This window comes from Amycolatopsis sp. NPDC005232, from assembly GCF_040607795.1.
Taxonomy (GTDB): domain Bacteria; phylum Actinomycetota; class Actinomycetes; order Mycobacteriales; family Pseudonocardiaceae; genus Amycolatopsis.
Genome location: NZ_JBEXHL010000006.1, coordinates 1 through 56762 on the forward strand (window position 1 = coordinate 1; position 56762 = coordinate 56762).

Genomic DNA, 56762 nt, shown 5'->3' on the forward strand with positions numbered 1-56762 from the left:
AACTGCGTGTAGGAGTTGGCGATGGCGACGATCGGCTTGCCGAAGTCGCTGTCGGTCATCCCGGTCGCGCGCCAGAGCGCACGCGCGCCCGCCGCGTTGCGGCCGTGGGTGGTGGTCCGGGAACGAAGAGTCGCCATCGCCGTCCTTCTCGAGTGCTTCAGGTGACTCGACTCTGACCGGTGACATCCAGGCATGCAACGCACTGGTTCGAGGGAATTCTTGCGACGTTGGCAACAGTGGCCGCACAAGACTCAACAGATGAAGGCGCCGGATGAATTGATGGCCGGCGTCACCTCGCCTTAGCGTCACGGCGACCCCCAGGGCGCGAGGAAAGGAAACACCGTGGCAGCACGTGGTCTCACTTGGAGCCAGCTCTACGTCGGCCAAGAGTTCGAATCGGCGACCCGCAGCATCACCGAGGGCGACGTCGTCACCTTCGCCGGCACAACCGGCGACTACTCCGAAGTCCACGTCAGCCAGGCGTATGCAGAGAAGACCGAGTTCGGCGAACGGATCGCCCACGGTTTGCTGGGCCTGTCCATGGCGCACGGGCTGATGCTGGGCGGTGGCCTGCTGTTCGGGACCGCGATCGCGTTCCTGGGGCTCTCGGAGTGGTCGTTCAAGGCCCCGATCCGGTTCGGGGACACCATCCACGTTCGCTTCGTGGTGGACGAGCTGCGCCGCCGGACCAAGCGCCCCGACCAGGGTGTGGTCACCTTCGCGGTGGAGCTGGTCAACCAGCACGGGCAGATCGTCCAAAGTGGGCGCAAGGCGATCCTCCTGCACGCCGAACCGGAGGACGCGCCGCGTCCGGCGGAGCACGAGGCCGTGGAACCCGCGCGATGAGCGGCGGCGGGGGACTGGGTGAGGTCTACGAGGGCGTGCGCGTCCTCGATTTCACCCAGCTCGAGCAGGGGCCGTCGGGAACCCAGGTGCTCGCGGACTTCGGGGCCGAGGTCATCAAGATCGAGCGCCACGACATCGGCGAGATCGGCCGCGACCACAGCCCGCGGGTCAACGGCATGAGCCCGCACTGGGCCGCCAACAACCGCAACAAGCTCAGTCTCAGCCTCGACCTCAAGGCCCCGGGAGCGCGCGACGTCCTCGAACGCCTGGTCAAGACGGCGGACGTGGTCGCCAGCAACTTCCGGCCCGGGGTCATGGAGCGGCTCGGTCTCGGGTACGAGGACCTCCGCGCGATCAACCCGCGGATCATCTGCGCGTACGCCTCGGGCTACGGGCGCTCCGGCCCCTACGCCGAGCGTCGCGGGCAGGACCTGGCCGCGCAGGCCATGGGCGGTGTCCTGGCCTTGACCGGATCCGCCGACTCGCCCACCGCGGCCGGCACGTACGCCATCGACTATGTCGCCGCGATGCACTTCGCCCAGGGCATCATGCTCGCGCTGGCCGCGCGGGAGCGCACGGACCAGGGGCAGGTCGTGGACTCGTGCCTGCTCAACTCCGCGGTGGCGCTGCACCTGCAGGAGGCGACGACCTACCTGAACACCGGGCGCGAGTACCCACGCCCGCCGCAGGGCGTCGCGCACAGCCATTCGACAGCGTTGTACGCGCGATACCGCACCGCCGACGATCGGTGGCTCGTGCTCGTGGGCGAGTATTTCGTGGACCGGCCGTGGCAACGGGTCTGCGACGCGCTGGGACTCGCCGAACACCGCGACGACCTCCGCTTCGCCACGACGCGCGGACTGGCCGAGCACGTCGAGGAAACCCACGCGCTGCTCCAGCGCGCCTTCGACCACCTGTCCCTCGACCAGGCCCTGAAAGCGCTGGAGGAGCAGGACATCCTCGCCGCGCCGGTGAACGACTACCCACACCTGTTCGAAGACCCGCAAGTTCTGCACAACGAGCTGGTCGTCACGGCCGAGCACCCGCACGCCGGCACGGTGAAGCTGGTCGGCCCGCCCGTGAAGCTCAGCGCCACTCCCGCACGAGTGCGAAACGCTCCGCCGACCGTCGGACAGGACAACGAGCACGTCCTGGCCGGCCTCGGCTTCACGTCCGCCGAGATCGCCCGGCTCCAGGAAACCGGAGTCGTCGGGATCGAGAACCGGCGGCACCGCGAAACCGGTGTCGCGCACTGGGGGCCGGTCGAATGAACGGGACTTCTTTTGCCGACCGACGAGTGCTCGTCACGGGCGCCGGCCGCGGCATCGGACTCGCCACCGCCCGTCGCTTCGCGAGCTTCGGGGCCGACGTGCTCATCGCCGACATCAACGCGGACCTGGCCTCGGCCGCGGCGCAGGGCATCCGCGCCGACGGCGGCCGAGCGGAGGCGTTCCCCCTGGACGTGACGTCCGCCGCGGCAATGGCCACCGCGGGTGACCGCGCGGGACACCTCGACGTCGTGGTCGCCAACGCCGGCATCCAGCTGTTCGGCCCGGCTTCGCAGCTGGACCCGCAGGACTGGGACCGCGTCCTGGAGGTCAACGGGCGCGGGACGCTGCTGACTCTCCAGCTCGCCGTACGGTGCCTGGACGACGGCGGCGCCATCGTCGCCCTGGCGTCGATCCAAGGATTTCTGCCCAACGCACTGTCGGCGCACTACGCGGCGTCCAAGGCCGCCGTCGCCAGCTTGACCAAGTCGTTCGCCGCCGAGCTCGCACCGAGGGGCATCCGCGTCAACGCCGTCGCCCCCGGACGCATCGCCACCGGCATGTCGGACCACGCCGACGCCGAGATCGGCCGGCTGACCGGGCAGGACGCCGGTACCGCGCTCGAACGTCGGATCAGCGACAACCCCCTGGGGCGTCTCGGTCGCCCCGAGGAAGTCGCGGCCGCGATCACCTTCCTGGCTTCGCCGGACGCCTCCTACATCACCGGCGAGTGCCTGAAGGTGTGCGGCGGTGACCTGATGACCTGACCCGGTCCGCCGCCCGCACGCCCACCCGCACCGCAACCGAAGGGGAACCGTGACAGACGCCTTCGAGGGAATCCGGATCCTCGACTTCACCCAGCTCGAACAGGGCCCCTCGGCCACCCAGGTCCTCGCGGACTTCGGGGCCGAGGTCATCAAGATCGAGCGCATCGACGTGGGCGAGATCGGCCGCAACCAGCAACCGCTGCTGGCTGCCGGGTTCAGTCCGCACTGGTCCGCCACCAACCGCAACAAGAAAAGCATCACCGTCGACGTGAAGAGCGACGCCGGCCGCGAGCTGATCCTCGACCTCGCGCGGAACGCCGACATCGTGGCCAGCAACTTCCGCCCGGGCGTCATGGACCGCCTGGGTCTGGGCTGGGATCAGCTGTCCGCCGTCAACCCCCGGATCATCGTCGCCTACGCGACGGGCTACGGCCTGTTGGGGCCCTACGCGCACCGCCGCGGCCAGGACCTGGCCGCGCAGGCGGTGAGCGGGTTGATGGCGCTCACCGGCACCCAGGAGAGCGGCCCGGTGCCGACCGGCACGTTCATGATCGACTACCTCGCGTCCATGCAGTTCGCGCAGGGGATGATGATCGCCCTCGCCGCGCGGGAACGCACCGGCCGCGGCCAGGTCGTCGACTCCAACCTGCTCAACGCCGCGATCACCAGCCACCTGCAGGAAGCCGCGACCTACCTGAACACCGGACGGCGCTTCCCCCGGCCCACCACCGGTGTGGCGCACCCGGGCAACACCGCGCTCTACGGTTACTACGAGGCCGCGGACGGGCTGTGGTTCACCTTGATCGGCGAGTACTTCGTCGATCACCCTTGGCAGCGCGCCGCTCGCGCGTGTGGACTGTCCGAAAAGGACGTCAACGAACCGCGTTTCCAGACCATCGAGGGGCTTCTCGAGCACACACGTGAGACCTGGCAGCTGCTCGCCGAAGCCGTCGCCAAGTTCCCGCGCGAGGAGATCATGGCGCGCTTCGAGGCCGAGGACGTCCTCGTCGCCCCGGTGAACGACTACGACGACCTTTTCACCGACCCCCAGGTCGTGCACAACGAGCTCGTGATCGAGGGTGATGTCGACGGGGTGGGCCGGGTCAAGTGGATCGGCATGCCGATCGCGCTCTCCGATACGCCGGCCCGGTTGCGTGCGGTCCCGCCGAAGATCGGCGAGCACAACGAAGAAGTCTTCATTGCGGCCGGTCTGGCCGAGGAGCGCATCGCGGCGCTGAAGAACGCGGGGGTGATCGGATCCGAATCGGATCGAGAGCGCGGGGGAAACGGGCCCCAGTGGTCCTGAGTTGTCCTTGGCCATCACCGTCGAAACAGAGAAAGTAGGAAGATGAGCGTTCACAGTCCTGCAGCGTCGCAGGGAGACGCGAGAAGCATCCGGAAAATCGTGCTGGCGGGCAGCCTCGGCACGTTGATCGAGTACTACGACTGGGCTCTCTACGGGTACGTCGCCGCCATCATCGCGCCGCTGTTCTTCCCCGGCGGCGACCCGACTGCCGCTCTGCTGTCCACATTGGCCGTGTTCGCGCTGTCCTACGTCATCCGCCCGATCGGCGGGATCTTCTTCGGTGCCTTCGGCGACAAGTTCGGGCGGCGACCGGCGCTGCTGGTCACGGTGGTCGGCATCGGCCTGGCGAACACGGCCATCGGATTTCTCCCGACCTACGCCAGCGTCGGTGTGCTGGCGCCGATCCTCCTGCTGATCGTCCGGGTCGCCCAGGGCTTCTTCGCCGGCGGTGAGGTCGGCGGCGCGGCCACCGTCATCACCGAAGCGGCACCGCCGGGCAAGAAGGGTTGGTACGCGTCGTTCGTGCCCGTCGGCACCAACGGCGGGTTCGCCATCGCCTCCGCCGCCGTGGGTCTGGTGTCGGGGCTGGTGACGACTAGCCAGATGAACGAGTGGGCCTGGCGCATCCCGTTCTGGTTCGGGCTTCCCCTGACGATCGTCTGCTTCCTCTCCCGGCGTTTCCTGCCGCGCATCGACAACGACGACAGCCCCCGCCACGGGTTCCCCCTGATCTCCGCCTTCCGCTCCTACCCCGGCCCGCTCATCAAGGGCATCCTGCTGGGCATCGGCGTCCAGGGCACCGCCTACGTCGGCGCTACCTTCCTGTCGATCTACCTCATCACCAGCCTGCACTACGCGAAAACCCCGGTTTACTGGATCACCGCGGGCGGGACCCTCTTCGGTGTGCTGATGACACCACTGGCGGGTCGGCTGGTCGACCGGATCGGCTCGGTGAACGTGACGATCATCGGTTTGGCCACCTACGCGATCGTGACCTACCCCGCGCTGGTGATCATGGACTTCAACAACATCTTCCTCGCCGGCGTGGGCTACTTCGTCGTCGCGGTCAACATGGCGACGGCGCAGGCGGGCAACTACACCCTTACGCCTCAGCTGTTCGGACCCGAGGTCCGCTACACCGGCACCGCTCTCGTGACCAACGTGTCGGTGGTCATCGCAGGTGGAACGGCTCCCTACATCTGCACCTGGCTGGTCAGCTCCACGGGCAACCTGCGGTCCCCCTACTTCTTCGTGCTCGGGGTCAGTCTGATCGGTATCGCCACGCTGCTGACGATGCGCCGGCTGGACGTCGCGCAAGGATCACGGCTCGGTGGCGAGCACGCTGATCCCGGTGGGCAGGCTCATTCTTCGCAGTTCCTGGGCAGCGACCTTCCGGAAGCGGCGGGCGGTCGGTGACAGCTCGGTGTAAGGCCGTGAGATAACGGCCAGTACACGACGTGGGCCCGGCCCGACGATCGGCACGCGCGCCAGATCGTCGAGCCGGTAACCCATGAACTCCAGCGCCGGCAGGGCGGACACGCCGAACCCGGCGCGGACCAGTCCGCCGAGCGTGGCGATGTTGGCGACCTCGAACCGAAGGCGGACTTCCGCTGCCGCGTCGGCGAGCGCCTGATCGGTGATGGCCCGGATGCTGGTTCCCGGGCGCGCGGCCACGTACCGTTCGGCGTCGAAATCGCTCCAGGTGACTTCGTCCCGGTCGGCCCACGGGTGGTCGTCCGGGGCGACGCCGTAGAACTTCTCCTCCAGCACCGGCGTGACCCAGAGCCCTTGCGGCACCTCGACGTCCGCGGTGATCGCGACCTCGACCGTGCCTTGTTGCAGGTGGCGCAGCACGTCGTCGTTACCGCCGTCGACGAGGTGGAAGTCGAGCGCCTCGTTGCCGGTGAAGAACGCGCTCAGCAGCCTTGGCAGGACCGCCGCCGCGAAGGACGCGAGGGTGGCGAGCGCCAGCGTGCCCAGCTGCGCTTTGGCGTAGCGGTCGAAGCGCTCGAGCCCCACCGACAGCGTGTCGATGAGCTGGTCGGCGACCTTGAGGAACTCTTCCCCCTCTGCGGTGACGACGACGTTGCGCGTGTCCCGCTGCAGCAGCGTCACCCCCAGCGTGCGCTCGAGCTGAGACACCGAACGGCTCAGCGTCGACTGCGACAGGTTCATGTGACGGGCGGCGCTGGTGTAGCTGCGGGTCCTGGCCACCTCGCGAAACACCCGAATCTGGTGCAGGGTGACGTCGTCGACGGCCATGTTCTCGTACTCCGCTCGCAGGTCGCCCCGGGTGTCCGGCACCGGGAACCGAGCCGAGGGCCTGCCCGGTTTCGGGCCTGCCCCCGGTCAGCATGTCATCGTCGCCGCGCCGCGCAACAGCGCGACCGGACATGGGCAAGGCCGGCCGGACGGGGTTTCCCGTCCGGCCGGCCTGGTGCGCGGCTCGCCCGCGGGGTCAGACCACCGACTGGGCGCCGTCCACCGTCAGCACGTGGCCGCTGACGAAGGACGCGCTGTCGGACAGCAGGTAACACACGGCTTCGGCCACGTCGTCGGGCCGGCCGAACCGGCCCAGCGGGATCTTGCCGAGCCGTTCCGCGCGGGACACCGGCTCCTCCAGCGTCGGGGCCGTCAACCGCGTCGAGATCACGCCCGGGGCCACGGCGTTGACCCTGATCCCGTGCTCGGCCAGCTCAAGCGCCAGCGCGTACGTGAGACCGACGATCGCCGCCTTGGCCGAGGAGTAGTGGGCGAGGTTGACCCGCGGCTGCCACGCCGCGATGGAAGCGAAGTTCACGACAGCGCCACCACCGTCGGCGGCCATCGTCCGCGCCACGGCTTGCGTGACCACGAAGGTGCTCCGCGCGTTGACGGCCAGGACCCGGTCCCAGTCGTCGGCGGACAACTCCAGTGCGGCTTCGCGGTTGTGGGCCCCGGCGACATTGACCAGCCCGGTGATGGGCTTGCCGTCCGCCAGGGTCTCGATCGTTGCCAGGGTCGCCGTGGTGTCCAGCAGGTTCGTGGCAGCGCCGGCCGCGCCGAGCTCGGCGGACAGCCCGGACAGCGCCGGGGAGTCGAGATCCATCAGCAGCACTTCGGCCCCGCGGGCCGCGGCTGTGCGCGCGACGACAGACCCGATGTCCCCGGCGGCGCCGGTGACCAGGATCCGGTGGCCTTCGAGCTGGTCGGTGAGCTTAGGGGTGCCGCGCCGGGGCCCGGTGGAGGTACTCACGGGTTACTCCTCGTCTTTCGTCGCCGACCACAGGGCGCGTTTGGCGGCGATGCGGCCGGAGATGAACGCCCACCCGACGTGGTTGCCGTGACCTTCCAACAGGAGGCCGCCCTGTCCGTTGGACCCGGCCGCGAACAACCCCGGGACCGGGTCGTCCTGCTGGTCGAGGACGCGCATGTCCGTGTCGATCGCCAGCCCGCCCTCGGTCAGCACGATCCAGCTCTTGAGCGGGCCGAGCGCGACGAAGTTCTGTTCGCCGCCGGCGGACTGCCCGAGCGAGAGGGCCAGCTTGCGCGGATCGGCGCCGATCTTGGCCGCCAGGTCCGCCACGGTGCGCGCGTTGTGGAAGATGTCGCGCCGGTTGCGGCGGTAGTCGTCGATGTAGGCGTAGGCGACACCGGGCGCGGTCGAGATGAAGTTGGGCCACTTCTTGAACTGGGTGGCCGTGGCCTCGTCCATCACCAGGTAGCCCTCGCCGCCCGGCTGGTCGGGCAGCTCCAGTTCCGGGCTCGCGCTTTCGTCGGTGAACCGCTCGCCCTCGGCGTTGACCAGGATCGCGCCCTGCTTGAAGACGTTCGGCGACGGCGCGAGGTAGGAGGTCGCGAAGGACATGATGAACGGCCGCTGGATCGCGTCCGGCAGCCACCGCAACGCCAGCAGCATGACCGTGGTCAGAATCCGCCACGGTGGCAGCTTCTGCAGCAGCAGCTTGCGCGCCGGAGTCACGAACCGCATCTCGGGGCCGACCGCGAGGTCACCGTTGAGGATGCGGCCGCCGACCTCCATCCCGAGCCGCAGACCGTCACCGGTGCTGGTCGGGTTGATGCCCTCGACCTGCGCCGCCCGGGCCGAAGCGAACTGACTGGTCTTGATCTCCACGCTGGAGCTGAAGTCGCCCGCGGCCAGCACGACTCCGCGGCGGGCCCGGATGACGCGCCGCGCACCGCTCGTGGTCTCGGTGTCGACCCCGACGACCCGGCCCTCCTCCACGACGAGGTGGCGCGCCGTCGTGTTCGTGAGGATGCGCACGCCCGCTTTGCGGGCCGCCCGTTCGAACCAGTAGATGTAGGCCGAGGAGTTCGGCAGGACGTTGTGCATGCGCGGGCTGCGGTGCGGGGGTTCGGGCATGGGGCCGAACAGCGCGACTCCGTGGTCCTGAACCCAGTGCAGCGTGTCCGCGGAGTTGTCGACGTACACCCGCCGCAACGCGAGGTTGTCGCGTTCCACGAGCGGACCGGCGAACTTGGCCATGTCCTCGAAGTGCTCACTCGGCGCGTCGGCCACGCCGGCTTTGCGCTGCAACCGGGTGCCGTTGGCGGAGAAGGAGCCGATCGACCGGCTCGTGGTCCCGCCGAGCTCGGGGTTCTTCTCCAGGAGCGCGACGCTCGCGCCCATTTCGGCCGCCTGGGTGGCGGCGGCCAGGCCCGCGCCGCCGCCGCCCACGACGACGAGGTCGTATGTGATCGCTGATTCTGTGGACAAAGTCGCTCCTTCGCGGCTATCCGGTTCGGGCTCGCAATTGATGGCGGTGCGCCGTGTTCAGCGCGCCGCGTCCCACCCGGCGACGGTCAGCACCGCTCGCATGCGCTCGGCGGCCAGCGCCGGATCCGGCAGCAGGCCGAGGGCGTCGGCTTGCCGGAAGACGTCGGTGATGTGGTTCACCGACCGCATGCCTTCGCGGCCGGTGACCATCCGGAAGCGGTCCTGGTGGCCGGAGAGGTAGGCCAGGAACACGACCCCGGTCTTGTACTCCCCGGCCGGGTGTTCGAACAGCCGGCGCGCGAGGGCGAGCGTGGACTCCATGTCGGCGGTGAAGCCGTCGGGATCTCCCGCGTCCAGCTTCTGGAAGGCGACGGACGCGATCGGCGCCAACGGGTCGAGGACCCCGAGCAGACCGTGGCTGTGGTGCTCACCGTCGCCGCGGATCAGCTTCGGGTAGTCGTGGTCGTCGCCGGTGAAGACCACGACACCGTCGGGCAGCTCGCGGCGCAGATGTTCCTCGCGTTCCACGTCCAGCAACGAGAACTTGAACCCGCGCAGGCGCTCCGCATGGCGCTCGGCCAGTGTGACGACCGCCTTGAGCGCCTCGTCGACGTCGGTGTGGCCCCAGTAGCCCCGCAGGGCCGGGTCGAACACTTCGCCGATCCAGTGGATCAGCGCCGGGGTTTCGACGCGTTCCAACACTCGGTCGTAGACGTAGGCGTAGTCCTGGGGGCCCGTCGCGACCCGGGCGAGCACGTGGCTCGCCCGCAGGACGGCGCCGCGGCCGAGGCTCTGGATGAAGTCGAGCTGTTCGAGGTAGGCGTCGGCGATGTCGTCCAGCGTCGGCGAGGTGACGTCGAGCTGGTCGGTGCCCGCGCCGCAGACGATCTCGCCGCCGACCTCGGTGGCGGCCTCGCTGGAGCGGCGGATCAGATCCTTGGTCTGCGCCCAGGTCAAGCCCCCCGGGCCGCGTTCGGAGGTGTCCATCGCCTCGGCCACGCCGATGCCGTAGCGCCAGAGGTGGCGGCGGAACGCGATCGTGGCCTCCCAGTCGACGGGGGGTTCAACTCCCGGCGTGTACTCGCCGAGCGGGGCGGCGACGACGTGCGGCGCGGCGTAGACGTCACGCTGGGCGAACGGGGCGGCGGGCGCGGGGAACTCGCGGGCGGGGCCCATCGTGTGCTGCTCCGCCGTGCCGTCCGGACGCGGAAGCTTGAGGGTGATCGAGTCGGCCATGCGAATTGCCTTCCGGGGGAGATGGTTGATGAGGGATGCGCGGTGGTCGTGGCCGGAGCCGCGGGTCAACGTGGGGTCGTGAGCAGGCGCGACGTGCGCTCCCGCAGGTCCAGGGCGTAGTCGAGATCGGAGCCCTGCCGGGGTTCGTCGCTGAGGACCTCGACCTGCCAGCGGCCGGTGTAGCCGACGCTGTCGACCAGCCGGACGAAGCCCGGCAGGTCGATCACCCCGTCACCGGGGCAGCCCCGGCCGCGCAGGAGGTTCGTCGTCGGGACCAGCCAGTCCGACAGGTCGACCGCCATGAGGTGGGAAGCCGCTGCGCGAACGGACTCGGTCAGATCCGGGTCCCACCACACGTGGTAGACGTCGAGGGTGATGCCCAGCCATTCGGAGGCGAACTCCTCCGCCAGCGCCGTCGCTTGGGCGAGCCGGGAGACGGACGACCGCTCCGCGACCATCATCGGGTGGAACGGCTCGATCGCCAGCCGCACCCCGCGGGCCTGGGCCTCCGGCAGGATCCGCGCGAGCCCCGCCCGGATCCGGCTGTCCGCCTCGGCGAAGGTGGTCGTCACGCCGCCGACCACCACCACGACCGCCTCGACGCCCAGCCGTGCCGCCGTGTCGAGCACCGCCAGGTTCGACCGCCACCGCGCGTCGTCGTGATCGTCCTCGGTGAAGTAGCCCAGCCGGCAGAGGCTGAAGACCTCGACCCCGAGGTCTTCGGCTGCCTTGGCGACCACGTCGACGCCGTCGCGGTGGACCGGAATGTCCCACACGCTCGCGGCCATGCCGGAGTCCGCGCAGACCTTCAGGAATTCGGGGGTGTAAAGGTCCAAAAAGGACCCCTGGCTGAGCACCAGTGAATCGTGGGACATCAGGCCGCTCCTCGCTGCTCGCCGGCGGTGTGGCGCGGGAATGCGGTGCGTGGGGTGTTCGTCAACTTTCCGTCAGCTCCGTTCTTCGGTGGGCGGGGGTGTGCGGTCAGAGCATGTAGTCGCCGCCGGAGACGTGGACGCACTCGCCGGTGAGGTAACCGGCGTCGTCGGAGGCGAGGAACGACACGACCGAGGCGATGTCGGCGGGGCTGCCCGGCCGGCCGGCCGGGATCTGCCGGGTCCTCGCGGCCCTCGCGGTTCCCGCCGCACTACCGTCCAATTCGGACTCGAAGGCATCGGCCCGCGCCCACAGCTGCGTGTCGATCATCCCCGGGGCGATCGCGTTGACCCGCACGTTCGGCGCGAACTCGAGCGCACAGGACTTCATGATGTTCAGCGCGGCCGCCTTCGACGCGGCGTAGTGCGGCGAATGCGGGGTGCCGAGCCGCGCCGAGCGCGACGCGATGACCACGATGCTGCCGCCCCGGCCCGCCGCTCGCAGGTGCCGTCCGGCTTCGCGGGCCGTGAGGAACGCACCCCAGGCGTTGACGTCGAACACCGCGTCCCACTCCTGCTTGGTGACGTCGAGCAATTCGTTGAATGTCTGCCGCCCGGCGTTGACCACCGCGATGTCCACCGGTCGCGCGAGCAGGTCCTCGGCTCGGGGGAGAAGGGCGCGCACCTGAGTCTCGTCGGTCACGTCGACCTGCAACGCTTCCGCGGTACCGCCTTGCTCGCGAAGTGTCTTGGCGGCCTGCTGCGCCGCGTCGCCGTTCACGTCGGTGAGCAGAACCGCGGCGCCGTCGGCGATCAGCCGCGTCGCGATCGCGAGCCCGATACCCTGCGCCGCCCCCGTCACGACCGCGGCTCGTCCGGCCAGCCTCACGACAGGCTCCCGTCGAGCTCGTTTTCCCGGCGCGCCACCGGGGCCTGGGTGATGATCGATCGTCACTGATCCTCCTGGGTGTCCTTCGCCGGCGGCGCTCGCGAACCGCCGGAATCCACGGCTCTGGGCACGACGGAACCTCGCGGGTATCCGAGACACCCGCGTTCCACGATCCGCAGAGCACACTCGCCACCGGCTGGGGTCCGCCGGGGCCGGCGATCAGTCAGCCGGACTCGCCGGCGGGTTCGACCGCCGGCCGTGCGGCGCCGAGAGAGGCCGCCGAGTCGCTGAAAGTCCGCACGCATCGACACTGGCGCCCGGGATTGAAATACGCAACGCACTGATCCGGGAAATCTGTTGCGTTCTGCGCATCATTCTGTGCACGCGCTTCAAGAGACGCGGTCGAGGGAGCCGAGGTCGGGGCGGGCACGGTGTTCTTGTCGGCATCAGGACGAGATCGACCGTGCCACCGCCTGGGTGCAGGCCGTTCTCGTCGCTGGTGGCGCCTCGTGCGCCCGACGGTTTCCCGGGTGGGGGGAGAATTGAAATCCCCTGGCGGCAAGGGTTTCTCAGAGCTGAGCGCGTCGGTGCGGGCTCGAGGTGCTCAGCCGAACACGCGCCGCTGGATCTCCTTGCGGTAGTCCTCGAGGGTGTTGTCCAGGTGGACCGCGGCGGCCTGCGCCGCGGCCTCCGAGTCGCCGTCGCGGATCGCCTGGTAGATCGCGGCGTGTTCGTCGATCGCCTCGGCGGCGTGCCCGCCGACCGTGCCGCGCAGGCCGATCGTGCTGGACTGGTGCTGCAGCCGCCGGACTTCGCGCACGGCGGCCAGGAGGAACTGGTTGTGGGACGCGGCCGCGATGCCGAGGTGGAACTCGTCGTCCCCGCGATCGAACAGCGCCGCCTCTCCGGTCAGGTGCCCTTCGCGGCAGGTTTCCGCGGCCGCTTCGATCGACCGGAGCTCCCCGGGGGTGGCCCGGGTCGCCGCCAGCCGGCTCGCGGTCATCTCCTGCACGCGGCGGAACTCGAAGAGCATGTAGACGTGATCGAGGTCGGTCGGCAGGAAAAAGCTGCCCCAGCGCGCCGAACCCAGCATGCCCTCGTCGTCGGCGACGTAGAGCCCGCGGCCTTTCTGCGCGCGCACGCGACCGATCGCGGAGAGGATCTTGACCGCTTCGCGAACGACCGTGCGGGACGTCCCCAGTCGTGTGGCCAGCTCGTTCTCGGTGGGCATGCGATCACCGGCCTGGAGTCGGAGCTCCGCGATGAGCTGGAGAATCTGCTCGGCGACGACCTCGTACCCGGGCCGGTACGCGGCCTGCGGCGGGGTCGCCACCTGGTCGCCACCACTCGGATCGGGTTCGACCGGTGCGGGCACGCCGTCCACCCACTCGCCTCCTTCGTTTTCGGTCACCGCGAGGGTACGACTTGATCCTCGCCGCCTCAAGGATCCTACACGTCGGCAGCGGATTGAGAAATAAGTACTACTCATTTTGGTGGCTCAGGCTCGAGGTCTCCTTGAGGGAAACTGGCCCGCACCTCTTGACGGAAGGCTTGGTACGGGCTCTTATATAGCTCCGAAGCGACCGCCCGCACCGCGTGGTCTCGCTCACGGGTCACAAGACTTGGGTGCGTAGATCGTGCCAAATGTGTCGGACATATATCCGCCACATGGTTCGGGTAAACCTGCGGTCCCCACGATGGAGTGGAGTAGCCATGACAGCCAAAGCCGATGCCGCCGGCGCCAGGAGAGCAACCCACCGCCGCGCCCGGTTCGCGGGTCTCGCGCTGGGCGTCGCCGCCGTGCTGGCCGCGGTCGCCGCGTGCGGCAACGCCGGGACCGGATCCGGTGCGCAGAACGGGTTCCAGCCGGTGCAGCAGACGGGCGGGAAGCTCACGGTCTGGGTCGACTCGACGCGGCTGCCGGCCGCGCAGCTGTACCAGAAGGCGCACCCGGCGGTGAAGATGGACATCGTCACCTACGACGGCGACGCCAACGGTTCGAACTACCTGCAGACCAAGGTGAGCTTGTTCAACCGCACCCGCAGCGGCTGGCCGGACGTGGTCTTCAGCTCCCAGAACAACGAGGCCTCCTGGGCGGTGCAGGCGGGGTTCACCGCGCCGCTGAACAAGGGCCTGGTCCCCGACGCCACCCTGCGCGGGTGGACTCCGGGCGCCAACGACCCGTGCACGGTCGACGGCACGCTTTACTGCGTGCGCAACGATCTCGCGCAGACCGTGCTCTGGTACAACGCACCGCTGATGCGGCAGTGGGGCTATCAGGTGCCGAAGACCTGGGAGGAGTACCAGGCTCTGGGCAAACGCCTGGCCACCGAGCACCCGGGCTACCTCGTGGGGACGGCAGGGGACAACTTCACCCCGGAGATCTACCTGTGGGCGAGCAAGTGCGGCGCCAACCGGATCACGGGCCCCAAAGCGGTCAAGGTGGACACGACGAGCGCCGAGTGCACCCGGATGGCCGCGCTCCTCGACAGCCTCGTCCAGAACCACACCATGGCGACCAGCAGCGTCTTCAGCTCGGACTTCGACAAGAACTCCGCGGACAAGGTCCTCATGATGCCGGGACCCTCGTGGTTCGGCAGCTCGATCTTCAACGAGGCGTTCAAGACGCCCGCGGGCCAGATCGCGGCCGCTCCGCTGCCGCAGTGGGCCGGGGACAACGCGCCTTCGGTCGGCAACGTCGGCGGTGGCACCTGGCTGCTGTCGGCCCACAGCGCCAACCTCAAGGACGCCGCCGATTTCCTGACGTGGGCGGCCACCTCCGACGAGTACCAGGGCAAGGTCTCGCCTGGCTACCCGGCGTACGCGCCGGCAGCGAAGACCTGGCTCGCGAAGCAGGCGTCCAGTGGCTACTACTCGGGTGACATCACCGGGCCCTTGCAGAGCGCGGCCGCGCAGGTGTGGCCGGGCTGGGGCTACGGCCAGTTCAGCCAGGAGGCGATCTGGGCCGCGACGGTCACCCCCGGGCTGACCGCGGGCAAGACGATCGTCTCGATGCTGCCGGACTGGCAGAAGGCCGTCACCGACTATGCGCGGTCCAACGGCTACGAGGTCAGTCAGTGAGCACTGCGTCCACCACCGCCCGCCCGGTCAGGAGCCCGTCGCGACGACGGCGGGGGACCTGGCCGGGCCGGGGCGGGCACCTGTTCGTCGCCGCGTATGTGGTGCTGCTGATCGCGTTCGGGGTCGTGCCGACGGTGTACGCGGTGTACTTCGCGTTCACCGACGCCGGCGACAACTTCGCGGGTTTCGCGAATTTCGTCGCGGCCGCCGGCGACTTCCGGTACCTGTCGGCGATCGGCCACGTGGCGCTGTACCTGGTGTGCTGGCTGGTGTCGCTGGTGGTGCTGGTGGTCGGGCTTTCCTTGGTCCTGCACCGGGTGCGCTCGGCCGGGGTGAGCCGCGTCCTGCGGTTCCTGTACTACATTCCGGGAGCGCTCGCCGGTGCGGCGAGCGTGATGGTCTGGTTGTTCGTGCTGGACCCGACGGTGAGCCCGGTGAGCTTCCTGATGCGTGCCTTGGGTTTCAGCACCTTCGGTCAGGTCGTGGCGCCGGGCCACCTGCCGGTGCTGTTCACCTTGATCGCGTTCTGGACCGGCGCGGGCGGCTGGATCGTGGTGATGTACGGAGCGTTGAACAACATCTCTCCCGATCTGCTGGAAGCCGCCCGGATCGACGGTGCGGGGGCGTGGCGCACGGCGTGGCACATCCAGATCCCGTTGCTGCGCAAGTGGATCGTCTACATGGCGATCCTGGCGTTCGCCGGCGGGACGCAGCTGTTCGTGGAACCGCAGCTGCTTTCGCAAGCCAGTGTCGGCGTCGCCGGCCGGGACTACTCGCTCAACCAGCTGTCCTACGACTTCGCCTTCCAGAACAACAACGTGAACACGGCCGCGGCCATCTCGGTCGAGCTGCTGCTGATCGGCCTCGTGGTCGCCGGTGTGTTCGTGGCCCGATCGGGGTTCTTCGATGCCGACTGACACCCGTATCCCGGCTGTGGCCACGACTTCGGTGGGAAGCGCCCGCTCGTCCTCCGGGCGGCCGCGGCGCGGCCGTGGTGGCCGGCGGTGGCCGAACCCGCTGTCGGCTCTGGTGCTCGTGCTGTTTCTGGTGTTCTTCGTGCTCCCGGTCGTGTGGCTGTTGCTGGCGGCTACGAAGACCGACGACCAGCTCGTGCACGGTAACCCGTTGTCGTTCGGTTCGTGGCACGCGCTCGCCGAGAACTGGACCGCGCTGACTTCCTTCCAGGACAACGCGATCTTCCTGTGGCTGCGCAATTCCGCGGTGTACTCGTTCATCGCGCTGGCCATCACGTTGTGCGTTGCGATCCCGGCCGGGTACGCCCTCGCGATGAACCACTTCCGCGGCCGCCGCACCTTGCTGGTCGCGACCCTGGTGGTCATGCTGATGCCGAACGCGACCCTGGTGGTGCCGCTGTTCCTAGAGGTGAACGCCGTCCACCTCATCGGGTCGATGTGGTCGATCATCCTGCCGTACTCGTTCTACCCGTTCGGGGTGTACCTGACCTACATCTACTTCAGCACCTCGCTGCCGCGTGATCTGGTCGCGGCGGCGGAGCTCGACGGCTGTTCGCAGTTCGGCGTGTTCCGGCACATCGCGCTGCCACTGGCGATGCCGGTGGTGGCGCTCGTCGGCTTCTTCAGTTTCGTCGCCAACTGGACCAACTACTTCCTGCCCTACGTCCTGCTGCCGGAGAGCGGCCAGTTCCCCGTCCAGGTGGGCCTGGGCACCCTGCTCAACGCGGTCCCGCAGTTCAACCCCACCGTCGGCAGCGCCGCGGTGCAGCGCCCGGAGCTGGCGCTGGCGACGTTGCTGGCGATCACGCCGGTCCTGCTCGTCTTCCTGTTCTCGCAACGCTTCCTGGTCGCGGGAATGCTCGCCGGCGCGACGAAGGAATAACCCACCCGGCTCGACGCGGAACCACCGTCCACGCGCGCGGCGGCACTTCGGGTGCCGTCCGCGGGTGGCGGCCGCCCCCGAATGGAGATCTTCGATGTTTCCCGTCATCACGGCCTCGGTACCGCTGCTCGAACCCCCGGGCTGGGCGATCGCGCAGCGCGAGCTGTTCGACCTGCTCGACACGGCTTGGCGCCAGTTCGCGCGTGACTACACCGGCCCGGACGGGCGGCTCGTCTACCGGGGCGGTCTCACCACGCGCGACGGGGTGGACGACTTCTACGAAACCTTCTTCAACTGGCCCCAGCTCTACCTGCTCGGCGGGGCCGACGACCTGCTCGGCGAGGCGGAGCGGCACTGGGCGGGTGTCACCCGCCAGCTGACCGAGCTGGGCATGCTGAGCGAGGAGTACGAACGCGGCTACGACTGGTTCCACCAAGGCGAAAGCCTACTGCTGCTGTACTTCCTGTGCATGGCTGCGCCCGAGCGGTGGCGCGAGCGTGCGGTGCGGTTCGCCGAGCTGTACGTCGATCCGGCCCACGGCAACTACGACCCCGAGCACCGCATCATCCGGCGTCCCCACAACGGCAGCGATCCGGGGCGCGAAGGGCTCTTCGACGGCGACTCGTACCCCTGGCTGCCCCAGGAAGCGCGGATGTACGGCTTCCCCCTGGAATGGCTCGTGCCAACGGGTGCCGAGCAGCCGACGACGGATCCCGATCCCCGGCTCGGCGAGCAGATGCGCCGGCGGATGGGGGTGGGGGACACCGCGGTCAACCTCGCCGTGTCCGGGCTGGTCTTCAACGCCCTGCTGCTGTCCGGCGACCGCCGCTACCGCGACTGGCTCGCCGACTACGTGGGTGCCTGGCGCGAACGGGCGGCCGCCAACGGCGGTGTCCTGCCCGACAACGTCGCTCCCGACGGCACAGTCGGCGGCCTGCTGGAGGGTCGCTGGTACGGCGGGCACTACGGCTGGTCGTGGCCGCACGGGTGGTACAGCGTGGGGCACGCCGCGATCGTCGCCGCGCTGTCCGCGGCGACGGCTACCGGCGATGACGGCTACACCGACCTCGTGCGGCCCGCCTTGGACACGATCATCGGCCAGGGCAAGGTCATGGCCTTCACCGACGCCGACTCCAGCCTGGAGTCGAAGTGGACGGTGCAGCTGGGCCCGGACGTCGACACGCCCACGCTGCACGTGCCCTACCGCTACGGTGACCACGGGTGGTTCGACCACAACCCGATGCTGATGGGCGTGCCGGCCGCGCTGTGGCACCACTCCGGGTCCCGGGACGACCGCGAGCGCCTCGAACGGCTGCGCGCCGCCGCCGGCCACGACTGGCGAACGGTGCGCTCCTTCCGCAGCAAGGAAGAGGCCGGGCACGAGGAGCCGTGGTTCGCGTACCTGTCCGGCGACAATCCCGACTACCCCGAGCGGATCCTCGCGGCGGCCCAGGCCCAGGTGCGGCACCGGCTGGCGCGGATGGAGCACTACCGAGGCCTCGACGTCCCCGAGGCCGACATCCACCTCTGGCAGCAATCGAACCCGGTCGTCACCGAAGCGCTGGTCCAGCTCACCTGGGGAGGTCCGCAGGTCGTCTACAACGGCGGACTGCAGCAGGCCCGCGTGCGCTACTACGACGCGAACGCCCGCCGCCCGGGTCTGCCCCCGTCGGTCGCGGCGCTCGTCTCGCGCATCGAGCCGGAGGAAACGGTGGTCGAGCTCGTCAACCTCGACCCGCTGGCGACCCGGTCGGTGATCGTGCAGGCCGGCGCGTTCGCCGAGCACCACATCCGGACGGCGCGCCACAACGTCTGCGACGACCCGTCGTGGATCGGCGACCTGTACGACTACGGCCACCGCGAACCGGTCGTGACGTCCTCGTCGATCGCTCCTGACGGTCCCTGGTTGCAAGTCGAGCTGCCCCCGTCCACTCGCATCAGCCTGACGTTGGAGCTGGAGTTGCGGGCCTGCACCCCGTCTTACGTTTCGCCCTTCGAGGCCGGGCCGGCGAGCGGGTCCGCATGAACCGCACCACCCTCGGCCACACCGGGCTCACGGTCTCCCGGCTGGGTTTCGGCGCCGCGCCGCTGGGCCGGCTGGCCGCCCCGGCTCGCCAACGCGGCATCGACGCCGTGCACACGGCGCTCGAGCTGGGCATCACCTTCTTCGACGTGTCGCCCTTCTACGGGGAGACAGTCGCGGAAACCGTTCTGGGACAAGCGTTGCGCGGCGTCGAGCGGTCCGCCTACGTCCTGGCCACCAAGGTCGGCCGCTACGGACAGGCCGACTTCGACTTCAGCGGTGATCGGGTCACGCGCAGCGTGCACGAAAGCCTGGCGCGCCTCGGTGCCGGCCACCTCGATCTCGTGCAGTGCCACGACATCGAGTTCGGCGACCTCGACCAGGTGATCGGCGAAACGCTGCCCGCCCTGCGGGCCTTGCAGGAGACGGGGCTGGTGCGCGCGGTCGGGATCACCGGCTTTCCCTTGCCGGCACTCGCGTACGTCGCCGAACGAGCCCAGGTCGACACGATCATCTCCTACTGCCAGTACACGCTGCAGAACCGGCGGCTCGCCGCGTGGCGCGAGCGCTTCGAACGCCTCGGCACCGCCGTGCTCAATGCGGCTCCGCTGACGATGGGCGCACTGACGCAACAGGGCGCACCGCCTTGGCACCCCGCACCGAAGGAGGTGCTGCAGCGGTGCGCCGAAGCCGCGGCGGTGTGCCGGGAGCGTGGGGCGGATCTGGCGCGCGTGGCTCTGCAGTTCGCGGTGAGCACCGGGGACTTCCCGGTCACGATCGTCGGCGCCGCGGACCCGGACGAGGTGCGGCGGGACGTCCGCTGGCTGACCGAGCCCCTCGACGAGAGCCTGGTGCGTGAAATCGAAGCGTGCCTCGAACCCGTCCGCGACCGCGGGTGGGTCAACGGGCGCCCGGAGAACCAGCATCCGGGGGAGCGGTCGTGACGGCAGCTCTCTCGATCCTCGACTCCCACGTGCACTTCTGGGATCCGCGCCGGATGCGTTACCCGTGGCTCGACGACGTCGCCGAGCTCGACCGTGCCCGTACCCCCGAGCACTTCCCGGGCCGGGCGGAAGTCATCGTCGTCGAGGCCGGCCGGGTGCCTGCCGATGCCGCCGCCGAGATCGCGTGGATCCGGCAGGAGTCGCGCCGGCACCCGTGGATCCGCGGAATCGTCGCCCACGTCGAAATCGGGGATCCCGCGCGGGCGCGCGAGTTCGTCGAAGAGCACGATCCGTTTGTCGTCGGGGTGCGGCGCAACGCGCAGGACGAACCGCCCGGCTTCCTCGACGACGGCGACTTCCGCGCGGGAGTCCGCCTGCTGGGTGAGGCCGGCCTGCCGTTCGACGCCTGCGTCCGCGCGCACCAGCTGCCGGAACTGACCGAACTCGCCACCGCCTGCCCGCGGACCACGATCGTCCTGGACCACCTCGGGAAACCCGCACCGGGAGGACCCGCCTACGACCGGTGGCGCCGGGACCTGAGGCGGCTGGCCCGGCGCGACAACGTGCTCTGCAAGCTGTCCGGCCTGGCCACCGAAACCACGCCGGGTACCGACCGCGGCGCCGTGGTCGACGCGCTGCGCGAAGCGCTCGACGTGTTCGGCCCCGGCCGCTGCCTCTACGGCAGCGACTGGCCGGTGCTGACGCTGGCCACCGAGTACGCCGAATGGCTCGACCTCGTCCACACGGCACTCGCCGCTCATCCGGCCGCCGCGGCCGAAGCCGTCTTCCACGACAACGCCGCCCGGACCTACCGGGTGCGCAGCGCCGCGCAGGGACCACGAAAGGACCCCGAATGACCTCCCCGACACGCGCTACGGCCGCACGCCGGGTCGCCTACGGCGGCGCCCGCGCCCTGGTCGTCGAGCGGACCGAAACCGAGCCACCCGCGCCCGGCCACGTCCGAGTCGACGTGGCCTACACCGGGATCTGCGGAACCGACCTGCACATCTTCCACGGCGACATGGACGGCCGGGTCCCGCCGGGCGCCGTGATCGGGCACGAGATGTCCGGCCGGGTCGCCGAGGTCGGCGCCGGTGTGGCGGGCTGGCGGCCCGGCGACCCCGTCACGGTGCTGCCGCTGCGGTGGTGCGGTGACTGCCCCGCCTGCCGGGCGGGCCACACCCACGTGTGCCACCGCCTGGTCTTCCTCGGCATCGACGCGTCCGGTGCCCTGCAGAACAGCTGGACGGTGCCCGCGGACACACTCGTGCCACTGCCACGCGACCTGCGGCTCGACCACGCCGCGCTCGTCGAGCCGACCGCGGTCGCCGTGCACGACGTGCGGCGCGCCCAGCTGCGCCAGGGCGAGCACGCGCTCGTCGTCGGCGGGGGACCGATCGGTGTGCTCATCGCGCTCGTCGCGCGCCGGGCGGGTGCGTCGGTCGTGCTGGCCGAGCCCGCCGCGTACCGGCGGTCCGTCGCCGAGGACCTGGGGTTCACCGCGCTCGACCCCGTGGCCGACGACTTCGCGGGCACCCTCGGGCAGTGGACGGGCGGCGCCGGCGCCGCGGTGGCGTTCGAGGTGTCCGGCGCGGCGGCGGGCGTGGCCACGGCGGTCGACGCGCTGGCCACGAGGGGCCGGCTCGTCCAGGTGGCGATCCATCCGGTGGCCCGTGAGGTGGACCTGCACCGGTTCTTCTGGCGGGAGCTCACCTTGCTCGGCGCGCGGCTGTACGAACGCGAGGACTTCACCGCCGCGGTCGACCTGCTCACCGAAGGAGTGATCCCGGCCGAGAGGTTGATCTCTCGGATCGAACCGCTCGAGCGCGTCACAGAGGCCTTCACCGCACTGGAAAGCGGTGCCGGCGTGATGAAGGTGCTCGTCGACTGCCGGACCGGCGAGGGGCAGGAGGCACGGTGACCGGCTTGTCCGCCTTCGACCTCACCGGCAAGCTCGCGGTGGTCACCGGGGCCCGCCGCGGGATCGGCCTCGGCATGGCCGAGGCGCTGGCCGCTGCCGGTGCGGACATCGTGGCCGTCAGCGCGCACCAGGAGCCGTCCGGCAGCGAGGTCGAGGCACGCGTGACCGCGCTCGGCCGCCGCTGCACCGCGCTGAGCGCCGACTTCTCCGACCGGGCGGCCGTCGCGGATCTGGCGGCAGCGCTCGCCGGTCTCGACCGGCCCGTGGACATCCTGGTCAACAACGCCGGCACCATCGCGCGCGCCCCGGCGGCCGAACACTCCGACGCCGACTGGGACCGGGTGCTCACCGTCGATCTCACGAGCCAGTTCGCGCTCACCCGTGCGGTGGGCGCCGGCATGATCGAGCGCGGCCGGGGCAAGATCGTGTTCACCGCCTCGCTGCTGAGTTTCCAAGGCGGCATCAACGTGCCCGGCTACGCCGCGGCCAAGTCGGGCATCGCGGGGCTCACCCGTGCGCTGGCCAACGAGTGGGCGGGCCGGGGTGTGAACGTCAACGCCATCGTCCCCGGCTACGTCGAGACCGACAACACCCAGGCGCTGCGCGCCGATCCCGAACGCTTCGCCGCCATCCTCGACCGCATTCCCGCCGGCCGGTGGGCACGGCCCGACGATTTCGCCGGTGTGGCCGTCTTTCTCGCCTCCTCGGCGTCGGACTATGTGCACGGCGCCCTCATCCCGGTCGACGGCGGATGGCTGGGCCGATGAACCCCGCCCGCGCGGCGGCGCGGGCCTGATCCTCCCGCGAGCCACCGCGACGAAAGGCCGACGATGCCGTCCGGCTTCTTCGAACACCGCGTTCCGCGTCTTCGAGGACCACCGATTCGCGCCGGCCGAGCGCTACTCCGGTTCGCTCGCCGGCCGTCCTCGCGAACTTCTCCGTTCCCCTCCACAAAGGATGGTGCACATGCGTCACACCGCAAGAGCAGTGCTGACGGCGCTCGCCGTCTCGGCCGCGGCCGTCGCGGTCGCGCCCGGCGCGCAGGCGGCCGGACCACCCGGTTTCACGATCGTCGTCGCGCCGAACGGCAACGACCACAACCCGGGCAGCGCCGGCCGCCCCCTCGCCTCGTTGCAGAAGGCCCAGAAACTGGCCCGGGACCTCGTCGGCCGGGCGAACGTGACCGTCGAGCTCGCCGGCGGCACGTACCGGCTGACGGCCCCCCTCACGTTCACCGCCGCGGACTCCGGCCGAAACGGCCACACCATCACGTGGCAGGCCCGCCCCGGCCAGGCCCCGGTGCTGTCCGGCGGACAGGCCGTGACCGGCTGGAAGCTGCACGACCCGGCGGCGAACATCTACGTCGCCGACACCCCGAAGGGCGTGGACACGCGCCAGCTCGCCGTCGACGGTGAGCTGGCGCCGCGGGCCGCGATCACCATCGCCCGCAGCGACGTCGCGGTCACCACGACCGGGCTTTCCATCGTGAACCCGGCGCTCGACTACCTGGCCACCTTGCCCGACCAGAACCGGATCGAGGTGGAGAGCCAGAACTCCTTCACCGACCGGTACGCGCCGGTGCAGCACATCAGCGGCACCACGATCACCATGCAGCAACCCGCTTGGAGCAACAACAACTGGGGTTACGACACGCTCGCGCACCCCTTCGCGGGAGGCACGCTGCAGCTGGAGAACTCGTACTCGTTCCTGAAGACCGCCGGGCAGTGGTACCTCGATCCCCAGGCCGGGAAGCTCTACTACAAGGCCGCCCCCGGCCAGACCCCGGCGCACAGCGACGTGGAACTGCCGCGCCTCAGCTCGTTGGTCCGGCTGAGCGGAACGCAGGCCCAGCCCATCCACGACCTCACCTTCCGCGGCCTGAGCTTCGAGCACACCACTTGGCTGCAGCCCGGCACCGCGGTGGGTTACGCCGACCAGCAGAGCGGCACGTTCATCACCGGCACCTACCCGCAGCCGGCGGACGTCCTCACGTCCTGTCAGCTCGGGTGTCCCCAGTTCGAAGCCACGCGCAACGGCTGGAACCAGGTTCCCGCCGCCGTCCAGGTCTCGGCCGCTCGCAACATCTCCTTCGTGGGCAACACGTTCGCCCACCTCGGCCAGGTGGCGCTCGGCATCGGCAACGACGCGAACGCCCACGCCTCCGGCATCGGCCTCGGCGCGTCGGGGATCACCGTGCAGCACAACACCTTCACCGACGACTCCGGCTCCGGCATCGTCGTCGGCGGGGTGCAACCCGACGCGCACCATCCGCGTAACCCGGCGATGACGAACAAGGACATCACCATCACCGACAACCTCGTGACCGACGTCGCGCGGGACTATAAGGACATGGCCGGCATCCTGAGCACCTACGTCACCCACGCCGTGATCGAGCACAACGAGGTGTCCGACCTCGCCTACGACGGCATCGACGTCGGCTGGGGCTGGGGTGCCAACGATCCCGGTGGCAGCCAGGACTACCGCAACCGCGGTCTGTACGACTACCAGCCGGTGTACACCACACCCACCACGCTGAAGGACACCGTGGTGCGCGGCAACCTCGTCCACGGCACCAAGAAGGTCTTCCACGACGGCGGGAGCATCTACAACCTCTCCGCCGACCCGGGCGCCATGATCGACGACAACTACATCTACGACAACCACAGCACGGTCGGGCTGTACCTCGACGAAGGCTCGCGTTACGTGAGCCTGTCGCACAACGTGATCCAGGACGCCGGCGTCTGGGCGTTCACCAACGCGAGCTCCACCAACAACACCAACGACAACACCTTCACCGGCAACTGGTACAACACCGGCGCCACCCAGGTCGCGACCGGCTCCCCGCACAACAACGTGCTGGACGGCAACGTCCACCTCACCGACGGGACCTGGCCCCCGGCGGCGCAAGCGGTGATGGAAAACGCCGGCATCCGCCCGAACCCCGGCGCCTCGTCCTGACACCGAACGGCATTTCCCTCGCACGCCGACCCTAACCGGCACACCGCGACGCCCGGGAGAGACTGCGCTCAGGGGATCTCTCCCGGGCGTTACGGCGTTCCCCGCCGTGCCGGACAGTTCGGTGGCATCAAGCACCTGCTGATCGACCGCGACGTTGCCGGCGCAAGGGATGGTCCCGCCGTTCACGAGCGGCGGGACCATCTCCGCGGTTGTGGCGATCAGCGCGGTGGGAAGATCACTGCCCGGCCTGGCGGGGGTGACCCGGGTGTTCGACGACTGCGATGGTGAAGGTCTCCAGTGAGACGTTGCCTTGCAGGCCGTACGACGCCACAGCACCGGCAACGGTGCTGGCAGCGGGCAGATCGGGGTAGCCCAGGGCCCTCATCTGGTTGCGCAGCGAACTCGACACCTCGATCCGGACCGTGTTGGTGCCGGCTTTCAAGGCGGAGCTGACGTCGAGGCGTCCGGCGACGAAGTCATAGCCGGTGATCTTCTGCCCGTTGACCCAGACTTGGGCCAGGGCGCCACCCGTGGAGCCGATGTTCAGGTAGGCACCGTTCGAGGCATTCCACGAATTGGGCAGGCGGAAGGTGGTGCTGTAGGTGCCGACACCGGATACCGACGCCGGATTCTGCGCGGTGAACGTCATGTCCTTCCAGGGGATGAGCTGGGTCGTGCCTACGTTGATGTCGGACTTCTTCGTGGTGAAGTACACCTCTTTGGTGGTGTAGCCCTGGCGTGCCTCGGTCAAGGTCTTCTTCTCGCCCGGTGTCCAGCTGTTGAGGACCAGGTTCCACTGCGCGTTGGTCAGGTTGATGTTGGCCGGTACGGAGATCTTCTTGGTCACGGTGGAGCCGTCGGCCAGCTTGGCGGTGTAGGTGCCCGAGTCGGTGGCGAGGATGGCCGTGCCGTCGGCGGTCACCAGGCCCTGTGGGGCGTTGGTGCTGCGCAGGGGTGCGGCGGTCTTGGTTTTCAGGTCGATGGCGATCACCGTGGTCTGTCCGGGCGCGAGAGTCACGTCGAACGAGGTGCGTCCGCCGGAGGTTTTGTACAGGGCGAGTGCCTCGATGCGGCTCGACCAGGTGTTGATGCGGTAGGGCTTGCCGATCGCGTCGACACTGATGGTCGTCGTCACGGTCTCGGCGTCGATCGGATTGTTGAAGTAGTCGCCGCGCTTCTCCATGAAGTTGTACGCCCACAGATACACCGTGTCCTTGGTCCTGCGCATGGCCGTCAGGACGGTCTGGTTCGGCTGTTCATATTCAACCCGGGGCCGCACGCCGAGTCGCCGCAGAGCGTCGTACACCCTGGTTTTGCCGTAGTAGTACGTCTTCTCGTAGTCCGCGGCTCCAGGGTCGGGGACGGTGGCACTCTGCGGAACGTTCGCGTCGACCACTTTGACGTTCGGAAGCTTTCCCAGGCGCGCCATCACCTTCGCCAAGTCGGCGTCGGTACCCTCGTTGCCGAGCGTGTGGACCGCAGCCTTGGCATTCAGGTAGGTCCTCGTCGAGCTCAACGTCTCGGTCAGACCGTTGACGACAACAATGGGAAGGCCCTGTTGAGCGAGCTTGTAGATCGCTCCTGCACTCTTCAACCGCAGGGAATCCTGGTAGATGACGACCGCCTGGTATCCCACGTTTTCGGGAATCAGACCGTCTGTCTTGCTGTACTGGACGTTCCGGCCCTCAAGGATTTCAGGCGCGAAGTAGTCGTAGGTGTACCCGTTGTCCTGGAGTTCCAGATCCTTGAAGTACGCAGCTTTGCCGTGCCGCATGTTATCGATGGCGGGCGCACCGTTGTTGTAGGAGTAGTCGGTGCGCAGCACGGCCAGGTCCATTTGCGGCTTGCCCTGCTGCAGCACGGCTTGGGTGCGGGCGATCATCGGCATGTAGTCGCCGTACTGCGTGAACTCCGGCTGACGCGGACCCCACCGCTCCGAGAACCGGGAGTACATGCCTTCGTGGCCCGGCCAGTACGTACCGTTCCAGGGGTTCGACGGGTCGCTGGAGTCGGCACCGGAAATACTCGCGTAGCCATGGAACACCGTGTGGCTGATGCCAGAGGCGAACTGGGTGTTCATGATCTGCATGAACCGATCCTGCGGCCAGGTGTAGTTGTTCCCGCTGATCGCCCCGGTCTCGCTGGAGTACCGTAAGCCGTTGGTGTGAGCTGCGCCCGCCAGCGACCGGTGCGCATCCAGTTGGTTCCCGTACTCGAGCGATTCGGTTTCCACGTAGTCCACAGCTTGGGCCGGCGTGGTGATCTCGTAGTTCACGCCGTAGGAGATCTCGGCCCGCAGCTTCATGTTCATCTCGTCGTGCAGGTAGGTCCGCAGCGGCTTGAGAACGTTGTCGGTGTACATGTCGGTGATCGTCTCGAAGAAGTCGTTGCGGACCTTGTTCACCGTCACCTGGTCGGAACCCTTGATCGGGAATGAAGTGTCCCGTGCCCGCGAGCCGAGCTTGATGACGTACGGCAGGTATGGTTCGAGGCTGTAGCCGCGGCGCTTCTGGAATTCGCTCATGAGGGTGGAGCCCCAGAATTCGCCGCCGTTGGAGTTGCTGGTCGAGATTTCCAGCGAGTCCATGTACATTTCGCCGCGGCCGTTGTCGATGATGGCGGTTTTCAGCTCGTGGTCGTTGAAGACGTGGTTGCGGTAGTAGTTGATGAAGTCCTGCATGCCGGCGGGGTCGATGTAGTTGATGGTGACGTTCGTCGTGGACGAAGGTGTCGGCGCCTGGCCGGTCGCTTGCATCCAGAACGCGTAGATGTCCCAGGTTCCCGTGCCCGCCGCCGGCGTCCAGGTCAGGGAGTAGGTCGCTTTGCCGGTGGGGTCTTTCATCGTGCTCGACGTCACCGGGGCGCCGTTGAGGGTGACCTTGCCGGTGAGCACGACCGACGTGTCGGTGTAGCTCATGGTGCCGGAGATGCTGCCGTCGGCGGTGATCGAACCGGTGTTGCCGGCTGCCCGCTGGATCGCGACTACGGAGATCAGGTCCTGCCGCACGGTTCCGGCCACGGTCATCACCGAGCGTTTCAGCGTGCCGGCGAATGCGTTGCCGGCGGTGGTGGTCTGGATGGCGTAGCCCAGCGCTTTGCCGGCGCCGTCGTCGTCGAACTTCAGGTTTTCGATCGGCAGGTTCGCGTTGGCCCAGTGGGTGCCGCTGGTCATGGAGAAGCCCATGCCGTACTTGTTGGCCTCTTGGATGATGAGCTTCGTGTCGTTCTTCCACTCATCGGATCCCCAGCTGTAGATCTGCTGCGGGGTCTTTCCCGTGGTGTTGCTGACGAAGACCGTGTCGCTCAGGTCGCTGTCCACATTGGGCTCGGGCATGCAGACGATCTCGACCGAGCCGATGCCCATGTCGTGGAGGGTCTTCATGTCGGCCTTGATGGTCGCGTCGGTGTGCAGCCCTTCGGCCAGCCACCACCGTGTGCCCGGCCGGTACTTGCCCTCCGGGTCGTCCAGGAGTGCGTGCTGGGCCTTGATGAACTTGTCGGTGACACTCGTCGAGGAAGCCGCGGCGGAGCCGGCACCGACCACACCGGAGAGCGCCAGCGCCATGCCGACACCACCGCTGATCTTGAGGAAATCTCTCCGGTCGAAGCCGGGCTTGCTGTCTTCCATCGGTCCTCCTGGGACGGGCGGGGAACGGATCTTGCTTCAGTGAATGGATCTCCGAGCGTTGCGATGCGGTACGGCTGCAACCAGTTGCCGGCTGCGCCGCGCAGCGCCCGCGCACCGGGTTGCGGAGATTGATCGTCCGTTGAGGACACATGAGTGGGGAGGGAAGGCCTGGTTCAGCGGACTTGATGCCATCACCCGGCGGCGCCCGCGACCAGGTGACCGCGACAGCAAGTCGGCGTGCCTTCGGCAAGTGCAGTGCACCACCCGCGATGCTGCCGTACGCGGTCACTGGCCTCTCCGTTGAGGTCTCGATGAATTTAAACGTTTCAAATCAAGTGGCTCTAGTTTCGAACTTCCTCGCGACTGTTGTCAAGCGCCAAACATCGCCTTCATGTGGCGGAATCGGTTCAGGATGCGGAGGGAAGCGGCGGGATTCTTCGCCGCGAGACCGCCTCGCTGAGAGGGATTCCGGGAAGTGGCACTCGCGGCCCTGCCAGGAGCCTCGAGGGCGCTGCAAAGATGGGTTAATTGTCCGATTTATTCTGTTACCCGACCGCGAGACCCGTAGCTACGCTGGGCTAAGTCGCCGAAGCCGGCCGCTTCGATCGAGTGCATTGATGACCCGGAACGCAGCGAATCTGCCTCCGGAATCCGACTCCGATTCGCGTTTTCCGGCTGCCCCGGACTGAGTGCCCGTCGCTTCCGATGGCGCGCTCGTCGCGTCACGGCCAACGGATTCACAGGCCACCGTGAACGTCCCCGCGCCCTCGGAATTGCCCGGCGTTGACATTCCCAGGCGACCCTGGTTAGGTCCCGCTTGAAAGGTTTCATGCGAGTGAGCGACGTAGCGGAAACACCGTCGGGGGTGCGCCTGTCGATCGGAAGCGGCACTTACACGTTCACGGCGGCGGCGGCGGCGCGAACGTGAGCACGATCGATGAAGTCAAGGAACTGTTGTGCGGTCAGCGGATCGAGACGCCGTCGTGGGCCTACGGCACCTCGGGCATGCGATGCCGACTCTCCGGCCGTGCGGCGGTCCCGGAGACCTGCACCTCGATCGTCCGGTCTTGCTTCGCCGGCCCTGGTTAGGATCTGGGGGTGCTGGATACGGGGGATGATCCGTTCGGATGGGCCGATGACCCCGCCGTGGTGATGGTTTGCTTGACGTTCGTCGAGGGTCTGACGTCGGCAGAGATCTTTGGCATCTTCTCCGCTGAAGAGCTTGATGTGCCGATGAAGCCTGGGCCGCTGAGCGTGCTTGCTGGTGGTGACCGAAGCGGCATTCGTATCGGGCAGGCCGGCGGCTGGGCTGTGGTTGTGGAGTTGGATTCGCTGGTTGCGACGAAGCCGGCTGTGCTGAACCGATTGTCCGCGAGCGGAAGGCGCGTCGTCCAGGTCTCTCGGACGGGTTCTGGGTTGGAGGGCTTCGTCTACTGGCGCGACGGAGAGCTACAGTGCCACTTCGATCCGATCAATCCCGTGACGAGGACAGGAAGCAATCCTGGCGCGCTGGTGACGGAGATGCGTGCCTCGGGCATTGATCCTTCACGTGCCGAGGCGTTGCAGGGCAACGAGATGTACCGGTTAGCGGCCGAGGTTTCGGGTGTGGTTGCCGATTCAAATCTGGTACTCGGGGCCGAGCTTGCGGCGGGCCTGGTGGCTCGCCGGCGTCGACGATTCTCGTGAATTTGGCGTGTTCGGCGCGGCGACGTGCTTTGCCGGACTACGGGGTGTCGCGACGTACGTATCCGCGTGCCGGTCGAGACTCGAGCGTCGCGTTTGGTTGAGATCTCGGAGGGATCAGTCCGGATCTGGCGCGGCGGCGAGGTAGTCGACGCCGAGGACGCGGCTTAGGGAGCGGCGGAGTGCGCGGAGTGCGTCGTCGGCGTTCATCCGGTTGGCTCTGACTTCGTCGCCTGCAGCGTGGGCGAGGGCGAGGAAGGTCGCTACCAGCCAGGTGGCTGGTAGCCGGGGGTCGAACGCGCCCTCGTCTTGGCCCCGGGTGATCAACTGCTGCAGGCGGTCGAGGATTGGTTGGTGCTGCTCGCGGGTAGCCTCGCCGGTGGCTTGCGTGGACGGGATCTCGGGCAGGTGATGGCGATTCCCGGTCTGCCACGCGACGGTGAGCAGGCGGTCGAGCGCCGCCGCGGGGGAACCTTGGTCGATGTCGGCGGCGTCGATGGCTGCGACGACATCGGTCAGGGCGCGCTGCTCGACAGCGTGGATGAGGGCCGCTCGGGACGGGTAGTGCGTGTAGACGGTCTGGCGGGTGACGCCGGCGGCGGTCGCGATCTCGGTCATGCTGGCGCGGGGGCGGTCGCGCAGGATGATCACCGCCGCGTCGAGGATCGTCGCGATGCTGCGCTCGGCGTCTGCCCGGCGATGCTGCCGCGGTGAATGATGAACTGAGTTTGTGGACATCACTGTCAATGTTAGCAGCACGCCGCGTGTTTCTGAGGGGTCGGCGGCGCACGACAGAATCAGGCAGAAGATTTAACATGCCACGTAATCATCCGGACTGGAACGCGTCGAAGAGCAAGGATGGAGAATTCGAGGGTGGCAGTAACTTTGACAGCTCTGTAACATGTCGAGATGAAGCCCGACAGCATGGGGTTCGCCGACTGGGTGCGTTCGCACGCCCTGTCACTGGACACCCTCGATCCCCACGCCGGCCTGGACGACCTCGAACCTGTGCGCGAGTTCATCGGCGACGCCCGCGTCGTCGCCATCGGTGAGGCCGCGCACCATGTCCGGGAGTTCTCCCTGGTGCGGCACCGGTTGCTGCGCTTTCTGGCGGAACGCTGTGGTTTCACCGTGCTCGCGGTCGAGGCCCCCACCGTCGGGGCAGACGCAATCGACGCATGGCTGCACGGCGGAGCCGGAACCGTGGCCGAGATCGCCTCCCGCGCCGGCATGGTGGGTCTGCTGGAGTCCCGCGAGGTGCACGACCTGCTGGCCTGGATCCGCGCACACAACCGCACCGCGTCCCGTCCACTGCGGTGGATCGGTACCGTGCCTGGCGGAGGATCACCGCTGCCCGAGCTCGAGGCGGCCGCGGTTCATCTGCGGTCAGCCGACCCCGATGCGTTGCCGCTACTGGAGCAGGCAGCCGAGCGCGCGCGAAAGTATCACGACAGCGAGATCTTCACGACGCTGAGCCGCTACGCGGCCCTGGAACCGGCCGACCAGGACGCCCTGACCGCCACGCTGAGCCGCCTGCGGTTCCGGCTTGAGACGATGGCCGCCGGCCAGCGCGGCACGCATCGCGAGCAGGAGCACGCCGCGGCGCTGCGGCATCTCGGCTTCGCGTGGCGTCTGGACCACTTCCACCGCGACGTCGCTGGACGTGGCCTCCCCGTGGGCTCGGCCGCCCTCGACGAATGCATGGCCGAGGAAGTTCTGCAGCTCCTCGAGGACGAGCCGGAGACCCGAGTCGTGCTTGCCCTGCACAACGTGCACATCCGCAAGGTGCCTCAGACAGGTCTCGCCGGGCTGTTCCCCGCCGGCTACCACCTCGCCCAAGCTCTCGGCGACGACTACCGGGCGATCGCCGTCACCGGCGGTCACGGCCGAACCGCCCGCGTCCGCCCCGCCCCCGAACGCTTCCCCGGGTTCGAGGTCTCCGATGTCCCGCTGCCGTCGCTCACCGAGCGCGCCATCGAGAACGCGTTCGAGAGCCAAACCGCGCTCACCATCGCCATCCTCAGCGCCGCCCGCCGCGACATCAACGACGCTGAATCCTTCCAACAGACACGAATGGAGGACGACTTCATGGACGTCCCCGTCTTCGACGCCTTCGACGCGATCGCCCACACCCCCCTCATCAGTTGCACCGACTACGTCGCCACCCACTCATCACGCCGGGCCGGCGCCGAGGCACCACCCCAGAATCAGCCCACCCTCGAGGAGTTCCGATGAGCACTGCGTTTACCCACCCGACGTCCGCGTCGTCGCGGCTGAAGGATGTGTTCTACAAAGCAGCGACGAAGATGCATGCGGCCGTGTTCATGAGGTCCAGAGGACGGGTGTTCGGCCACGCCATGGGCATGCCGGTGGTCGGATTGGTGACGATCGGCAGGAAGTCAGGGCAGCGGCGGATCACGACACTCGCTTCACCGATCGTCGACGACGACCGCGTCGTCCTGGTGGCCTCATTCGGCGGCGACGACCGGCACCCGGCCTGGTACCACAACCTACGCGCCAACCCCGGCGTCCAGGTCACACTGCGCGGCACGACGCGGCCGATGGTCGCGCGCACCGCCGCGGGAGACGAGAGGACGACGCTCTGGGAGAGGATCGTCTCGGTGTACCCCGGGTACGAACGGTACCAACAGCGCACCGATCGCCGGATCCCCGTCGTCATCCTGGAACCAGCGGACGCGTCGGGCCGGCCCAGCGCCGGATCGCGGTGACGTCCCGCTCAGCCTCGTCGAACACCTCCACTCCAACGGATCGATCAGCGATGGAGTGAGGACTACCGGCTACTCGCGACCGCGGGGTGGCGGGCAGGGGCAGAGTTGTGGTCGCGGTTGAGGCCGGCAAACAGACGAACGGAGCTGTCAACGAAGTATGTTCACGGCCCCGTGCGTTCAGAAGCGCTCAACGTGGCTTGTCTTTCATTGTCGGGTGGGTCTGGGTCGTTCGGCGCGAGCGAGTTCGCCAGTTTCCTGTCGAATGAACACTTCGGTCGTTTGCTCGAACGACCAAGCTGACGCTTCATCGAAGGTGTCGGCTTCGAACATGTCCAGAACTTCGCCATTGCGCTCTTCGGACCAGTACGCAGTCCACGGCCGACGTCCGATAGACGGCAAGATCGTTATGCAGCCAGCGGTACGAGCACGCAACGCAGGGCCGTCAGGTGATGTGCCTGCGTCCGCCGTACCGGAGCCCAGCGGCGTGTAAGAACCACCCAGTTGCTCTTCCCTGAAGAAGCGCTGATGAGGTGTTTCGCGGCTGTCCACTGCCGCACACTACCGCCAGCGAGTCAAGATTGGCGGTAATTTGGGTGATAATGGTCGGCCGCCAGACGGTGGAGTGTCGATAAGGTCAATCTTGGCGGTCGCGGTTTTTCCGTCGGTTACTCGGAGGACGGCGAATCCGTCGACGTCGATCGGCCGTTCCGACCGGACGAGGGTGTGTATGCCGAAGGAAAGCGCTGCGCACGCCGTTGACCAGCCTGCGCGCCAACATCGTCCAGCGCACCGGCCGTCCGCTGGCGGAGGCACAGCACGCCCGCACGCTGGGCCGGCTGCAGGTGCAGCCTCGTCGTGCGCGCCCGGGACGAACGCGAGCGGGCTTCAGCGTCGATCGCGGTAAGAGGCCATCTCACGTTTGGTACGCGGCGGTCGTCTACGGGGCGGAGGAGAGGAGACAGGAATGAGTATCCGACACGTCGTCGTCGAGACAGGGCTCGGACCGGTCACGCTGGTGGCCCGGGGTGAGGCTGTCACCGGCCTGTATTTCAGCCGTCATGTCGGCCGGCCTTCGCCGGAGGCGTTCGGCCCGGAGGCGGTTGTTTCGGCGGATCCGCTGCTGGGCGAGGCGGCCCGGCAGCTGCGGGAGTATCTGGCCGGCGAACGGTGGGAGTTCGATCTTCCGTTCACTGCCGAGGGCGATGCGTTCCAGCACGCCGTGTGGGACATCGTGAAGGCCATTCAGTGCGGCGAGACGACCACCTACGGCCGGATCGCCGAGCAGCTGGGTGGCCGCGACCTCGCGCGAGACGTCGGGAAGGCCGTCGGCGCGAACCCGTTGTGTGTGTTCGTGCCGTGCCACCGCGTGGTCGGCTCCACCGGCTCACTCACCGGGTACGCCGGCGGACTGCGGCGGAAGCGCGCGTTGCTGGAACACGAGCAGTCCCGGGTCCGTGTGGGACGCTCGTCGTGACCGGCGATCTCACAGCGGCTACGTCGAATTCGTCTTCAGTGGGATGGACATGCAGCTGCCTTTCGAGCAAATAGTCGCGCGGCACGGCGCAACCGTGGTGCGGGTCTGCCGGGTCGTCCTCGGTCCGCACGATGCGGAGGACGCGTGGTCGGAGACCTTCCTTTCCGCCATGCGTGCCTATCCCGACCTGCCGGAGACGGCGAACGTCGAGGCGTGGCTCGTGACGATCGCGCACCGCAAGGCCATCGATCTGCTGCGTGCGGCGAAGCGGAATCCGATGCCGGTCGGGGAGGTTCCGGAGGTGCCGACAACGCTGGGCATTCCTGATCTGGAGGATCGCGACCTGTGGGCCGCGGTGGGTGGTCTGCCGGTGAAACAGCGTCAAGCCGTGGCGTACCGCTACGTCGGGGGTTTGGCGTACGCCGAGATCGCGGAGATTCTCGGCGGTTCCGTCGACGCGGCGCGCAGAGCCGCTGCCGACGGGCTGAAGAACCTCAGAAAGAACCGTCCGGGCGCGATCACGAGAGGAGCATCGTCATGAACGACATTCGCAACGAAGACGACATGGTCGCGCTGCTGTCGACGCCCGTGGACGCCGATCTTCTTGATCGGCTGCACCGTCGGTTGGCGAATGAGGCCGAGCTGGCGGGCCTGCTCGATGTCGCGTACTCCACCGTCGACTCGCCGGTGGGCAAGCTGCTGCTCGCCGCGACGCCGGCGGGTGTGGTCCGCGTGGCATTCGCCAGCGAGGACCACGACCGGGTGCTGGAAGTCCTCGGCCAGAAGCTGAGCTCGCGCATCCTGCGCGCTCCGAAACGGCTGGACCCGGTCGCACGCGAGATCGACGAGTATTTCGCCAAAGTCCGCCGGGCCTTCGACGTACCCCTCGACCTGTCCCTGTCGCGCGGATTCCGGCGGCTCGTGCAGACGCATCTGCCCGAAATCGGTTACGGCCAGACGCGCAGCTACCGGGACATGGCCGAGGTCGTCGGCAACCCGAAGGCCGTCCGCGCGGTCGGCACCGCCTGCGCGACCAACCCGTTGCCGATCGTCGTCCCGTGCCACCGCGTGCTGCGTTCCGACGGCACGCTCGGCGGGTACATCGGCGGGCTCGAAGCCAAGACGGCACTGTTGAAGCTGGAGGCGGCATGAGCGCTGCACGGCGGAAGAACGGGGACCACTGGCGTGACCGGGTCGAGTCGGGCGACTGGACCGCGATCACCGCCGAGGTCAACGAGTACGGCGGGGCGCTGCTGCCGCGGCTGCTGGCCCCGGAGGAGACCGAGGAGATCAGAGGGCTGTACGAGCAGGACGATCTGTTCCGCAGCACCGTCGACATGAGCCGGCATCGCTTCGGCCGGGGCGAGTACCGGTACTTCCACGCGCCGTACCCGGAGCCGGTCGAGCGGCTCAAGCAGGCGTTGTACCCGCGCCTTCTGCCCATCGCCCGCGACTGGTGGACCAAGCTCGGCCGGCCAGCGCCCTGGCCGGACACGCTCGACGAGTGGCTCCGGATGTGCCACGACGCCGGCCAGGCGAAGTCCACCGCGATCCTGCTCCGCTACGCCGAGAAGGACTGGAACGCCCTCCACCGCGACCTGTACGGCGACCTGGTGTTCCCGCTGCAGGTCGTGATCAACCTCAACGAGCCGGGCGTGGACCACACCGGTGGGGAATTCCTGCTGCTGGAACAGCGTCCTCGCGCCCAGTCCCGGGGCACGGCCACTCTGCTGCCGCACGGTCACGGCTATCTGTTCACCACCCGCGACCGGCCGGTCGAATCCGCCCGCGGCTGGTCGGCCGCACCGGTCCGGCACGGCGTGTCCGCCATCAGATCGGGGGAACGGCACACCCTCGCGCTCGTCTTCCACGACGCAGCATGATCGACGAGGCGAAGACCTACCCGCTCGGACCGGACGGCTGCCCATGCCAGTCGCCGGTCAAGGCGGCGTGGGGCGGCTACCGCAAAGCGAAGATCGACGGGCGGCTCGACTGCCCGTGCGCTGCGCGATCGCCCGCGACGGCTACGTCACGCATCGTGTCTTCTTCGCCGACGAGGCCACCGCGGCTCGTTTCCGCCCCCTGCGGGACGCGCTGCGAGGACCGCCGCCGGAAAGGGAAGACCGCCCGGGAGAACGGCGAAACATGGAAGCCCTGAGCAGCCCCTTGCTGACGAGGCCCGCCACTCACGACGCGGACCTGATCGCCACCGACGTCGAGATCGAGGCCATCGTCCGGCTCGCCCGCGGCCGCGGCGCCCGGGACATCGCGATCGGCTCCGGCCGCACTGCCCGCGCCCTCGCGACCGCACGCTCGATCGAATCCGCCTGGGCCCGCGCCGGCGGCCGGACTCTCGGCACGGTCACCTGGCCCGAGACCGCGGCGTCCTGGCTGCGCCCTGCCTCACGATTCGCCGCCGCGGACCCCGATCTGTGGATCATGACCGGTCCGGCGACCGGCTGGGCACAGATGACCCGGCGCCTCTTGTGGTCGACCCGCTGGAGCCCGGACCGCACGCTGGCGACTGCCGGCATCGGCGATCCGCGCACCCTCGGGCTCGTCGGCCTCGCCCATCTGGACGGCCTGGCCGGCGTCGCTGCGGACGGCGCTTCGTGGCGCGTGGTGCACGACCGGTTCCGACAGGTGAACGCGTGACGCAGGAGACGAGCCGCGCCGACGTAGACCGCGGCGTCGTCGTCGGGAACGACGGACTCGCCCGGCCCGCGTGGGCGGCCGCGGACCCGCTGCTTCGCGACTACTACGACACCGAGTGGGGCATGCCCGTCACCGACGAGCACGGCGTCTACGAGCGCATCAGCCTCGAAGGCTTCCAGGCGGGCCTGTCCTGGGCGACGATCCTCCGCAAACGCCCCGCCTTCCGCGCGGCGTTCGACGACTTCGTCCCGGACACGGTCGTCGGCTACACCGAGACCGACGTCGAACGGCTGATGGCCGACGCCGGGATCGTGCGCAACCGGCGGAAGGTCGAGGCGACCATCGCCAACGCCCGCGCCACCCTCGCGCTGCGCGAGGAAACGGGCCTCGCCGACCTGGTGTGGTCGTTCCGGCCCGCGGACACTCCCCGCCCAGCACGGTTCGAGGAGATCCCCACGAGGTCCGCCGAATCGGTCGCCTTGTCGAAAGAGTTGCGCCGGCGCGGGTTCGCGTTCGTCGGACCGACCACGATGTACGCGCTCATGGAGGCGATCGGCATCGTCGACACCCATCTGCTCGGCTCGCACCGGCGGGGCAGTTCGGGAATCTGGCCCGCGTGACGCTGCTGCGCTTGGTTCCAGGCAAGTCTCACTCGCCGCTGCTCGGACCTTCGAGCGATGACCGGTCGTCCGACAGCGGAATCCGGGCGTTCCACAAAAAACCGGCCTCCGCGCATGAATTTCGGCGCCCGATCTCACCTTTGAGACCCGGCCGACGTCTTCCTTATATCGCCAGGCTTCAGAAACTGTTGGCGGTCACCCGTTCGCAGAAAGGAAAACGATGGCACTGCAGGAAAACAAAGACATCGTCGGCCGGTGGTTCACGGAATTCTGGGGCAACCCCTTCAACCCCGGCGTCATCGACGAACTCGCCGCTCCGGACGTTCAGTTCGAGTACTCACTGCACAAACCCATGCGAGGGCGCGACGAGGTGCGTGAATTCGCAACCAAGTTCCGCACCGCGTTCCCGGACCTCAACTTCTGGGGCACCGCGGACCTCATCGCCGAGGGCGACTACGTCGTCGGCCAGTGGGAAGGCGGCGGCACGCACACCGGACCGGTCGTCTTCGACGACCTTCCGGTCGGGTCCGCGCCGGCGGCGTCCGGCAAGACGCTCCGCTTCACCGGCACGACCGTCCTCAAAGTCCAGAACGGTCTCATCGTCGAGGAAATCGGGCTCGACGACGGCGTGAAGGTTCTCCAGCAGCTCGGGATCATTCCCCGCGCGTGAGCCGGGTGCCGACGCCCCGCGGCGGAGGCGGGCGGCCGGTCCCCGCGGACCGGCCGCTGCTCGGGCGGCAGTCGAGTCGCTGATCCCGGGCCGACCACGCGTAACTGGATCGCGCGCGAAGTTCTGTGTGCCGATTAGCAAGAACTCACGAATCTAACGCCGTCGAAGATTCGGACTCTCGTTTTGCCACGCCGTACGAGGTCAGTTCGACGCGAGATTTCCGTTTTCGGCCGCAATGCTGATCCAGCGTCGCGCAATCGCGCACATCGCTGCTTCGGTGCCGCGCGCATGGTGGACCAGGCGATCGCCGGTCCACAGCATCGCGGCGACGACGTCGGCGCGGACCGGGGTCAGGCCGATCCGCCAGTCTTGACAGCTCGTACTCCCGTCATACCTCGGTAATGCGGACCCCTTGTCCGGGCGGGCACGACGACGGCCCACTCGTTCACCTCGCGTTCACTTTCGAGGCGTCTGATGGAGTTCTGCGTACCTGAGCGCTCCCGAGGGTTTACCGACCCCGCGTCCGGCCTGCAGGAACGTCGGCCGGCCCACGACGCCGGCCCCACCGCAGATCTTGTTTCGCCCAGACGAACACCGGCCGGTGTCAGACCGTCAGCTGACGCGCAACACGGGCCGCAGCCGGGTCCGATGGTTCCGGCTACCGGGAGCGAGGCCGGGATGTCGAGGGGCTCGGGCTCGCTGTGGTGGAAACCTGGCCGGCGCACGGTCATGGACGCATCGTGCGCCGGCCAGGGCCCAGCGCCCTCAGCTCATCGACGGCGCGGGGCGAGCGGATCTGAGCCGGCGGGCGATGCGGTCAGGATTCAGCAGTCGACTCGTGGCCGGACGCGTTGACGTCCCGGTCGTCCAGGCTCACCGCCACGGATCGGCGCCCGTGCTGTTGTGCTGCGGCATCGAGGGCAGGGGACGTTGGAGTGACGAGCAGACGACGCCGGACCGCCCGTAGCCCACAGGATCGGCGTCGCCACGAATCGGAGTTCACGCGCAATCTCCGCGTACGTCCCGGCCCTCCAGCATTGGCTCTGCGCGGACTTACGGCAGGAAGGCCAGGCCGCCGAGTTCGCCGGAGGGCAGGATGACCGTCCGCATGCGTTGCGGGCCGGCGGCGAACGGGATGGAGAGGTCGGCGACGACGGCTCCGGACGCGGCGATCTCGTGGCGGACGATCGTGATCTCTTCTGCCGGCCCGGCGTGCCGGATTTTGTTTGTCCAGGCGCGTTCGAGTTGCTGTGTAGTGATCTTGGCACGTGCTGGTGGGGCCAGCCGTGTGTGCACCTGCGTGATGTGTCCGTGCACAAACGCGCGGATGACCGCGCGGGCGTCGTCCTGCCAGGAGGGCCAGGGTTGCGGTGTGCCGGCCTTGCGGGGGTCCTCGTCGGCCAGCACCAGTCGGGCGGCTTTCTTGAGGTGGGAGGAGAACGCTGGGCTGCCTTGGTTGCTGACCAGGATCGTGACGGCGCGCCCGCGGTCGTGGTCGATGGTGACACAGGCGCTGAACCCGCCGGTGCCGCCGCTGTGCTCGCGCACGCCGCCGGGGCGCGCGAGCCAGCCGAGCGCCTGCTCGGTTCCCTCGTCGACCGCAACGACGGGTGCCTGTGCGAGCGTGATCGCCGCGCCCAACGGGGTGGGTGGCGGGAACAGGCAGGCGTGGGCGTAGCGGGCCAGGTCCTCGATCGTCGCTTCGACTCCGCCGGCACCGAATGGGTGCGTCCAGCGGGGCACCTCCTGGCCATCGGCGTGGCCGGGCAGGAGTGTGCCCTCGCCGCATTGTCCGACGCAGGAGTGCGTCATGGACAGCGGGGCGAGCAGGCGTTCGGCGATCAGTGCCGGGAAGTCCTGCCGGCCGGCGCGTTGCAGGATCAGGCCGAGCAGGTGGTAGCCGAGATTGGAGTAGCGCCACGGATTGCCGGGCGTCACCGTCGCTTGGCGCAGGCCTTCCTCGGCTCGTTCGAAGGTGTATCCCGCCCAGGGATCGAGCCGATCGGCTTGGTCTATCCGGAAGTTCGGGGCGGTTGTGGGCAGGCCTGAGGTGTGTGTGGCCAACTGGCGGATCGTGATCGCGTCGTTCGGGCCGGCCGAGAGCCACCGCCCGATCTCGTCATCCAAGCGCAGTGAGCCGTCCCCGAGCAGTAAGGCCAGCAGAGTCGCGGTCATGGTTTTGGTGACCGAGCCGATCTCGAATCGCCCATCCGCCGGGGTGGTCGGCGGGGTGCGAACAGTGGCGCTCTCGGCGCTGTCCACAGCGGCGGCCGCGACCACGACGCCGTCGTGAGCGAGTGCGTCGGTGAGTGAGTGTGCCGCCTGCTGGGTCCAAGTCATGCCAGATCCCTTCGGGCCATGGATGTCGCGGGTGGGCTTGGCGTGCCGTGCTCGCCTGTCAGCGCGCCGGAGTGGAGCACTCGGCGTGGGAGGGCGCGGGCTCCGCGAGGGCTCTGTAGACGGAGGCGAGGGAGGGGTGCTGTCCGGCGTTCTTGCCGTTCGTGATGGTCAGCCGCTGGGCGATGTCGGGAACGGACACGCCCTGGTCTCTCAGCCTGCGGGCCAGGACAAGCATGTCCTCGTCGAAGACTTTGGGTCGGCCGCTGCGATGTCCCTTGGCCGCGGCCGCCTGTTGGCCTTCCCGGGTTTTCTCCCGGACGTGGTCACGGTCGAGTTGCGCCGCCGCCGCGAGGACGGCGAACAGCATCGAGCCCGGCCCGTTCGGGTCGTGGACGCCCGCGAGTGGGCCGGTCAGCAGTTCCAGCCGGATATCGGCGGACTGGAGCGCGGCGGACAGCGTGATGAGCTCCGCGGTGTTGCGTGCCAGCCGGTTGAGTTCGTGCACCGTGAGGATCACCGGATGGCGTGGTGCGGTCCTGGTTGCCAGTGCCAGGGCTTGGTCCAGTTCGGGACGTGTCTTGATGCCGGCACTGACCTGTTCGGAGAAGACGTGTTGGCACCGCGCGGCCTCAAGAGCGTCGAGTTGGCTGTCCAACTCCGGTGACGAGGTCGAGCCGCAGGCGTAGCCGATCCGCATCGGGGCGTCGATGTCGTGGGACGCCGTGGTCGGGATGGGCGGCCCAGCGCGCCAGGGACGCCCTGGCCCTCGGTCGGCGGGGACATCGATCTCGTGCGCGTCACGCACGGCAGGCACGAGCAGGAAGCGTGGGGTGTGGTACTTGATCGCGGTGTTGCCGCTGCGGGTGCGGCAGGGGCTGCCGGCCGGAACTCCGCAGGTGGGGCAGCCGAGTTGCTCGACCGCCGAGGCGGCTTGGTCCGGTGTCAAGCGCACGCGGGACAGTCTTTCAAAACTGTCTCTCAAAAGTCAACGGCGGTGCGCGTTTGTGTCGAAACATCACCAGGGCAACCTTCGGTTCTGTCCTGGCGGGGCCGCGGCACCCGGCGCCGCGAACGTATTCTCCCTGTGGCGGGCGGACGATTGTCTGCTGACGCGAAACGATCGGACCCCACGGATGACCGGATACGGCCGCGACCGGGAACGCCGGCGTCGTACCCGCACGCTGCTCGGCGTCGGGTACCTGGCCGGGTTGTCGGCGCTGCTGGGGCTCAAGGTGGGCTGGGTGCCCGCGGTGAGTGTGCCGCTCGGGTTGCTCGTGCTGGGGTACGTCGTGCTGACGGCCGTCGTGGTGCGAGAACGGCGGAGTGAACGACGACGCCGCGACGCGGGCGCCGAGCCGTCGTGGCCGGCCCAGCTGCCCGTGGCGGCGGCTCGGCTCCTGGGAGCGAAGGCGCCCGGGCGGCATGCACGAAGGGCCGACAAGGTCGGCGAACTGCTCGGGCGGTTGTCCTTGTCGAGCGAAGGTCTGAGATGGGACCCCAGGGCAGGCGACCGCGGACGGGGCGTCGGCCCGCTGGTGTTCGACCGGTCATGGGCCGCGGAGGTGGTGCCGCTCTGGGGGCCGGGTCACCAGGGTTGCCTGACGCTCACCCATCCCGAAGGAACTGCGATCGACATCTGGATCCGGCATCCGGCCGATCTGCGGCAGGCGCTGGCCGCCGGTTCGAAGTGAGCTCGGGCAAACGGACAATGGGAGGCCGCCCCGATCGTGGGGGTGCATCGGCAAAGGGCGTAGCGGCTCAGATGTGTCGCGATGGGGTACAGGGTGGTGCCCGCCAATGCAGCGCATCACGGAAGCTGTAGGTCAACGGTGAACTTCAATGCGGTGGTTCCGCCTTAACCGAGAAGCGACCACCCGCGTCCGATTCCGCAATCTGTTTCGCAGCCGGAGCTACGCCTGAACGACCCTCAGCGCCGTGACGATCAAATTCTGGGGCACCCGCATCACCGCCGCGGACGAGGTCGCCGCCACGCTTCCGATCGCGCTGGGAACGAATGGGCGCAAACATGGCGTCGCGTTCGAGCTTGCCGACGGAACGCTCTCCCCGACCTCCGCGGCGACTGCGTGGGTTGGCGTGCACTAGCGTCGCCTTGCCCCACGCTAGACGGTCGCGGCTGTCAAAAACCCTTTCGAAGCTGATCGTCAGCGGTCGAGGGCGGCGACCTCGTGGACGGCCTTGGCAACGGCCCGGAAGTCCTTCTTCAGGATCGCGCCGTGGTTGCTGCTGACCTTCGCACTGACCTGGATGTTCGGGTTGCGGGTGGTGACCGCGCCGACGGCGGCGCGGATGCGTTCCTGTTCGTCGCCCTTGCTGCCGAAGGACGAGCCCGACGCGAGGACGTACCGGGTCGGGACGGTGATGGCGTCGAGGACGGGGCCGAGTTCGCTTTCGCGGGAGAGTCGGCCGAGTTCGATGTTGCAGGTCGCCATTTGGTCGGCGGTCATCTTCGGGGTCAGGCCGGTCGGGCGGACCAGTGGCATGAACCAGCTCATCCGCTTGAACAGCTTGCGGATCCGCTGCTCCATGGCCGCGTCGAGCCAATCGTACGGTTCGGCACCCTCGACCAGCACGGCGCCCAGGGCTCGCTGGGGATTCCGGCTGGCCCAGTGCGCCGCGACGAACGCCCCGTAGGACCAGCCGACCACCAGCGCCCGGTCGATGCCTCGGGCCGCGAGGACGGCGTCGACGTCGCGGACGGCTACGTCGAAGGAGTAGTCCGCCGAGCGCTTCGATTTGCCGCGGGCCCGCGCGTCGAAGGTCAGGTGGCGCCAGTCCGTGCCCAGTTCCGCGACGACCCGCCGCCAGTAGCCCTGGGTGGCGAACTGGCCGTTGAGGTAGACCACGGGCACGCCGGAGCCGCCGGTGTCGGTGACGGCGAGTGCCGTGTCGTCGACCGGCAGCAGGCCGGTCCACTGCGTGGGGGAGATGCTGTTCTTCGTCATGCGTCCACTGTCGGCGGCCGGCCTGACACTGCCCTGACACCGCGCTGATGTGACGCGGGCGCGCTTGCCCGGCCGCGGTGCCGACGTGATCCGCGTGTTCGACATCGGCCCAGCGCGCAAGGGTTGCCGGCGTCCTGAACAGCCTGGCCGGAATCATGATCCGGCCAGGCTGCCGCCGGGTCACCGGCGCTGGTGTCGTCAGCTCGTCACGGTGTGGTTGTTCTCCCGCTCCGCAGGTCCGTTCTCCGAGACCGCCGGCCGCTGCGTGCCGGAGTCGGAGACACTCTTCTTCACGGATTCGAGGATCGCCAGCCCCTGACCGACGAGCCCGGCCGCGACCTGACCGATTCCGTCGGCTCCATTGAGGACGGTGACGTTCGCTCCGCTGAGGCCTGCGGCTGCTTCTTTCACGATCTGCGGCAGCTGCTCGATGAGCAATCGGTCGAGCGCGACCCGGTTGTGGGACGCGGCGGCCGCGGCCGTGACCTCTGTCGCCTCGGCGTCCGCCCGCGCCATGATCCGCACCTGCTCGGCCTGCGCCTCGGCGGGCTTGACGACCTCCGCCACCAGCTGTTGCTGGCGCAACAACGCTTCCCGTTGCGCCAGCAAGGTCCTGGCGTCGATCACCTCTTGCTGGGCCGTGGCCTGCGCCAACGGCCCGGCCTGCGCTGCCTCGGCTTGGGCCCGGTCGATTTCGGCCTTGTACTGCGCCTGCACGACGGAGGTCTGCCGCGCGTACTCCGCCTGCCGCCGCTGCGATTCCTGTGCTGCCTCGGCCGCGGCCTGGTCGGCCCGGGCCTGCGCGATCTGGGCCTCGCGCTGGATGGCGGCGTTGTGCGGTGCGGCCATCGCGGCGATGTAGCCGAGTTTCATGTCGTCGATCGACTGGATCTGCAACGAGTCGATCGTCAAGCCGATCTTCGCCATCTCTGCTGCCGACCCGTCGAGGACTTCGGTCGCGAGCTTCTGCCGCTCGGTCACGATTTCCTCGACGGTCATCGAGCCGACGATCGAACGCAGGTGGCCGGCGAAGATCCGGCCGGTCAGGATCGACATCTGCTCCTGGTCGGACAGGAATCGCTGGCCGGCGTTGACGATGCTCTCGGTGTCATTGCCCACCTTGAACGCGATGACCGCACGGACGTTGAGCGCGATGGCCTGCTTCGTCACACAGGTTTCCGATACCTCGGCTTCGGACATGCTCAGCGTCAGGAACCGCACTTTCCGGAAGAACGGCATGATGAACGCGCCGTGGCCGGTGACCACCCGGAACGGCGCTCCCCCTGTGCCATTGGTCTTCCCGCCGGAAATGAGCATCGCCTCGTCGGGCGCGGGCACTCGATAACCGAACATCGTCGTTCTCCTAGTTGCTGGTGAAGGGATCCGTCCAGGCGATGACCTCGACGGCACGATGGGGGAGGGACTCGACGACGAGGACGGTCGTGCCCTTCGCGAGCGGTACCTCGGAATAGGCCCGGTAGGTCTCGGTGCCTCCGCGGATCCGGAGCAGGACCTCACCCGGTCCCGCGGGCCCGCGGGTGCCGATGAGCAGCACGCCGGTTTGCCCTTCCGGCGATCGATCGGCGTCCATTACCCGACACCTCCGGACAAATCGGGCGCAGTGTCTCGCCTGCCGAGGTCCAGAGCCGGCGCGGCACCATGGGAACGATCAATGTCAAGTGTCCCACGACGGCATACCGGCCACCAGCGCAGAACCACGCCACCCCGGCGCCGGCCTCGCCCACGGCGGAAGCAGGATCTCCTCGCCTGCCCGCGGATGAGGTTTGGAGACGACGGTCCGCAATGACGATGCTGGACCACCGTGTCCGCGCCGGCCCAGGGGAGCGCGCTCGCCTCGAGGACGACCACGACGATCGAGCCCCAGGCCCAGGAGTCGTCGCTGTTGGGCTCGTCCGCGGTGCGCACATGCGACGGATCGGCCGGGTCGGCGTACACCGTCACTTCGCCGACGTTCACCACGGCCCCGACGGCTTGGCGGATGCGCACCCGGACGGCTCGGTCCGAGGTCACCGGGTCCGGCTTCTGCAGCCGCCCGGTGCGGGCTAAGAGAGGTTCGTCGTCTTCTTGGCGCGGGGGTTCGCCCGCGCCGGTCATCCCCAGATCCATCAGCAGAGAGTACGACCGGGAAGTGCAGCTCCACCAGGGGAGTCTCTGCGATCGAAAACACCGCCGGCGAAGGCAACCGAACGGGCCCGTCCGGCGTTCTGACCCAGCTTCGCGTCACCCTGGCCGGCTCGGCTCTGGCTCAGTGGTGCCGGCATACCGCTACCTCCGAACGGCTTCCCGCAGCGAGCTGCCGGTTCGCGGCTGGATCACTCGGATACGGAATCACTTTCGTATTCCGCAGTCCATTGCGAAGAGGTCATCTGGTCGAGAAGGCGGCGAGATAGCCGAGCGCAGGCGAGCCCAATCCGGTGACGTCGTCGTAGCCAGGTGTCGCGGTGAGGGCGCCGTCGTGGCCGTCGGTGATCAAGGTTGCGGTGCCGGGGAGTGCGTTGCCGTGCTCGTCGGTCTCGGAGACGACGCGGGCGACCGGTGTGCCGCCGAACGGGTGGTCGGTGACGTCATGGAACATCGCGGAGCCGTGGTGGGCGTAGAGGAGTGGGTTGGCGAATCCGATCGGGGTGCCGGCCGCCTGTTGCGCGTCAGCTTGGATCGCGGCGAACAAGGGACTGGCAAGACTTGTTCCGCCGTTGGTGAGGCCGCCGGGCAACGGATCGGGTACCGCGAGGCCGGCGTAGAAGTCGGCGTCCACGGCCACGTCCGGGACGACTCGGTCCCCTTTGGACAGTGCCGTCGGAACTACCCCGTTTTGGTACGGCGGCTGGTGGAACAGGGCGCTGCGGCCCCCTCCCGCGCCGGTGTTGAACGAGCCGGGAGGTGAGGTGCTCCACGTCTTCCCGTCGCCCGAAGAGTCGGTTTCGGTGGTGCCCCAGCCGGTTTCGAACAAGTAGTCGCTGTTCTTGTCGACTTCCAGCGTCGTGCCGCCCACGGCGGTCACCCACGGATCCGACGCGGGGTACTCGGTCTGCGGGGCGCGGGTTCCTCCGGCGGAGTTGTCGCCCTTGTCTCCCGAGCTGTAGTAGAGGCCGATACCCTCGATCGCGGACTGCTGGAACGTCTGGTCCCACGCCGCGATCATCGCCGGCGAGACGTTCGAGTCGAGGGTGGTCCAGGACGTCGACACCACGTCGACGGCCCGATCGTCGACCAACCGGTCGAGACCGTCGAGCAGAGAGATCATGGTGGCTTGGGGATCGGTTTTGTCCGCAGCGCAGTTCGCGGCCGAATAGACCACGTCGGCGTCGGGAGCCATGCCGTGCGCGATGGTGGCGTCCATCTCGCGCTCGATTCCCCAGGTCGGCTCGTCGCAGACGGAGGACTGGCCGGTGGGGTAGCGCTGGGCGAACTGGCCGGGCGCGAAGGCTTTGTCGCCGAACGCGGTCGCGTCGGCGTTGAGGGAGTTCTCGAACTGCGGGTCCGTGCCGATGCCCACGACACCGATCTTGACACCCTTGCCGGTCAGACCCGAGTGTGTGACACCGTATGCTTTGCGAAGCTGTGAAGGAAGGTAACCGCACGATGTTGCGGGGAACTCTGTTCGTCCGTACGCCTCCGGCAGGGACTTCACGACGACCTCGCCGTAGTAGTGGGAACAGGCGGTGGCCGGCGCGTCCGTTTCGGCGTCATTCGCCTGCTGGGCGGGGGAGCCGTTCCCTGCTGCAGGCACCACGGCGATCACGTGGTCCGGCGCGGCTTTCGCCCACGCTTCGACCTGGGCGGGCGATGCGGTGAACGCGACGTAGTGAGAGGTCGCCCCGGTCACGGTGGCACCCGCCGCTCGCAACTCGTCCTGCACTTCGGCGGTCTGACCGGGGGTCGGGCCGAAATCGTGCCAGAACTGCTGGGCTGACAGGAAATGCCGGTACGCGGGGCCGGCCGGATCGGACACCGCCTTGGCCAGGACGGCCATGCCCTGCGGATTCTGGCCCGAAAGATAAGCCCGTGCGGAGATCTGCGGCGGTGCCGCCGACGCCGGGACCGCTCCCGCCCCGAGAAGCGGAACCGCAGCGAGGACGGCAAACCACCTGGAGTACTTCATGGTCGCGACCGTAGGGCGCGGATGTCAGCGACTTGTCAGAGAATTGTTTTCCCGGTGCACAAGCCGGCCGAGGTGACTGGGACTGCTTCGTCTGCGGGTTACTCGGTGGTCGCGTCCGCGGCGTCCACGATGATGTCCGTGACCTTGTCAGGATGCGAAACGTACACGTCGTGCGCGGCGCCCGGCACGACGACGGTGTGCGCGCGGGCGCGCTCGGCCATCCATTCCTGCGCGGCCAACGGGATGCTGTTGTCAGCGGTCGGGATCAGGTCCCAGGTCGGGATGTTCTTCCACGCGGGCGCGCCCGACACCTCGTTCACGGCGGCCGCGGTGACCGGGCGCTGGCCGGCGGCCATCTGACGGGCCTGGGGCAGTGGGATGTCGGCGGCGAAGAGTTCCGGGAAAAGGTCCTGCTTCACATAGAGGTCGGTCTCGCCGCCGGGGAGGGTGACCTGTCGCAGCGACGCGCTGAGCGTGCTGCCCGGGAACTTCTTCGTGATGTCGAGCGCGTTCTCCGCTTGGTCGGGGAGGAATGCGGCGATGTAGACGAGCGCCTGCACCTTGGGGTCGTTCAGCGCGGCGTCGGTGATCACGGAGCCGCCGTAGGAGTGTGCGGCCAGCACGACCGGTCCGTCGACGCTGTCGACCAGGGCCTTGATGTAGGCCCCGTCGGACGCGACGCCGCGCAGCGGGGTGGCGGCGGCGATCACGTTGTACCCGCGCTGCTCGAGCCGCGTGATCTCACCGTTCCAGCTGGACGTGTCGGCGAACGCGCCGTGCACCAACACGATTGTCGGCTTCGGCTTCGCCGGGGCGTGGTGGTCGGCCTGCTGCGGCGCCGCCGACGACGGCACCGCGGCGAATACGGCCGTCGCGGCCAGCGCGGTCGTGGCGGCGGCGATCCGGGCCAGGCGAGTACGTGTGCGCATCTCTTGCTCCACAGGGAGGTTCGGGCGAAGCCGCTGAATCACGCCACCGACAATATGTCGTCTGACATACATAAAAAGCTTCAGACGGAAATCGCAGCACATCAATGCCCTCTCAGCCCAGTCCTGGTGCCCGGACTGCCGTCCATCGTCCGCAGCTGGACGTCGGGTACTACCTCGAACTGCTGGCGGAACAGGGTCCGGTCTTGGTGACCGAGGCCCACCGGGCCGACGCCGGCGACCGCATCCCGTTCTGTCCTGATTGGACACGCGACGACCTTGTCACGCACACCACGAGCGTGTACCGCTGGGTCGAGCTGATCGTCCGGGGTGCGCGAAACAGGCCACCCGCCCTGCCGGAGCCGGAATCCGATGCTCTCGCCGACCCCGTTGGGGCGCTGAGCGCGGCTCACCACGACGTGCTCGAGGCCCTCAGGGCCGCGCCGTTGCGGTCCACCGTGCCCACCTCGCTCGGCCTGACCTGCTCCGGCACCGGATCGCGGTGGTGGGTGCGGATCGGGCCGGACGCACCGGAGTTAGGCCGCGGACCTGCCACAGTGGACACAGAGGTGACCGCCCAGCCGGGCGCGCTGCTTCTGCTGCTCTGGAACCGTCGCAAGGCCACAGGTCTGGACGTGCGGGGGGACGGGCGCGCACTGGACGTCTGGGTCCGCGAAGCGCACCTCTGACCAGCGATCGCGCTGGCGACTTCTGGCTTGTTTATTAAAAGTCAGCAGTGTTACGCTGCCGCGGTGCTGCGCTGTGATGCCGCGCGTTGAATTCTCGGAGGTTTCGGCATGGCTCGAGTATTGGTTGTCGGCGCAGGAGCAACGGGCGCCTTCTTTGGTGCGCGGCTGTTGCAGGCGGGCAACAAGGTGGCTTTCCTGGTTCGGCCCCGGCGTCGTGAGGTGCTGCGTGAGCGCGGCCTGCGCATCGTGAGCGCGGAGCGCACGGAGGTGCTGCACCCCGAGCTGCTCGTCGCGGGGGAGCTCTCCGATGCGTACGACGCGATCTTGCTGTCGGTCAAAGCCGACGCGCTACCGGCTGCGATCGAGGATTTCGCCCCGGCGGTAGGACCGGGAGTGGGAATCATCCCCTTCCTGAATGGCATGTCCCACCTCGATGTCCTCAACGACCGGTTCGGAACCGGTTCGGTGCTGGGCGGGGTGGTCAAGGTTGTCACTTTCGTCGACGAGAACGGCGACATCCGCCAGCTGGCACCGCTCGCGGACATGGTCATCGGTGAGCAAACCGGCGAGCAGACGCCGCGGCTGGCCGCGCTCGCGGACGACTTCGGCTCCGCCGGCTTCCCGTTCGCGACATCCGGCCGGATCGTCACACAGATGTGGCACAAATGGGTGTTCATCGCCTCTGCCGGTGCGGTGACCACTCTGATGCACGGCAACATCGGCGAAATCGCCGCCGTCCCCGGTGGTGCGGACTTCGCGACGGCGGTCCTGTCCGAAGCGGCGGCCGTGTCCGCCGCGGCCGGCCATCCGATGACCGGCCGGGAGTTCGCGACCACCAGGGAGCTGCTCACGGCGCCTGACTCGGCCTTCGCGCCCTCCTTCTACCGGGACCTGTCCCGCGGCCTGCCCACCGAGGTTGAACACGTTTTCGCCGACCTCGTGCTGCGCGGCGAGAAGCTTGGCGTTGACACCCCGTTGCTGAAGCTCGCGACCATCAACCTGCGGGTGCACCAGAATCGCGTCTCAGCCGCCTGATCGGCACAACAGTGCATCGAACAAACCCCATATCGGAGACTGGTGCGCAGACGTGGCCGGGCGCCTCGAGGGTCGGTAGTCCGCTCCCTCGAAGCGCCCGGCGTGGTGTGGGGCGTCAGAGGGCGGGGTGCAGTCCTCGGACCGGGCTCAGCGCCTCCAGCAGCGAGGCGACGTGCAGGATCGTCGACTCCGCGTGCCAGGAGGCCGCCAGCTGAACACCGATCGGCAGGCCCTCGGTGGTCGTCCCGAAGCGCATGGACAGGGCGGGGAGCCCGGTCAGGTTGAACGGGGCGGTCGTGGACATCACGTGGAAGATGCTGAGCGTCTTCCCGTCCAGGGTGAGTTCCGTGGTCCCGTGCTTGTGTGCGGGAACGGTGGTAACCGGGAGCAGCAGCGCGTCGTACTGCTGGAAGTACGCCGCGAAACCGTCGCGGAGCCGCTCGACGCCCTGTTCGGCGTGAACGTAGTCCTGAATGGACGTTTCGGGGGCGTCGCGCATGAACTTGGTGGCCGTGTACATCTGATCCGCGTGGCCCGCGGTGGCCTCGGCGTAGGCAGGCTTCACCTCCATCACGTGCTGAAGGTTGAACAGTTCGAGCGGGGTGTCGCGCTCGAGAGCGGGGATGCTCACGGCGTCGACGTGAACTCCTGCGGCCCGCAAGGCTTCCGCGGCCGCCTGCACGGTCGCCGCGACCTCGGGGTGGACGGGGCCGAGCCCGGAGTCGACCAGCCAGCCGACGCGGACGGTCCGCTGCGGCGAGGAGCCCAGGCCGGCGTCGAGGCCGGCGGGGACGGTGGAGGAGAAGCCGTCGGCACCGTCGGGGCCGGCCAGGAACGAGTACGCCAGCGCGAGGTCGCGGATGGTGCGGGCCATGGGACCGGCGTGCCAGTCGCGGCGCGGCTCGCGCGGCCAGGCCCCCGTCATCGGAATGCGCCCGTGCGTGGGCTTGAGGGCCGCGATGCCGGTGAGGGCGGCCGGTCCGCGCACCGAGATGGCCAGGTCGCTGCCGAGACCGAGCGGCGACATACCGGCGGCGATCGCCCCGGACTCGCCGCCGCTCGAACCGCCGGCGGTACGGCCGAGGTCCCAGGGGTTGTTCGTGTCGCCCGTCAGCAGGTTGTCGGAATCGACGGCGTAGGAGAACTCCGGAAGGTTGGTCTTCGCCAGGAGGATCCCGCCGGCGTTCTTCAACCGCGCCACCGCGGTGGCGTCCGTGTCCGGGACGCGGCCCGCGAAGATCGGCGAACCGCGCTGGGTCAGCACTCCAGCCGTGTCGAACGAGTCCTTGACGGTGAAAGGCACGCCGTGCAGCGGTCCCACCTCGACACCCGAGGCGAGCTCCTCGTCCGCTGCTTTCGCGGCTTCCAGCGCACCTTCGGCGACCGTGACGATGGCGTTGACCTTCGGGTTGGTGGCCTCGATGCGGTCGAGGTGCGCCCGCACCACCTCGACTGAGGACACCTTCTTGGTGCGGATCAGCTCCGCGAGTTCGGTCGCGTCGGACCGGGTGAGCTCGGTGGACATCGGAATTCCTCTCTTAGACCGGTCTACTAGTAATGGTCAGCACTGACCCGGGCCCGGTACGCCCGCGGTCAGTGGTGGTTCGTCAGACGTGCAGGACCTGGCGCGTGACCGCCATGGCGCGGTCGAGTTGGCCGGGGTTGCCGTGGATCTTCGCGATCATGCTGGCCCCGAGCCACAGGTCGTACAGGGTCTCGGCCGTCGCGCGCGGGGTGTCCTGAATGGACACGGACCCGTCCGCCACGCCGTCGGTGATCATCTGCTCGATCCGGTCGACGATCGCCGCGGTCCCGGTCTTCGTCGTGACGCGCATCGCCTCCGACAGGTCGGCGATCTCGGCGCCCAGCTTGACGACCAGGCAGCCGCCCTGGCAGTCGTCCGCGGCTTGCGTGTCGTGGAAGTACTGCCAGTACTGCATGAGGTGCTCGCCCGAACTCTTCGCCTTGTTTGCGACGATGCGGTCCATGGTGGCGAAGTAATCGTCGAAGTAGCTCTTCATCATCGCTTCGCCGAAGGCGTCCTTGGAATCGAACCAGTGGTAGAACGACCCCTTCGGAACGCCTGCGTCGGCGAGCACCTCGTTGATGCCGACCGCGGCGTAACCCTTGGCCAGGACGATCCGCCGCGCGGTGTCCAGAAGGCTTTTGCGTGTGTCCACCTTGGCTGGCATGGCATCACCGTAGCAGCCGATTAGACCAGTCGTCTAGAGCCTCTGGCGTGCGAGTTTCCTTCGAAGATCACCCTCAATGCGTCAGCTCCGCCGGCGGTTCGACCCCGAGCGCGGTGAACAGCCCGGCCAGCTTCGTGTCGAGCAGGTGGCCGACCGCGGTCACCCGCGGATCTCCGAAGCTCGCGAACAGCGTGCCGGGCTGGTCGGTCACGAACACACCGTCGCCGTGCTCGTCGGCCTGGATCAGCAGCCGCAGGGGCGCGTGCAGCATCACTGTCGGGTTGTGGCGGTACATCTGCTCGGCGATCACGTGGTTGCCCATCAGGTATTCCGTGCAGTCCCAGGAAAATCCGGAACCGGCCATGAACGGCGGCACCTCGATGCTCGCGAACCGCAGGAAGCCGAGTGGCGCGACCTCGTCGGCCTTGGCGACGACCGCGGCCCAGTCCGCTAAGCCGTCGAAGCGGGTGCGGTCCAGTACCGGCACGGTGTCCTCGAACAGGTGGATCGCTTCGGCGTAAGGCCGCCCGAGCGGCACGGCGAGCCGGCGCACGTCGTGGGTGGTCGTCGTGACCGGAAGTCCAGTGGCCATCGGTGTGCTCTCCTCAATCGTGAACGGGTTCGGCAACCGGCACCGGGACGGCCGAACGCCAGGGCCGCAGCCAGGTGAGCTCGGTCCGTGCCACCGTTCGATCGCAGTGCGGGCAGTGGTCGCCGAACGGCATTTCCGCGCCGCAGACGGCGTGGACGGCCTTCATCGGCCGGGTGTGCCGGTCGGAGCGGGTGTGGTCCTCGCCCCACCGGGCGAGCGCGTGCAGCACCGGCAGCAGGTCGGCGCCCGCTTCGGTGAGGCGGTACTCGTGGCGGGTGCGGTGGTCGTCGCGGTAGGGCACCTTGGTCAGCACCCCCGCGCCGACGAGACCCGCCAGCCGGCTCGAGAGCACGTTGGTCGACGCGCCCAGATCGTTGTGGAGCTCGTCGAACCGCGTGGCGCCGGCGGTGATGGAGCGCAGGATCAGGAGGGTCCACCGGTCACCGAGGACATCGGCCGCGCGGCCGATCGGGCACGGCTGGCCGGCCACGACGATCCTGGCCGGACGGGTCACCGGACACTCGCCCGGCGGCGGGTCTCCAGGAACACCAGCGGCGCCAGCACCAGGCACAACACGCCGATGACCGCGGCGACGAGCACGGTCGCGGCGGGCAGCCCCCGCGCGAGCGACAGCAGCCCGACCACGACCACCGGTCCGCCGAGGCCGACGTAGCTGACTACGTAGTACGTCCCGATCACGGCGCCGCGCTCGGCCGGCGGCGTGACGACGGTGAGCTCCGCCAGCGCGCCCGTGAACACGAGCCCGTGCCCGGTTCCCGTGCCGAGCATCGCCGGCACCACCAGCCACGTGGCGCCGGTCCCGTTCGCGAGCACCAGCAACGCCAGGCCGGCGGCGAGCACCACGAGCCCGCTCGCCTGCGCCGCGATCGGCGGCAGCTTGCGGGCGCCGAACTGGACGAACCCCGACGTGGCGATCATCAGCGCGAGTGCCGCCGCGGCGATCGCGAGGTTCGTCGAGCCCAGCATGCTCTGCACGAGCGAGGGCACGACCGCGGAGAACACACCCAGCACCGCCCACGCCAGGAACGACGACGCCCCGGCCACCACGAACGTCCGCCGGATCTCCGCCGGCACCCCGAGCCTCGGCCGGCGCCAGCGCACGCCTTCGGCGCGGACGGGCTGGGGCGTCCGCAGCACCAGCAGCGCCACTGCCGCCACGGCCACCGCGTGAACCACGAACGACAAGTGCCGCGGCAGCGGGCCGTACTGCGCGAGCAGGCCACCGACCACCGGCCCGAGCGCCAGCCCGAACGTGACGCACGCCGTGGCGGTCATCGCCGCGCGCCGCTGGCCGCCGGCATCCTGTCCCGCGCTGTCACTCAGCATCGCCTGGGCCGCCGCGGCGCCCGCGCCCATGCCGAGCCCCTGCAGGATCCGCGCGACGAACAGCCAGCCCGTCCCGGTCGCGAAGGTGAACGCCACGTCGCCCGCGAAGAATGCCGTCAGCGCCACCAGCATCAACGGGCGCCGCCCCACGGCGTCCGACAGCGGCCCCGCCACCAGCAGGCCCGGCACGATCACCGCCACGGCCACGGCGTACAGCAACGTCTGCACCAACGCCGAGAAACCGAACGTCGTCCGCAGCAACGCATACAACGCACTCGGCAAGTTGTTCCCGACGTACAACGCGGCGAGCGTCGCCGCCCCGGCCGCGAACGCCCTGTGCCCGGCGGACACGGGGGCCGCGTTCAATCGAGTCTCCGACATGGGGGCACCGTAGAGTGCTGGCTTTTTCTACGCAAGTCAACTCGGAGTCTGCCCTGGTCAGGCGGGGGAGGCCGACGTCGCCGAGAGCCGGTTCGTCAGTCGGGGAGTACGGCTCGCACCGTGATCCGGCGCACAAGCACCCGTGAACCCGAGCGCGCACTGGCTTACGGTGGCGAAAGCCAGGCCGGGTGGAAAGACACCACGACAGCCGCCGGCTTCCCCATCCGGACACCACCGACTCGACCCGAGGAGCACACATGGCGCAGCCGCACGACGGAGGACCGGTCTACGCGCTCAATCTGTTCGACGTCGCCGATCGCGAGGAGTACCTGGCCTACTCTCGGCGATCGCCGAAAGAGGTCGCCGCACACGGCGGCCGCGTTGTCGCATTAGGACAGTTCCGGGAGTCGGTCACCGGGGACATCGAGCCGCGCAAGGTCATGATCGTCGTGGAGTGGGAGTCGCGCGCGGCGTTCGAAAGTTACCGCGCCGACCCGGCGCTGGCCGATCTGCATCCGCACCGGGAGAACGGTTCGTCCTCCTACGTCTGGCACCTGTTCGACCGTCTGGAAGACCTGCGCCCGCTGCTGCGGCCCCAGGCGTGACTCCCGCGCGCTGAATCGGCCTCGAAGTTCACTTCGGACACTGTAGGCCGGAGCACTCGCTCGGCAATCGCGGACGCGGTGATCGGTGCTACGTCCGCGATTTCGCCGTCTGTGGTGGGTGTCCGAAGTGGGACTCTGCGCGGCTCGTCGAGGAGGGGAATTAGTCTTCGTTCCACCATTTCCTGAGGCCTTCGGCGGCGTCGCGACCCTGCTGTGTGCCGGCCTGCGTGGCTGCGTCGACGAAGAGTGAGTCGAGCAGATCAGTGGGCTTCCGGTAGTAGGGATCGGAGACGAGAACTCGCACGTCGTAGCCGTGCTCGGCGAGAATGGACTTCTCGCGCGCGATGTCGTCCGCCGGCCTGCACGCCACGATCAGCACCTTGCCCCCGCTGCGGAGCGGGTCGTCCGCATCGACGATCAGGTCGGCGTTGGTGGCGGAGCGCACTCCGCCGTCGACCCAGACAGCACCGGCCACGTCGACGGCCGGTGCGACGCCCGGAGCCGCGGTGGAGCACGCGATGCCGACTGCGACCGGGAGGTGGTCGTCGGCCGACCACCCGTGTGCCTCGCCGGTACTGACGTTCACCGCGGCCATCACCAGGTTTCGCGGCCACGAGCCCTCGGGTGCGCCCAATTTCCACAGTTCTTCGGCCTCGCCGGCGGAAAGCGGCGGCTCCGCTTCGACCGCGGCCCGGGCCATGGCCAACATCGAAGGTGCGCCGGCATCGGCCCCCTTGTTCGTGAGGCGCGTCAGCTTCTCGCGGTCGCTGCGACCGTTCGCCGCGCGGTCGGCGTGCCAGGCCGCTCGTGCGCGCATCCGGTCGGGCAGCCCGGCGAGGCCTTCCGGGCGCATCGTCAGCCAAGCGCCGACGATCGAGCCGGCCGACGTTCCCAGGACGACATCAGCATCGGCGGCCGAGAATCCTGCCGCGCCGAGAGCGAGAAGCAGAGCTGCCTCCCACGATGCGCCAACTTGTCCTCCGCCACCCAGAACCACTGCTCTCCTCGGAGAAGAACCCGGTTGTCGACTTTCGTTCATTCGAGGAAGAACCTTTCGTTTGTGCGCGGTGTTCGTTCGTGCACGGTGTTCGTTTTGCCCAGTGCCGAAGTGGACCTGGCGGACGCAGGCAAGGTCCACTTCGGACAGAACCACGCTGACGCCACGGGGCGATTGTCCGGTCAGCCGGCCGTGTGGGCGTCGACGGAGACAACGATCTTGCCGACCTGGTCATTGCGCTCCAGGTGACGGTGCGCGTCGGCGTAGTCCTCCAGCGGGAACACCTTGTCGATGACGGGGACGAGGTCGCCGTCGACGATGCCCTTCCGGACGTAGTCCACCGCGGGGGCCAGACGCAGGCTGTCCGACGCGAGCTCAGCGACCCCGAAACCACGGATGGTGAGCCGCTTGAGCAGCACGTCCATCAC

General features: G+C 68.6%; 55 protein-coding genes (1 of these 55 running past the window's edge). 29 read left to right on the plus strand and 26 right to left on the minus strand.

The genetic code is table 11. The features are described from left to right. The first annotated feature begins 342 nt into the window (after positions 1 to 342). From ABZU76_RS13250 to ABZU76_RS13270, 5 genes are all read left to right on the plus strand, one after another. Positions 343 to 846 carry a MaoC/PaaZ C-terminal domain-containing protein gene (locus tag ABZU76_RS13250; protein ID WP_354868441.1) on the plus strand — a complete coding sequence of 168 codons (504 nt, stop codon included), beginning with the start codon at positions 343 to 345 and terminating at the stop codon, positions 844 to 846. Beyond that, entirely contained in the window at positions 843 to 2117 is a 1275-nt protein-coding gene (locus ABZU76_RS13255) for a CoA transferase (RefSeq protein ID WP_354868444.1), read from the plus strand. The genes ABZU76_RS13250 and ABZU76_RS13255 overlap by 4 nt, the downstream gene beginning before the upstream one ends. Further along, on the plus strand, positions 2114 to 2881 hold the full coding sequence (locus ABZU76_RS13260; RefSeq protein WP_354868446.1) for an SDR family NAD(P)-dependent oxidoreductase: 768 nt from the start codon (positions 2114 to 2116) through the stop codon (positions 2879 to 2881). Before ABZU76_RS13255 ends, ABZU76_RS13260 begins: the two co-directional genes overlap by 4 nt. Before the next feature lie 49 nt (positions 2882 to 2930). After that, positions 2931 to 4187 (plus strand): CoA transferase, encoded by a 1257-nt coding sequence (locus ABZU76_RS13265; protein ID WP_354868449.1) that lies wholly within the window; start codon positions 2931 to 2933, stop codon positions 4185 to 4187. A gap of 99 nt (positions 4188 to 4286) precedes the next feature. Beyond that, entirely contained in the window at positions 4287 to 5603 is a 1317-nt protein-coding gene (locus ABZU76_RS13270; RefSeq protein ID WP_354868451.1) for an MFS transporter, read from the plus strand. Here ABZU76_RS13270 and ABZU76_RS13275 read toward each other — a convergent pair. The 7 genes from ABZU76_RS13275 to ABZU76_RS13305 form a co-directional block, all read right to left on the minus strand. Then, on the minus strand, positions 5508 to 6491 hold the full coding sequence (locus ABZU76_RS13275) for a LysR family transcriptional regulator (RefSeq protein ID WP_354868453.1): 984 nt from the start codon (positions 6489 to 6491) through the stop codon (positions 5508 to 5510). The genes ABZU76_RS13270 and ABZU76_RS13275 overlap by 96 nt on opposite strands. Before the next feature lie 154 nt (positions 6492 to 6645). After that, complete coding sequence (locus ABZU76_RS13280; RefSeq protein ID WP_354868454.1) at positions 6646 to 7422, minus strand: SDR family NAD(P)-dependent oxidoreductase; 777 nt, start codon at positions 7420 to 7422, stop codon at positions 6646 to 6648. Positions 7423 to 7425: 3 nt separating this feature from the next. Beyond that, a complete protein-coding gene (locus ABZU76_RS13285) occupies positions 7426 to 8904 on the minus strand; it encodes an FAD-dependent oxidoreductase (protein ID WP_354868455.1) in 1479 nt (492 codons plus the stop codon). Positions 8905 to 8961: 57 nt separating this feature from the next. Continuing rightward, the gene (locus ABZU76_RS13290; RefSeq protein WP_354868457.1) at positions 8962 to 10140 is read right to left on the minus strand and encodes a DUF993 family protein; all 1179 of its coding nucleotides are present in this window, start codon (positions 10138 to 10140) and stop codon (positions 8962 to 8964) included. 65 nt (positions 10141 to 10205) lie between these two features. After that, positions 10206 to 11015: a sugar phosphate isomerase/epimerase family protein gene (locus ABZU76_RS13295; RefSeq protein ID WP_354868459.1), complete on the minus strand. Its 810-nt coding sequence runs from the start codon at positions 11013 to 11015 to the stop codon at positions 10206 to 10208. Between the two features lie 106 nt (positions 11016 to 11121). Then, positions 11122 to 11901 carry an SDR family NAD(P)-dependent oxidoreductase gene (locus ABZU76_RS13300; protein WP_354868461.1) on the minus strand — a complete coding sequence of 260 codons (780 nt, stop codon included), beginning with the start codon at positions 11899 to 11901 and terminating at the stop codon, positions 11122 to 11124. Between the two features lie 604 nt (positions 11902 to 12505). Further along, the gene (locus ABZU76_RS13305) at positions 12506 to 13312 is read right to left on the minus strand and encodes a FadR/GntR family transcriptional regulator (RefSeq protein WP_354868463.1); all 807 of its coding nucleotides are present in this window, start codon (positions 13310 to 13312) and stop codon (positions 12506 to 12508) included. 302 nt (positions 13313 to 13614) lie between these two features. On the opposite strand from ABZU76_RS13305, the gene ABZU76_RS13310 reads away from it, so the two are divergent. From ABZU76_RS13310 to ABZU76_RS13350, 9 genes are all read left to right on the plus strand, one after another. Continuing rightward, positions 13615 to 14982 (plus strand): carbohydrate ABC transporter substrate-binding protein, encoded by a 1368-nt coding sequence (locus tag ABZU76_RS13310; RefSeq protein WP_354868465.1) that lies wholly within the window; start codon positions 13615 to 13617, stop codon positions 14980 to 14982. Beyond that, complete coding sequence (locus tag ABZU76_RS13315) at positions 14979 to 15899, plus strand: sugar ABC transporter permease (RefSeq protein ID WP_354868467.1); 921 nt, start codon at positions 14979 to 14981, stop codon at positions 15897 to 15899. Before ABZU76_RS13310 ends, ABZU76_RS13315 begins: the two co-directional genes overlap by 4 nt. Further along, positions 15889 to 16839, plus strand: coding sequence for a carbohydrate ABC transporter permease (locus ABZU76_RS13320; protein WP_354868469.1), 951 nt, complete (start codon positions 15889 to 15891; stop codon positions 16837 to 16839). Before ABZU76_RS13315 ends, ABZU76_RS13320 begins: the two co-directional genes overlap by 11 nt. A 94-nt stretch (positions 16840 to 16933) precedes the next feature. Continuing rightward, positions 16934 to 18865, plus strand: a complete 1932-nt coding sequence (locus ABZU76_RS13325; protein ID WP_354868471.1) for a hypothetical protein — start codon at positions 16934 to 16936, stop codon at positions 18863 to 18865. Next, positions 18862 to 19806 (plus strand): aldo/keto reductase, encoded by a 945-nt coding sequence (locus ABZU76_RS13330; RefSeq protein ID WP_354868474.1) that lies wholly within the window; start codon positions 18862 to 18864, stop codon positions 19804 to 19806. The genes ABZU76_RS13325 and ABZU76_RS13330 overlap by 4 nt, the downstream gene beginning before the upstream one ends. Continuing rightward, a complete protein-coding gene (locus ABZU76_RS13335) occupies positions 19803 to 20663 on the plus strand; it encodes an amidohydrolase family protein (RefSeq protein ID WP_354868476.1) in 861 nt (286 codons plus the stop codon). The genes ABZU76_RS13330 and ABZU76_RS13335 overlap by 4 nt, the downstream gene beginning before the upstream one ends. Then, on the plus strand, positions 20660 to 21727 hold the full coding sequence (locus tag ABZU76_RS13340) for an alcohol dehydrogenase catalytic domain-containing protein (protein WP_354868479.1): 1068 nt from the start codon (positions 20660 to 20662) through the stop codon (positions 21725 to 21727). Before ABZU76_RS13335 ends, ABZU76_RS13340 begins: the two co-directional genes overlap by 4 nt. Next, entirely contained in the window at positions 21724 to 22494 is a 771-nt protein-coding gene (locus ABZU76_RS13345) for an SDR family oxidoreductase (RefSeq protein ID WP_354868481.1), read from the plus strand. Before ABZU76_RS13340 ends, ABZU76_RS13345 begins: the two co-directional genes overlap by 4 nt. Positions 22495 to 22693: 199 nt before the next feature. Continuing rightward, positions 22694 to 24685 (plus strand): right-handed parallel beta-helix repeat-containing protein, encoded by a 1992-nt coding sequence (locus tag ABZU76_RS13350; RefSeq protein ID WP_354868483.1) that lies wholly within the window; start codon positions 22694 to 22696, stop codon positions 24683 to 24685. 235 nt (positions 24686 to 24920) lie between these two features. On the opposite strand, the gene ABZU76_RS13355 is transcribed toward ABZU76_RS13350, so the two are convergent. After that, entirely contained in the window at positions 24921 to 28313 is a 3393-nt protein-coding gene (locus tag ABZU76_RS13355) for a glycosyl hydrolase (RefSeq protein WP_354868485.1), read from the minus strand. A gap of 1098 nt (positions 28314 to 29411) precedes the next feature. Between ABZU76_RS13355 and ABZU76_RS13360 the strand changes: the two genes are divergently transcribed. Continuing rightward, entirely contained in the window at positions 29412 to 29999 is a 588-nt protein-coding gene (locus ABZU76_RS13360; protein WP_354868488.1) for a DUF6461 domain-containing protein, read from the plus strand. 114 nt (positions 30000 to 30113) lie between these two features. Here ABZU76_RS13360 and ABZU76_RS13365 read toward each other — a convergent pair whose 3' ends face one another. Beyond that, complete coding sequence (locus ABZU76_RS13365) at positions 30114 to 30734, minus strand: TetR/AcrR family transcriptional regulator (protein ID WP_354868491.1); 621 nt, start codon at positions 30732 to 30734, stop codon at positions 30114 to 30116. A 186-nt stretch (positions 30735 to 30920) separates the two neighbouring features. Here ABZU76_RS13365 and ABZU76_RS13370 point away from each other — a divergent pair, with 186 nt between their 5' ends. Together ABZU76_RS13370 and ABZU76_RS13375 are read left to right on the plus strand one after the other, a co-directional pair. Then, positions 30921 to 32231, plus strand: a complete 1311-nt coding sequence (locus tag ABZU76_RS13370) for an erythromycin esterase family protein (protein ID WP_354868493.1) — start codon at positions 30921 to 30923, stop codon at positions 32229 to 32231. After that, entirely contained in the window at positions 32228 to 32725 is a 498-nt protein-coding gene (locus tag ABZU76_RS13375; RefSeq protein ID WP_354868495.1) for a nitroreductase family deazaflavin-dependent oxidoreductase, read from the plus strand. The genes ABZU76_RS13370 and ABZU76_RS13375 overlap by 4 nt, the downstream gene beginning before the upstream one ends. Before the next feature lie 204 nt (positions 32726 to 32929). On the opposite strand, the gene ABZU76_RS13380 is transcribed toward ABZU76_RS13375, so the two are convergent. Continuing rightward, positions 32930 to 33274, minus strand: coding sequence for a hypothetical protein (locus ABZU76_RS13380; RefSeq protein WP_354868498.1), 345 nt, complete (start codon positions 33272 to 33274; stop codon positions 32930 to 32932). Positions 33275 to 33689: 415 nt separating this feature from the next. Here ABZU76_RS13380 and ABZU76_RS13385 point away from each other — a divergent pair, with 415 nt between their 5' ends. The 7 genes from ABZU76_RS13385 (at position 33690) to ABZU76_RS13415 (ending at position 38144) form a co-directional block, all read left to right on the plus strand. Beyond that, on the plus strand, positions 33690 to 34199 hold the full coding sequence (locus ABZU76_RS13385; RefSeq protein ID WP_354868501.1) for a methylated-DNA--[protein]-cysteine S-methyltransferase: 510 nt from the start codon (positions 33690 to 33692) through the stop codon (positions 34197 to 34199). 43 nt (positions 34200 to 34242) lie between these two features. After that, a complete protein-coding gene (locus ABZU76_RS13390) occupies positions 34243 to 34740 on the plus strand; it encodes an RNA polymerase sigma factor (protein WP_354868503.1) in 498 nt (165 codons plus the stop codon). Between the two features lie 23 nt (positions 34741 to 34763). After that, positions 34764 to 35351 (plus strand): methylated-DNA--[protein]-cysteine S-methyltransferase, encoded by a 588-nt coding sequence (locus ABZU76_RS13395; RefSeq protein ID WP_354869290.1) that lies wholly within the window; start codon positions 34764 to 34766, stop codon positions 35349 to 35351. After that, a complete protein-coding gene (locus ABZU76_RS13400) occupies positions 35348 to 36082 on the plus strand; it encodes a 2OG-Fe(II) oxygenase (RefSeq protein ID WP_354868506.1) in 735 nt (244 codons plus the stop codon). The genes ABZU76_RS13395 and ABZU76_RS13400 overlap by 4 nt, the downstream gene beginning before the upstream one ends. A 262-nt stretch (positions 36083 to 36344) precedes the next feature. Continuing rightward, positions 36345 to 36854, plus strand: a complete 510-nt coding sequence (locus ABZU76_RS13405; RefSeq protein ID WP_354868509.1) for a hypothetical protein — start codon at positions 36345 to 36347, stop codon at positions 36852 to 36854. After that, a complete protein-coding gene (locus ABZU76_RS13410; protein WP_354868511.1) occupies positions 36851 to 37474 on the plus strand; it encodes a DNA-3-methyladenine glycosylase I in 624 nt (207 codons plus the stop codon). Before ABZU76_RS13405 ends, ABZU76_RS13410 begins: the two co-directional genes overlap by 4 nt. Positions 37475 to 37694: 220 nt before the next feature. Then, positions 37695 to 38144, plus strand: coding sequence for an ester cyclase (locus ABZU76_RS13415; protein ID WP_354868514.1), 450 nt, complete (start codon positions 37695 to 37697; stop codon positions 38142 to 38144). A 201-nt stretch (positions 38145 to 38345) separates the two neighbouring features. Here the strand turns inward: ABZU76_RS13415 and ABZU76_RS13420 are convergent, their stop codons facing one another. The 3 genes from ABZU76_RS13420 to ABZU76_RS13430 all read right to left on the minus strand — a co-directional run bounded on the left by ABZU76_RS13420 (position 38346) and on the right by ABZU76_RS13430 (position 41181). Then, positions 38346 to 38585, minus strand: a complete 240-nt coding sequence (locus ABZU76_RS13420) for a hypothetical protein (protein WP_354868517.1) — start codon at positions 38583 to 38585, stop codon at positions 38346 to 38348. 612 nt (positions 38586 to 39197) lie between these two features. Further along, entirely contained in the window at positions 39198 to 40484 is a 1287-nt protein-coding gene (locus ABZU76_RS13425) for a serine hydrolase domain-containing protein (RefSeq protein ID WP_354868519.1), read from the minus strand. 58 nt (positions 40485 to 40542) lie between these two features. Beyond that, complete coding sequence (locus tag ABZU76_RS13430) at positions 40543 to 41181, minus strand: recombinase family protein (RefSeq protein WP_354868522.1); 639 nt, start codon at positions 41179 to 41181, stop codon at positions 40543 to 40545. A gap of 436 nt (positions 41182 to 41617) precedes the next feature. On the opposite strand from ABZU76_RS13430, the gene ABZU76_RS13435 reads away from it, so the two are divergent. After that, positions 41618 to 42175 (plus strand): hypothetical protein, encoded by a 558-nt coding sequence (locus tag ABZU76_RS13435; RefSeq protein ID WP_354868524.1) that lies wholly within the window; start codon positions 41618 to 41620, stop codon positions 42173 to 42175. A gap of 244 nt (positions 42176 to 42419) precedes the next feature. Then, positions 42420 to 42587, plus strand: a complete 168-nt coding sequence (locus ABZU76_RS13440; RefSeq protein WP_354868526.1) for a hypothetical protein — start codon at positions 42420 to 42422, stop codon at positions 42585 to 42587. A gap of 59 nt (positions 42588 to 42646) precedes the next feature. Here ABZU76_RS13440 and ABZU76_RS13445 read toward each other — a convergent pair whose 3' ends face one another. The 6 genes from ABZU76_RS13445 to ABZU76_RS13470 form a co-directional block, all read right to left on the minus strand. Beyond that, positions 42647 to 43447: an alpha/beta fold hydrolase gene (locus tag ABZU76_RS13445; RefSeq protein WP_354868529.1), complete on the minus strand. Its 801-nt coding sequence runs from the start codon at positions 43445 to 43447 to the stop codon at positions 42647 to 42649. Between the two features lie 198 nt (positions 43448 to 43645). Next, complete coding sequence (locus ABZU76_RS13450; RefSeq protein WP_354868532.1) at positions 43646 to 44800, minus strand: SPFH domain-containing protein; 1155 nt, start codon at positions 44798 to 44800, stop codon at positions 43646 to 43648. Positions 44801 to 44810: 10 nt separating this feature from the next. Next, positions 44811 to 45038, minus strand: a complete 228-nt coding sequence (locus ABZU76_RS13455; protein WP_354868535.1) for a hypothetical protein — start codon at positions 45036 to 45038, stop codon at positions 44811 to 44813. Further along, on the minus strand, positions 45038 to 45574 hold the full coding sequence (locus ABZU76_RS13460) for a hypothetical protein (protein ID WP_354868537.1): 537 nt from the start codon (positions 45572 to 45574) through the stop codon (positions 45038 to 45040). Before ABZU76_RS13460 ends, ABZU76_RS13455 begins: the two co-directional genes overlap by 1 nt. A gap of 256 nt (positions 45575 to 45830) precedes the next feature. Next, positions 45831 to 47570, minus strand: a complete 1740-nt coding sequence (locus tag ABZU76_RS13465) for a S53 family peptidase (RefSeq protein WP_354868540.1) — start codon at positions 47568 to 47570, stop codon at positions 45831 to 45833. A gap of 98 nt (positions 47571 to 47668) precedes the next feature. After that, positions 47669 to 48499: an alpha/beta hydrolase gene (locus ABZU76_RS13470; protein ID WP_354868542.1), complete on the minus strand. Its 831-nt coding sequence runs from the start codon at positions 48497 to 48499 to the stop codon at positions 47669 to 47671. Positions 48500 to 48603: 104 nt separating this feature from the next. On the opposite strand from ABZU76_RS13470, the gene ABZU76_RS13475 reads away from it, so the two are divergent. Both ABZU76_RS13475 and ABZU76_RS13480 read left to right on the plus strand, forming a co-directional pair. Beyond that, entirely contained in the window at positions 48604 to 49185 is a 582-nt protein-coding gene (locus ABZU76_RS13475) for a maleylpyruvate isomerase N-terminal domain-containing protein (protein ID WP_354868544.1), read from the plus strand. A 108-nt stretch (positions 49186 to 49293) separates the two neighbouring features. After that, the gene (locus ABZU76_RS13480; protein ID WP_354868546.1) at positions 49294 to 50220 is read left to right on the plus strand and encodes a 2-dehydropantoate 2-reductase; all 927 of its coding nucleotides are present in this window, start codon (positions 49294 to 49296) and stop codon (positions 50218 to 50220) included. 115 nt (positions 50221 to 50335) lie between these two features. On the opposite strand, the gene ABZU76_RS13485 is transcribed toward ABZU76_RS13480, so the two are convergent. The 5 genes from ABZU76_RS13485 to ABZU76_RS13505 form a co-directional block, all read right to left on the minus strand. Beyond that, positions 50336 to 51745 carry an amidase gene (locus tag ABZU76_RS13485; protein WP_354868549.1) on the minus strand — a complete coding sequence of 470 codons (1410 nt, stop codon included), beginning with the start codon at positions 51743 to 51745 and terminating at the stop codon, positions 50336 to 50338. Positions 51746 to 51827: 82 nt separating this feature from the next. Beyond that, positions 51828 to 52412, minus strand: coding sequence for a TetR/AcrR family transcriptional regulator (locus ABZU76_RS13490; RefSeq protein ID WP_354868552.1), 585 nt, complete (start codon positions 52410 to 52412; stop codon positions 51828 to 51830). A gap of 73 nt (positions 52413 to 52485) precedes the next feature. Then, positions 52486 to 53004, minus strand: coding sequence for a hypothetical protein (locus ABZU76_RS13495; protein ID WP_354868555.1), 519 nt, complete (start codon positions 53002 to 53004; stop codon positions 52486 to 52488). Positions 53005 to 53017: 13 nt separating this feature from the next. Beyond that, positions 53018 to 53518, minus strand: coding sequence for a helix-turn-helix domain-containing protein (locus ABZU76_RS13500; RefSeq protein ID WP_354868557.1), 501 nt, complete (start codon positions 53516 to 53518; stop codon positions 53018 to 53020). Then, positions 53515 to 54732, minus strand: a complete 1218-nt coding sequence (locus ABZU76_RS13505) for an MFS transporter (RefSeq protein WP_354868560.1) — start codon at positions 54730 to 54732, stop codon at positions 53515 to 53517. Before ABZU76_RS13505 ends, ABZU76_RS13500 begins: the two co-directional genes overlap by 4 nt. Positions 54733 to 54989: 257 nt before the next feature. On the opposite strand from ABZU76_RS13505, the gene ABZU76_RS13510 reads away from it, so the two are divergent. Further along, entirely contained in the window at positions 54990 to 55337 is a 348-nt protein-coding gene (locus ABZU76_RS13510) for a DUF1330 domain-containing protein (protein ID WP_354868563.1), read from the plus strand. A gap of 160 nt (positions 55338 to 55497) precedes the next feature. Here ABZU76_RS13510 and ABZU76_RS13515 read toward each other — a convergent pair whose 3' ends face one another. Continuing rightward, the gene (locus ABZU76_RS13515; protein ID WP_354868566.1) at positions 55498 to 56376 is read right to left on the minus strand and encodes a patatin-like phospholipase family protein; all 879 of its coding nucleotides are present in this window, start codon (positions 56374 to 56376) and stop codon (positions 55498 to 55500) included. Positions 56377 to 56516: 140 nt separating this feature from the next. After that, positions 56517 to 56762: the 3' portion of a zinc-dependent alcohol dehydrogenase family protein gene (locus tag ABZU76_RS13520; RefSeq protein ID WP_354868569.1), read on the minus strand. The gene runs 762 nt beyond the window's last position; the window shows 246 of its 1008 coding nt (coding positions 763-1008); its start codon lies beyond the right edge, outside the window — the gene reads right to left on this strand; its stop codon occupies positions 56517 to 56519.

Coding starts and splice junctions, on each gene's coding strand:
- ABZU76_RS13255 (WP_354868444.1), top strand. CDS start 843: ATGAGCGGCGGCGGGGGACTGGGTGAGGTCTACGAGGGCGTGCGCGTC.
- ABZU76_RS13260 (WP_354868446.1), top strand. CDS start 2,114: ATGAACGGGACTTCTTTTGCCGACCGACGAGTGCTCGTCACGGGCGCC.
- ABZU76_RS13290 (WP_354868457.1), bottom strand. CDS start 10,140: ATGGCCGACTCGATCACCCTCAAGCTTCCGCGTCCGGACGGCACGGCG.
- ABZU76_RS13295 (WP_354868459.1), bottom strand. CDS start 11,015: ATGTCCCACGATTCACTGGTGCTCAGCCAGGGGTCCTTTTTGGACCTT.
- ABZU76_RS13310 (WP_354868465.1), top strand. CDS start 13,615: ATGACAGCCAAAGCCGATGCCGCCGGCGCCAGGAGAGCAACCCACCGC.
- ABZU76_RS13320 (WP_354868469.1), top strand. CDS start 15,889: ATGCCGACTGACACCCGTATCCCGGCTGTGGCCACGACTTCGGTGGGA.
- ABZU76_RS13325 (WP_354868471.1), top strand. CDS start 16,934: ATGTTTCCCGTCATCACGGCCTCGGTACCGCTGCTCGAACCCCCGGGC.
- ABZU76_RS13330 (WP_354868474.1), top strand. CDS start 18,862: ATGAACCGCACCACCCTCGGCCACACCGGGCTCACGGTCTCCCGGCTG.
- ABZU76_RS13340 (WP_354868479.1), top strand. CDS start 20,660: ATGACCTCCCCGACACGCGCTACGGCCGCACGCCGGGTCGCCTACGGC.
- ABZU76_RS13350 (WP_354868483.1), top strand. CDS start 22,694: ATGCGTCACACCGCAAGAGCAGTGCTGACGGCGCTCGCCGTCTCGGCC.
- ABZU76_RS13355 (WP_354868485.1), bottom strand. CDS start 28,313: ATGGAAGACAGCAAGCCCGGCTTCGACCGGAGAGATTTCCTCAAGATC.
- ABZU76_RS13365 (WP_354868491.1), bottom strand. CDS start 30,734: ATGTCCACAAACTCAGTTCATCATTCACCGCGGCAGCATCGCCGGGCA.
- ABZU76_RS13370 (WP_354868493.1), top strand. CDS start 30,921: ATGGGGTTCGCCGACTGGGTGCGTTCGCACGCCCTGTCACTGGACACC.
- ABZU76_RS13375 (WP_354868495.1), top strand. CDS start 32,228: ATGAGCACTGCGTTTACCCACCCGACGTCCGCGTCGTCGCGGCTGAAG.
- ABZU76_RS13385 (WP_354868501.1), top strand. CDS start 33,690: ATGAGTATCCGACACGTCGTCGTCGAGACAGGGCTCGGACCGGTCACG.
- ABZU76_RS13390 (WP_354868503.1), top strand. CDS start 34,243: ATGGACATGCAGCTGCCTTTCGAGCAAATAGTCGCGCGGCACGGCGCA.
- ABZU76_RS13395 (WP_354869290.1), top strand. CDS start 34,764: ATGGTCGCGCTGCTGTCGACGCCCGTGGACGCCGATCTTCTTGATCGG.
- ABZU76_RS13400 (WP_354868506.1), top strand. CDS start 35,348: ATGAGCGCTGCACGGCGGAAGAACGGGGACCACTGGCGTGACCGGGTC.
- ABZU76_RS13405 (WP_354868509.1), top strand. CDS start 36,345: ATGGAAGCCCTGAGCAGCCCCTTGCTGACGAGGCCCGCCACTCACGAC.
- ABZU76_RS13415 (WP_354868514.1), top strand. CDS start 37,695: ATGGCACTGCAGGAAAACAAAGACATCGTCGGCCGGTGGTTCACGGAA.
- ABZU76_RS13425 (WP_354868519.1), bottom strand. CDS start 40,484: ATGACTTGGACCCAGCAGGCGGCACACTCACTCACCGACGCACTCGCT.
- ABZU76_RS13430 (WP_354868522.1), bottom strand. CDS start 41,181: ATGCGGATCGGCTACGCCTGCGGCTCGACCTCGTCACCGGAGTTGGAC.
- ABZU76_RS13435 (WP_354868524.1), top strand. CDS start 41,618: ATGACCGGATACGGCCGCGACCGGGAACGCCGGCGTCGTACCCGCACG.
- ABZU76_RS13445 (WP_354868529.1), bottom strand. CDS start 43,447: ATGACGAAGAACAGCATCTCCCCCACGCAGTGGACCGGCCTGCTGCCG.
- ABZU76_RS13450 (WP_354868532.1), bottom strand. CDS start 44,800: ATGTTCGGTTATCGAGTGCCCGCGCCCGACGAGGCGATGCTCATTTCC.
- ABZU76_RS13455 (WP_354868535.1), bottom strand. CDS start 45,038: ATGGACGCCGATCGATCGCCGGAAGGGCAAACCGGCGTGCTGCTCATC.
- ABZU76_RS13460 (WP_354868537.1), bottom strand. CDS start 45,574: ATGGATCTGGGGATGACCGGCGCGGGCGAACCCCCGCGCCAAGAAGAC.
- ABZU76_RS13465 (WP_354868540.1), bottom strand. CDS start 47,570: ATGAAGTACTCCAGGTGGTTTGCCGTCCTCGCTGCGGTTCCGCTTCTC.
- ABZU76_RS13470 (WP_354868542.1), bottom strand. CDS start 48,499: ATGCGCACACGTACTCGCCTGGCCCGGATCGCCGCCGCCACGACCGCG.
- ABZU76_RS13475 (WP_354868544.1), top strand. CDS start 48,604: ATGCCCTCTCAGCCCAGTCCTGGTGCCCGGACTGCCGTCCATCGTCCG.
- ABZU76_RS13480 (WP_354868546.1), top strand. CDS start 49,294: ATGGCTCGAGTATTGGTTGTCGGCGCAGGAGCAACGGGCGCCTTCTTT.
- ABZU76_RS13485 (WP_354868549.1), bottom strand. CDS start 51,745: ATGTCCACCGAGCTCACCCGGTCCGACGCGACCGAACTCGCGGAGCTG.
- ABZU76_RS13490 (WP_354868552.1), bottom strand. CDS start 52,412: ATGCCAGCCAAGGTGGACACACGCAAAAGCCTTCTGGACACCGCGCGG.
- ABZU76_RS13495 (WP_354868555.1), bottom strand. CDS start 53,004: ATGGCCACTGGACTTCCGGTCACGACGACCACCCACGACGTGCGCCGG.
- ABZU76_RS13505 (WP_354868560.1), bottom strand. CDS start 54,732: ATGTCGGAGACTCGATTGAACGCGGCCCCCGTGTCCGCCGGGCACAGG.
- ABZU76_RS13510 (WP_354868563.1), top strand. CDS start 54,990: ATGGCGCAGCCGCACGACGGAGGACCGGTCTACGCGCTCAATCTGTTC.
- ABZU76_RS13515 (WP_354868566.1), bottom strand. CDS start 56,376: ATGAACGAAAGTCGACAACCGGGTTCTTCTCCGAGGAGAGCAGTGGTT.